At 40.2% G+C, this 57,671-nt stretch carries 49 protein-coding genes and 5 pseudogenes (1 of these 54 only partly in view); 22 read left to right on the top strand and 32 right to left on the bottom strand.

What is annotated here, in order from left to right; genetic code table 11:
• From cyoB to alr, 9 genes are all read left to right on the top strand, one after another.
• On the top strand, positions 1-272 hold the 3' portion of the coding sequence (gene cyoB / locus AVJ20_RS04370) for a cytochrome o ubiquinol oxidase subunit I (RefSeq protein ID WP_078193968.1). Its footprint begins 1,717 nt before the window's first position; 272 of the gene's 1,989 nt are visible here — the last part of the coding sequence; its start codon lies beyond the left edge, outside the window; the stop codon is at positions 270-272.
• Positions 273-276: 4 nt separating this feature from the next.
• Positions 277-897 (top strand): cytochrome o ubiquinol oxidase subunit III, encoded by a 621-nt coding sequence (gene cyoC, locus AVJ20_RS04365; protein ID WP_078188581.1) that lies wholly within the window; start codon positions 277-279, stop codon positions 895-897.
• On the top strand, positions 897-1,223 hold the full coding sequence (locus AVJ20_RS04360) for a cytochrome o ubiquinol oxidase subunit IV (RefSeq protein ID WP_078188582.1): 327 nt from the start codon (positions 897-899) through the stop codon (positions 1,221-1,223). Before cyoC ends, AVJ20_RS04360 begins: the two co-directional genes overlap by 1 nt.
• Before the next feature lie 10 nt (positions 1,224-1,233).
• Positions 1,234-2,112 carry a heme o synthase gene (gene cyoE, locus AVJ20_RS04355; protein ID WP_111884280.1) on the top strand — a complete coding sequence of 293 codons (879 nt, stop codon included), beginning with the start codon at positions 1,234-1,236 and terminating at the stop codon, positions 2,110-2,112.
• A 518-nt stretch (positions 2,113-2,630) separates the two neighbouring features.
• Complete coding sequence (gene rpsF / locus AVJ20_RS04350; RefSeq protein WP_004696436.1) at positions 2,631-3,017, top strand: 30S ribosomal protein S6; 387 nt, start codon at positions 2,631-2,633, stop codon at positions 3,015-3,017.
• A 12-nt stretch (positions 3,018-3,029) separates the two neighbouring features.
• Positions 3,030-3,257, top strand: a complete 228-nt coding sequence (rpsR, locus tag AVJ20_RS04345; RefSeq protein ID WP_004278792.1) for a 30S ribosomal protein S18 — start codon at positions 3,030-3,032, stop codon at positions 3,255-3,257.
• Positions 3,258-3,266: 9 nt separating this feature from the next.
• Entirely contained in the window at positions 3,267-3,713 is a 447-nt protein-coding gene (gene rplI / locus AVJ20_RS04340; RefSeq protein WP_078188585.1) for a 50S ribosomal protein L9, read from the top strand.
• Between the two features lie 238 nt (positions 3,714-3,951).
• The gene (gene dnaB, locus AVJ20_RS04335; RefSeq protein WP_111884293.1) at positions 3,952-5,391 is read left to right on the top strand and encodes a replicative DNA helicase; all 1,440 of its coding nucleotides are present in this window, start codon (positions 3,952-3,954) and stop codon (positions 5,389-5,391) included.
• A 48-nt stretch (positions 5,392-5,439) separates the two neighbouring features.
• On the top strand, positions 5,440-6,513 hold the full coding sequence (gene alr, locus AVJ20_RS04330) for an alanine racemase (RefSeq protein WP_111884279.1): 1,074 nt from the start codon (positions 5,440-5,442) through the stop codon (positions 6,511-6,513).
• 95 nt (positions 6,514-6,608) lie between these two features.
• Here alr and AVJ20_RS04325 read toward each other — a convergent pair whose 3' ends face one another.
• From AVJ20_RS04325 to AVJ20_RS04310, 4 genes and pseudogenes are all read right to left on the bottom strand, one after another.
• On the bottom strand, positions 6,609-7,343 hold the full coding sequence (locus AVJ20_RS04325) for a proteasome-type protease (protein ID WP_111884278.1): 735 nt from the start codon (positions 7,341-7,343) through the stop codon (positions 6,609-6,611).
• A 17-nt stretch (positions 7,344-7,360) separates the two neighbouring features.
• Positions 7,361-8,140: a transglutaminase family protein gene (locus AVJ20_RS04320; RefSeq protein WP_111884277.1), complete on the bottom strand. Its 780-nt coding sequence runs from the start codon at positions 8,138-8,140 to the stop codon at positions 7,361-7,363.
• Positions 8,137-8,739 carry a hypothetical protein gene (locus tag AVJ20_RS04315; protein ID WP_111884276.1) on the bottom strand — a complete coding sequence of 201 codons (603 nt, stop codon included), beginning with the start codon at positions 8,737-8,739 and terminating at the stop codon, positions 8,137-8,139. Before AVJ20_RS04315 ends, AVJ20_RS04320 begins: the two co-directional genes overlap by 4 nt.
• A 22-nt stretch (positions 8,740-8,761) precedes the next feature.
• Positions 8,762-10,195 (bottom strand): annotated as a pseudogene (locus AVJ20_RS04310) (circularly permuted type 2 ATP-grasp protein); the annotation flags it as partial.
• Between the two features lie 373 nt (positions 10,196-10,568).
• Here AVJ20_RS04310 and AVJ20_RS04305 point away from each other — a divergent pair.
• Positions 10,569-11,567, top strand: coding sequence for a helix-turn-helix transcriptional regulator (locus AVJ20_RS04305; protein WP_078193976.1), 999 nt, complete (start codon positions 10,569-10,571; stop codon positions 11,565-11,567).
• Between the two features lie 575 nt (positions 11,568-12,142).
• Positions 12,143-13,814, top strand: a pseudogene (locus AVJ20_RS04300) (FMN-binding glutamate synthase family protein).
• Between the two features lie 450 nt (positions 13,815-14,264).
• Here the strand turns inward: AVJ20_RS04300 and AVJ20_RS04295 are convergent.
• Genes AVJ20_RS04295 through AVJ20_RS04280 form a run of 4 tightly spaced genes read right to left on the bottom strand, consistent with a single transcriptional unit; the run spans position 14,265 to position 18,031 of the window.
• Positions 14,265-15,308 (bottom strand): alpha/beta hydrolase, encoded by a 1,044-nt coding sequence (locus AVJ20_RS04295; RefSeq protein WP_111884274.1) that lies wholly within the window; start codon positions 15,306-15,308, stop codon positions 14,265-14,267.
• Entirely contained in the window at positions 15,308-16,447 is a 1,140-nt protein-coding gene (locus tag AVJ20_RS04290) for a YdcF family protein (protein ID WP_078188595.1), read from the bottom strand. The genes AVJ20_RS04295 and AVJ20_RS04290 overlap by 1 nt, the downstream gene beginning before the upstream one ends.
• A gap of 21 nt (positions 16,448-16,468) precedes the next feature.
• The gene (gene murB / locus AVJ20_RS04285; RefSeq protein WP_111884273.1) at positions 16,469-17,506 is read right to left on the bottom strand and encodes a UDP-N-acetylmuramate dehydrogenase; all 1,038 of its coding nucleotides are present in this window, start codon (positions 17,504-17,506) and stop codon (positions 16,469-16,471) included.
• A gap of 9 nt (positions 17,507-17,515) precedes the next feature.
• A complete protein-coding gene (locus tag AVJ20_RS04280) occupies positions 17,516-18,031 on the bottom strand; it encodes a low molecular weight protein-tyrosine-phosphatase (RefSeq protein WP_111884272.1) in 516 nt (171 codons plus the stop codon).
• A gap of 118 nt (positions 18,032-18,149) precedes the next feature.
• On the opposite strand from AVJ20_RS04280, the gene AVJ20_RS04275 reads away from it, so the two are divergent.
• Complete coding sequence (locus AVJ20_RS04275) at positions 18,150-19,310, top strand: iron-containing alcohol dehydrogenase (RefSeq protein ID WP_111884271.1); 1,161 nt, start codon at positions 18,150-18,152, stop codon at positions 19,308-19,310.
• A 36-nt stretch (positions 19,311-19,346) separates the two neighbouring features.
• On the top strand, positions 19,347-19,778 hold the full coding sequence (locus AVJ20_RS04270) for an acyl-CoA thioesterase (RefSeq protein ID WP_111884270.1): 432 nt from the start codon (positions 19,347-19,349) through the stop codon (positions 19,776-19,778).
• Between the two features lie 21 nt (positions 19,779-19,799).
• Here AVJ20_RS04270 and dnaX read toward each other — a convergent pair whose 3' ends face one another.
• The 5 genes from dnaX to AVJ20_RS04245 all read right to left on the bottom strand — a co-directional run bounded on the left by dnaX (position 19,800) and on the right by AVJ20_RS04245 (position 26,477).
• Positions 19,800-22,019 carry a DNA polymerase III subunit gamma/tau gene (dnaX, locus tag AVJ20_RS04265; protein ID WP_111884269.1) on the bottom strand — a complete coding sequence of 740 codons (2,220 nt, stop codon included), beginning with the start codon at positions 22,017-22,019 and terminating at the stop codon, positions 19,800-19,802.
• Positions 22,020-22,153: 134 nt separating this feature from the next.
• Positions 22,154-22,561, bottom strand: coding sequence for a copper resistance protein NlpE N-terminal domain-containing protein (locus AVJ20_RS04260; RefSeq protein WP_111884268.1), 408 nt, complete (start codon positions 22,559-22,561; stop codon positions 22,154-22,156).
• 125 nt (positions 22,562-22,686) lie between these two features.
• Positions 22,687-23,973, bottom strand: a complete 1,287-nt coding sequence (locus AVJ20_RS04255; RefSeq protein WP_111884267.1) for a serine hydrolase domain-containing protein — start codon at positions 23,971-23,973, stop codon at positions 22,687-22,689.
• A gap of 88 nt (positions 23,974-24,061) precedes the next feature.
• Entirely contained in the window at positions 24,062-24,916 is an 855-nt protein-coding gene (locus AVJ20_RS04250; protein WP_111884266.1) for a MaoC family dehydratase, read from the bottom strand.
• 169 nt (positions 24,917-25,085) lie between these two features.
• The gene (locus tag AVJ20_RS04245; protein WP_078193988.1) at positions 25,086-26,477 is read right to left on the bottom strand and encodes a 3-oxoacyl-ACP reductase; all 1,392 of its coding nucleotides are present in this window, start codon (positions 26,475-26,477) and stop codon (positions 25,086-25,088) included.
• Positions 26,478-26,718: 241 nt separating this feature from the next.
• Between AVJ20_RS04245 and AVJ20_RS04240 the strand changes: the two genes are divergently transcribed.
• On the top strand, positions 26,719-28,239 hold the full coding sequence (locus tag AVJ20_RS04240) for an acetyl-CoA C-acetyltransferase (RefSeq protein WP_078193989.1): 1,521 nt from the start codon (positions 26,719-26,721) through the stop codon (positions 28,237-28,239).
• 53 nt (positions 28,240-28,292) lie between these two features.
• Here AVJ20_RS04240 and AVJ20_RS04235 read toward each other — a convergent pair.
• Both AVJ20_RS04235 and aceI read right to left on the bottom strand, forming a co-directional pair.
• Positions 28,293-29,439: pseudogene (locus AVJ20_RS04235) on the bottom strand (OmpW/AlkL family protein).
• 203 nt (positions 29,440-29,642) lie between these two features.
• Positions 29,643-30,068 carry a chlorhexidine efflux PACE transporter AceI gene (aceI, locus tag AVJ20_RS04230; protein WP_111884265.1) on the bottom strand — a complete coding sequence of 142 codons (426 nt, stop codon included), beginning with the start codon at positions 30,066-30,068 and terminating at the stop codon, positions 29,643-29,645.
• 115 nt (positions 30,069-30,183) lie between these two features.
• On the opposite strand from aceI, the gene AVJ20_RS04225 reads away from it, so the two are divergent.
• The 4 genes from AVJ20_RS04225 (at position 30,184) to AVJ20_RS04210 (ending at position 34,303) form a co-directional block, all read left to right on the top strand.
• Positions 30,184-31,074 (top strand): LysR family transcriptional regulator, encoded by an 891-nt coding sequence (locus AVJ20_RS04225; protein ID WP_111884264.1) that lies wholly within the window; start codon positions 30,184-30,186, stop codon positions 31,072-31,074.
• Between the two features lie 89 nt (positions 31,075-31,163).
• Positions 31,164-32,153, top strand: a complete 990-nt coding sequence (tal, locus tag AVJ20_RS04220) for a transaldolase (RefSeq protein WP_078191801.1) — start codon at positions 31,164-31,166, stop codon at positions 32,151-32,153.
• Between the two features lie 73 nt (positions 32,154-32,226).
• Positions 32,227-32,877 (top strand): leucine efflux protein LeuE, encoded by a 651-nt coding sequence (gene leuE / locus AVJ20_RS04215; protein WP_111884263.1) that lies wholly within the window; start codon positions 32,227-32,229, stop codon positions 32,875-32,877.
• 256 nt (positions 32,878-33,133) lie between these two features.
• Complete coding sequence (locus AVJ20_RS04210) at positions 33,134-34,303, top strand: benzoate/H(+) symporter BenE family transporter (protein WP_111884262.1); 1,170 nt, start codon at positions 33,134-33,136, stop codon at positions 34,301-34,303.
• A 295-nt stretch (positions 34,304-34,598) separates the two neighbouring features.
• Here AVJ20_RS04210 and AVJ20_RS04205 read toward each other — a convergent pair whose 3' ends face one another.
• From AVJ20_RS04205 to AVJ20_RS04195, 3 genes are all read right to left on the bottom strand, one after another.
• Complete coding sequence (locus tag AVJ20_RS04205) at positions 34,599-35,168, bottom strand: TetR/AcrR family transcriptional regulator (protein ID WP_111884261.1); 570 nt, start codon at positions 35,166-35,168, stop codon at positions 34,599-34,601.
• Between the two features lies 1 nt (position 35,169).
• Positions 35,170-35,514 carry an SMR family transporter gene (locus AVJ20_RS04200; protein WP_078188613.1) on the bottom strand — a complete coding sequence of 115 codons (345 nt, stop codon included), beginning with the start codon at positions 35,512-35,514 and terminating at the stop codon, positions 35,170-35,172.
• A gap of 81 nt (positions 35,515-35,595) precedes the next feature.
• Positions 35,596-36,603 (bottom strand): alpha/beta hydrolase, encoded by a 1,008-nt coding sequence (locus AVJ20_RS04195; protein WP_111884260.1) that lies wholly within the window; start codon positions 36,601-36,603, stop codon positions 35,596-35,598.
• Positions 36,604-36,914: 311 nt separating this feature from the next.
• Here AVJ20_RS04195 and AVJ20_RS04190 point away from each other — a divergent pair, with 311 nt between their 5' ends.
• Both AVJ20_RS04190 and AVJ20_RS04185 read left to right on the top strand, forming a co-directional pair.
• Positions 36,915-37,358, top strand: a complete 444-nt coding sequence (locus AVJ20_RS04190) for a universal stress protein (protein WP_078191806.1) — start codon at positions 36,915-36,917, stop codon at positions 37,356-37,358.
• A 141-nt stretch (positions 37,359-37,499) separates the two neighbouring features.
• The gene (locus AVJ20_RS04185; protein WP_078188616.1) at positions 37,500-37,946 is read left to right on the top strand and encodes a universal stress protein; all 447 of its coding nucleotides are present in this window, start codon (positions 37,500-37,502) and stop codon (positions 37,944-37,946) included.
• Positions 37,947-37,995: 49 nt separating this feature from the next.
• Here the strand turns inward: AVJ20_RS04185 and AVJ20_RS04180 are convergent, their stop codons facing one another.
• The 5 genes from AVJ20_RS04180 to AVJ20_RS04160 all read right to left on the bottom strand — a co-directional run bounded on the left by AVJ20_RS04180 (position 37,996) and on the right by AVJ20_RS04160 (position 43,830).
• On the bottom strand, positions 37,996-39,024 hold the full coding sequence (locus AVJ20_RS04180) for a DUF1311 domain-containing protein (protein WP_111884259.1): 1,029 nt from the start codon (positions 39,022-39,024) through the stop codon (positions 37,996-37,998).
• A gap of 121 nt (positions 39,025-39,145) precedes the next feature.
• On the bottom strand, positions 39,146-40,621 hold the full coding sequence (locus AVJ20_RS04175; RefSeq protein ID WP_111884258.1) for an OmpA family protein: 1,476 nt from the start codon (positions 40,619-40,621) through the stop codon (positions 39,146-39,148).
• A 221-nt stretch (positions 40,622-40,842) separates the two neighbouring features.
• The gene (locus AVJ20_RS04170) at positions 40,843-42,078 is read right to left on the bottom strand and encodes a dihydroorotase (RefSeq protein ID WP_111884257.1); all 1,236 of its coding nucleotides are present in this window, start codon (positions 42,076-42,078) and stop codon (positions 40,843-40,845) included.
• A 9-nt stretch (positions 42,079-42,087) separates the two neighbouring features.
• On the bottom strand, positions 42,088-43,104 hold the full coding sequence (locus AVJ20_RS04165; RefSeq protein ID WP_111884256.1) for an aspartate carbamoyltransferase catalytic subunit: 1,017 nt from the start codon (positions 43,102-43,104) through the stop codon (positions 42,088-42,090).
• 369 nt (positions 43,105-43,473) lie between these two features.
• The gene (locus tag AVJ20_RS04160; protein ID WP_111884255.1) at positions 43,474-43,830 is read right to left on the bottom strand and encodes a hypothetical protein; all 357 of its coding nucleotides are present in this window, start codon (positions 43,828-43,830) and stop codon (positions 43,474-43,476) included.
• Between the two features lie 221 nt (positions 43,831-44,051).
• On the opposite strand from AVJ20_RS04160, the gene rlmKL reads away from it, so the two are divergent.
• Positions 44,052-46,256 carry a bifunctional 23S rRNA (guanine(2069)-N(7))-methyltransferase RlmK/23S rRNA (guanine(2445)-N(2))-methyltransferase RlmL gene (gene rlmKL / locus AVJ20_RS04155; protein ID WP_111884254.1) on the top strand — a complete coding sequence of 735 codons (2,205 nt, stop codon included), beginning with the start codon at positions 44,052-44,054 and terminating at the stop codon, positions 46,254-46,256.
• Between the two features lie 41 nt (positions 46,257-46,297).
• Here the strand turns inward: rlmKL and AVJ20_RS18305 are convergent, their stop codons facing one another.
• The 9 genes and pseudogenes from AVJ20_RS18305 to crp form a co-directional block, all read right to left on the bottom strand.
• Positions 46,298-46,456, bottom strand: a complete 159-nt coding sequence (locus tag AVJ20_RS18305) for a hypothetical protein (protein ID WP_162689727.1) — start codon at positions 46,454-46,456, stop codon at positions 46,298-46,300.
• Between the two features lie 75 nt (positions 46,457-46,531).
• On the bottom strand, positions 46,532-46,765 hold the full coding sequence (locus tag AVJ20_RS04150; protein WP_162689726.1) for a hypothetical protein: 234 nt from the start codon (positions 46,763-46,765) through the stop codon (positions 46,532-46,534).
• 189 nt (positions 46,766-46,954) lie between these two features.
• The gene (locus AVJ20_RS04145; RefSeq protein ID WP_111884252.1) at positions 46,955-48,256 is read right to left on the bottom strand and encodes a DUF945 family protein; all 1,302 of its coding nucleotides are present in this window, start codon (positions 48,254-48,256) and stop codon (positions 46,955-46,957) included.
• Positions 48,257-48,384: 128 nt separating this feature from the next.
• Positions 48,385-49,551: a GNAT family N-acetyltransferase gene (locus AVJ20_RS04140; RefSeq protein ID WP_111884251.1), complete on the bottom strand. Its 1,167-nt coding sequence runs from the start codon at positions 49,549-49,551 to the stop codon at positions 48,385-48,387.
• Position 49,552: 1 nt separating this feature from the next.
• Positions 49,553-51,104: pseudogene (locus AVJ20_RS04135) on the bottom strand (GH3 family domain-containing protein).
• Positions 51,104-51,941, bottom strand: a pseudogene (locus AVJ20_RS04130) (hypothetical protein). The pseudogenes AVJ20_RS04135 and AVJ20_RS04130 overlap by 1 nt, the downstream one beginning before the upstream one ends.
• Positions 51,942-52,166: 225 nt before the next feature.
• Positions 52,167-54,746: an ATP-dependent chaperone ClpB gene (clpB, locus tag AVJ20_RS04125; protein WP_111884250.1), complete on the bottom strand. Its 2,580-nt coding sequence runs from the start codon at positions 54,744-54,746 to the stop codon at positions 52,167-52,169.
• A gap of 347 nt (positions 54,747-55,093) precedes the next feature.
• Entirely contained in the window at positions 55,094-56,143 is a 1,050-nt protein-coding gene (locus AVJ20_RS04120; RefSeq protein WP_111884249.1) for an NADP(H)-dependent aldo-keto reductase, read from the bottom strand.
• Positions 56,144-56,346: 203 nt separating this feature from the next.
• Entirely contained in the window at positions 56,347-57,057 is a 711-nt protein-coding gene (gene crp / locus AVJ20_RS04115) for a cAMP-activated global transcriptional regulator CRP (RefSeq protein WP_078191819.1), read from the bottom strand.
• A gap of 148 nt (positions 57,058-57,205) precedes the next feature.
• Between crp and AVJ20_RS04110 the strand changes: the two genes are divergently transcribed.
• Positions 57,206-57,634: an OsmC family protein gene (locus AVJ20_RS04110; protein WP_078191820.1), complete on the top strand. Its 429-nt coding sequence runs from the start codon at positions 57,206-57,208 to the stop codon at positions 57,632-57,634.
• The last annotated feature ends 37 nt before the right edge of the window (positions 57,635-57,671 follow it).

Here is a 57,671-nt window from a genome sequence, read left to right as displayed (position 1 = left end):
TTGCTTACGCTAAGCCAACTACATACGAAGACATCCATATGCCTACAAACCGTGCGGCAGGTTTCGTAATTGCAATGTTTATTACAGTTATGGGCTTCGCATTAATCTGGCATATCTGGTGGTTAGTCGTTGTAACTTTCATTGCTTCAATTATCAGCTTCATCGTTTCTTCTTTCACTAAGAAAGTTGACTACTATGTTCCAGCTGCAGAAGTTGAACGTATTGAAAATGAACGCTACGCGCTTCTTGAAAAACATTTGAAGAAGGACTAAGACAATGGCTGAAGTACTTCATCACGACAACCACGGACATGACGAACATCATCATCACGATGATACTGACATCACTGTCTTTGGTTTCTGGACTTACTTGATGAGTGACTTGGTTCTTTTCGGGACACTCTTCATCGCGTTCGCTGTATTAAGTAGCCACGTTCCAGTGGGTACGCCAAGTGCACAAGAGCTGTTTGGTGAATCTTTAGGTTTCGTTTTAACTGAAACTTTCGCCCTTCTTATCTCTTCTGTAACTTTTGGTTTTGCTGTTCTTGCAGCATACAAGAAAAATGTTGGTCAAGTTTTAACTTGGTTAGCAGTTACTTGGGTATTTGGTGCAGCCTTCATTGGCATGGAACTTTATGAGTTCAATCATTTAGTTCATGCTGGTCATGGCCCAAGCACAAGTGCGTTCTTATCTGCGTTCTTTACTTTAGTTGGTACGCACGGTATTCACGTAACTTCTGGTTTGGTATGGATGCTTGTGTTGATGTTCCAAATCAAGAAATATGGTTTGACACTTCCAAACACTCGTCGTCTTGCTTGCCTAAGCTTGTTCTGGCACTTCCTTGACATCGTTTGGATCTGCGTATTCAGCGTTGTTTACTTGATGGGAGTTATCTAATGAGTCACGATCATAACTCTGCTGGTGCAGCTCACGGTAACGTTAAACAATATACAATCGGATTTATCCTTTCTGTTCTACTTACCGTAATTCCATTCGGTATGGTAATGGCAGGTGGTTTTAGCCGCGGTCTATTGGTTGCCGTAATTGCGATTACTGCGGTTGCTCAGGTTCTTATTCAGTTAGTTTACTTCCTGCATATGAACTCTTCTTCAGAGCAACGCTGGAACGTGATTGCATTTGTTTATACAATCCTCACAATTGCTATCCTTTTAGTAGGTTCTGTGTGGATTATGAACTACCTTCACTTCAATATGATGATCTAAACTGGTCGTCATGCTGAAAAAGTATTTATTCCTGACTAAACCAGGAATTCTCTTTGGTAACTTTGTTACCGCTTTGGGTGGCTACTTTGTAGCTGCCCAAGGTTCTGTAGATTTCCTTCTGTTGCTTCTTACCCTCTTAGGCACCCTCTTTGTGGTCGCTTCTGGATGTGTAATCAATAACGTTATTGACCAAGACATCGACTCAAAAATGCAACGCACACAAAATCGTGCGATGGTTAAAAAATCAATTTCGATTCCTGTTGCTTTAGTTTTTGCTTTAGTTTTAGGTGTAATTGGTTTTAGCATTTTATGGTTCTGGGTAAATGCTTACGCTTTTCTTTTTGCTGTTATTGGTTTTGTCGTATACGTTGGTTTTTATAGCTTATGGACAAAACGAACAACAATCCATCAAACCATTATCGGCAGTCTTTCTGGCGCAGCGCCACCTGTAATCGGGTATACGGCTGTTGCAAACCAGTTTGATTTAGGTGCATTACTGATTTTTATTGGTTATGCATTTTGGCAAATGCCTCATTCTTGGGGAATTGCAGTTTACCGATTTGATGACTACAAAAATGCAGGAATTCCAATATTACCTGTAGCACGTTCAATTCACCGTACCAAGGTTGAATCTTTGGTTTACGTGTTTTTGTTCTGCATCACCATGAACGGTTTATTCTTTTTTGGTTATGCGAATTGGATTTATATTATTGTCCTAAATGCCTTAAGTCTGTATTGGATTTATCTGACCATTCAAGGATTCAAAGCTGAAGATGATCAAATTTGGGCAAAACAATATTTCATGTATTCAGTCAAATTGATCACAGTGATTAGTTTAATTTTTAGTTTTACTTCCACTGCTCCTCTAAAGCCAATTGTATTTTTTTAAAAAGATAGAGTTTTACTCTATCTTTTTTTATTTCTAGACATCTTCAATGCAAAGCAAAAATTTAAATCGAAATACTACTATACACACTAAAACTGTTTTAACGCTGATTCTCCCAATATCTACCCATGTACAATAGATTTCAGACAAGTACAAAAATATTTCATATTTGTATTAGGATTCAAATCGATATCTACAATCAAATATGACAAAAGATCTTTAATTTAAATCAAATTTATATCATTACAACGTCTATATGATCGTAACTCATCAAATACAAGATAAGCTCCCCGCAATTAAAAACATATCTCCTATTTTTACAATCTGCATCCGATTCTAGCTGTGTATTAAAGATAGTCATTAAACCATAAATAATTCAAGCATTTTAAATCTATGCCTTGTATTTCAAACCTAAACGCTCTAAAATTCACGCTTCGCAAACTTTGCGACACAACTTTAGTTGTGACTCCTTGCTTCAATCAATTAATGATTGGGGCTGCCTAAACCGTAAGGAGCTGACAATGCGTCACTACGAAATCGTACTATTGGTACATCCAGACCAAAGCGATCAAGTTGTGGGTATGGTAGAACGTTACCTAACTCACATCAAAGAAGCTGAAGGTCAAATCCACCGTCTTGAAGACTGGGGCCGTCGTCAATTGGCTTACCCAATCAACAAGATCCACAAAGCTCACTACATTCTTATGAATGTTGAGTGTGGTCAAACTACTCTTGATGAGCTAGAAGAATTGTTCCGTTATAACGATGCAATCATTCGTAGCCTTATCATCCGTCGTGAAAACGCTATCACTGAAGAGTCACTATTGGCTAAGAGTGCTGAAGAAAAACGTGCGCGTAAAGCTCAACGTGAAGAAGCACAACAAGCTCAAGACTCTGCTGAAGCATAAGGAGAACATAACATGGCACGTTTTTACCGTCGTCGCAAGTTCTGCCGCTTTACAGCTGAGAACGTTACGTACATCGACTACAAAGATATCGACACTTTAAAACAGTACATCACTGAAAACGGCAAGATTGTTCCTAGCCGTATTACAGGTACTAAAGCTCGTTACCAACGTCAATTAGCGCTTGCTATCAAACAAGCTCGCTACTTGTCTTTGATCCCTTACACTGACAATCATAAGTGAGGTTGAGCTGTGGATATTATCTTATTACAACGCATTAAAAACCTTGGTAAATTAGGCGATAAAGTTTCAGTTAAAGCTGGTTACGGCCGTAACTTCCTTATCCCTCAAGGTAAAGCAGTTGCTGCTACTGAAGCTAACACTGCTGCATTTGAAGCTCGTCGTGCTGAACTTGAGAAACAAGAAGCTGAAGTATTAGCTGCTGCTCAAGCACGTGCTGACCAATTGAACGAAGTTAACATCGTGATCACTGCTAAAGCTGGTGACGAAGGTAAACTATTCGGTTCTATCGGTACTCGTGACATCGCTGACGCGTTAACTAATGCTGGTCTTGTTGTAGACCGCGCAGAAGTTCGTTTACCAAATGGTGCGCTTCGCAACACTGGTGAATTCAACATCGCAATCCAATTGCATCATGATGTTGTTGCAGAAGTTCTAGTTACTATCGTAGCTGAGTAATTTCTTGCAAAGAAAAGAGCATGCTTACGCATGCTCTTTTTTTATCTGTAAAAAATAGTGCTCCAACTTTTTTATATTTTTAACTCTTCATTCAATTCAATGTATGACGAATTAATCGGAAATACTTGTTCGCATTTCTGTAGAAAACGCCTATCATTTCAGTTCAATGAAGAGTTGAAAAAACTGTAATTAGCACCCATTTCCATCACATTAAATGGTTTCAGCATCAGGGATTTTTATGTCACAGGCGAATGCCATCAAGCCAAACTCTACGCCAACAGCAAAAACCACAGAACAAAGTTCGTTGAAAGAGTTTCGTACCCCACCCCATAACCTTGCGATTGAACAAGCCGTGCTTGCTGCACTGATGACCGTTGCAGAATCTTTTGAGCAAGTGGGTGATGTACTGACTGAAGCTGATTTTTATGCGACCCGTCATAAATATATTTTCCGTGCCATCGACCAGCTATCAAAAGATAGCTCTCCTTATGATGCGGTCTTGGTCAATGACTGGCTGATTAAACAAAACTTGCTCGATGCTGCAGGTGGCGAAGAATATCTGATGCAACTGATGTCAGATTCACCTTCAAGTTTCTATAATCTTGAAACTTATGCTGCAAAAATTAAAGAATTTTCCACTTTACGCAGCATGATTAAAGTCAGCTCAGAGATTTTACAAAATGCCTATGACACCAAAGGTCGTACGGTCAGTGAAATTTTAGATCTGGCAGAAACCAATATTTTCTCGATTGCCGAGCAACACAACAATAACGCCAAAGCACAAGGCCCTAAAGCCATTAACTCTGTCGTTGCTAGTGTTTTTGATAAGTTGAATGAACTTTCACAAACTGAAGGCAGTATCACGGGTTTAACTACTGGATTTGTTGAACTTGATAATAAAACCTCAGGTATGCAAGCAGGCGATTTGATTATTGTAGCGGCCCGTCCATCGATGGGTAAAACCACTTTCGCCATGAACTTGGTTGAAAGTGTGCTGTTTAATAATAACCTGCCTGCTCTGGTTTACTCCATGGAAATGCCCGCGGATTCGATTGCGATGCGTTTGATTTCATCGTTCGGTCGTGTACACCAAGGACATTTACGTGCAGGTAAAATGGATGCTGATGAATGGTCAAAAGTGACCAGTACTATTGTGCATCTCCAAGAAAAGAATTTGTATATCGATGACTCGTCTGCACTACCGCCAACGGAAGTACGTGCCCGTGCTCGACGAATTGCAAAAATGCATGGCGGTAAACTCGGGTGTATCATGGTCGATTACTTGCAGCTTATGAAAGTACCCGGTATGGGCGATAACCGTGTTGGCGAGATCTCGGAAATTTCCAGAAGCTTAAAAGCACTGGCTAAAGAAATGCACTGCCCAGTAATTGCACTGTCACAGCTGAACCGATCACTGGAAAACCGTCCCAATAAACGCCCAGTGATGTCCGACTTACGTGAATCGGGTGCAATCGAGCAGGATGCCGATTTGATCATGTTTATTTACCGCGACGAGGTTTATAACAAAGAGTCTAAAGAAGCAGGTACTGCAGAAATTATTATTGGTAAACAGCGTAACGGTCCAATTGGTACTGTGCGTCTTGCCTTCGAAGGTCAATACACCAAATTTAGTAACCTCTCCCCTGAGTTTTATGCTCAGTATGATGATGAAGAGTAAAGACTCTTTATCATCCATTAATTCATCGACCCTGTAGGAGTATTTAGGGTGCGCCAAGCTACAGTTTATATTGATCAACAAGCACTTCAATATAATTTAAACCGTGTCAAACAACTTGCCCCAACCGCTAAAATTGTAAGCATGGTGAAAGCCAATGCTTATGGACATGGAGTTAAAGACTGCTTAGCAGCCTTAAAAGACAGCGATGCCTTTGGTGTTGCCTGCCTAGAAGAAGCATTAGAAATTCGCGAACTGGGTTATGAACAGCCTATTACGTTGATTGAAGGCATTTTCTCAGATGATGAAATGCAAATTGTCATCGATAAAAAAATTGAATGTGTGGTGCATCATCAGCAACAACTAGATTGGTTACGTGCGCATAAAGATGCCTATATCGCTCAAGGTCTAAAAGTTTGGGTCAAACTCAACAGCGGTATGAACCGTTTAGGCTTTAAAGTGCCTGAAATTATTGATGTCATTAATGCTTTAAAGGCGGAAGGTTTTACTTGCGTACTGGCGATGCACTTTGCCAATGCAGACGCAGAAAATCATCCTTTAAATGACCAACAACGTGAACAATTTTTACACGTAAAAGAAGCTTGTGCGCCAATCATGGGTTCGTGCTGTAACTCAGCAGCGATTTTCAAATGGCCAGAACTGAATTTTGATTTTGTTCGCCCAGGCATCATGCTATATGGCGCGACACCTTTCGCAGACCGTTCTGTAGAAGCCTTAGATCTTAAACCGGTGATGACCTTTACCGCTGAAGTGATTGCTTTAAATACCATTCAAGCTGGTGAATCTGTGGGTTATGGATCGACTTTCGTTGCAGAACAAGAAATGAATCTTGCGATTGTGTCGATTGGTTATGGTGACGGTTATCCACGTGCCTTCCCTAAACAAAACTATGTATCCATCCATGGACAGAAAACGCGTGTGATTGGCCGTGTTGCCATGGATATGATTGCGATTGATATCACCGGTATGCATGCACCGATAGGCACTGAAGTTGAGCTTTGGGGCAAAGATCGTCTGGTTGATGACGTTGCAGAAGCGAACGGAACCATTGGCTATGAATTATTATGCCGTATGAGCGCGCGCCCTGTACGTAAATTAGCTTAATTAGCCGAATCAAAAAGCCCAGATCAAATCTGGGCTTTTTTTTATCTCGCTTTTTTTATTCACTTTTTAAATGGATCGATTTGTTGATCAAATGGTTATTGAAAATAGTCAGCTGTTGGTTTTGCCAATTCAATCAAACCCTGACGCAATGCTTCTGACCAGCCTTTACTGATCATGGTGAAATATGGGTCCTCTTCATAAATGCGCTTACCATTTGGTATTTCTAAACTGTCTTTTTTATAAACCAAAGCATCTAAAGGCATACCCACTGACACATTTGAGCGTATCGTTGAATCAAAAGAAATTAAGCTACAACGCATTGCTTCATCGAGCGGCATATCGTAACGCAAAGTTCGGTCGAGTATCGGCTTGCCATATTTGCTTTCGCCAATTTGAAAATATGGGGTATCTGGTGTCGCACAAATAAAGTTGCCTTGTGGATAGATGTTATATAACTGCATATCCGCACTGCCAATTTGACCGCCTACCAATAAACTACTGTAATAATTACTTTGTTCTAAAATATCTGAGGTGACATCTGAGATGACTTTTTTTAAGGTATGCCCGACCAATTCAGCCACTTCGAACATCGTATTTACACTATATAAATTCGGCTCTTGTTTGACCTCTAGCTGATTTTGTAAATGCCCAATGACCGCTTGTGTAGTAGCTAAATTTCCAGAGGTTTGGATGGTAATAAATCGCTCACCCACAATACCAAAGGAATAAAGTTTGCGAAAAACTGAAATATGGTCAACACCTGCATTTGTCCGTGTATCACTGATAAATACCATGCCATCTTTTAACCGTAATGCACAACAATAGGTCATTTTTATCCCTCAAATGATTAACAACTCAGCACTTGTACAATTGAGCTCATAGACTCAATACCACCTTTATCACGAACGCCTCGAACTGGAGCTACATCCCAGTAGTCCCGCCCAATCGCAACATAAATATGTGATTGTGGTGTAAATAGCTGATTACTGACATCAAAACAATACCATTTATTTTCGATATAGACTTCTACCCAAGCGTGACTGGCAAGGTGGCTACTATTCGGCACAAATAAATACCCAGAAATATAACGTGCAGGAATACCCAAATAGCGACACATTGCGATCATGACATGGCTATGATCCTGACATACCCCTTGCTTATGATGAAAAGCATCAATCGCTGAAGTATGTACCGATGTTTGATTCGATACATAGGGAATATGCGCCAAGATCGCTTCAGCCAAACGAATTAGATTGACACGATTGATACGAGGGACATAACAATCGGCAAAACTTTTCATGTAAATTTCGCATTGCGTACTCGGCGTTGGCTGTAAAAACAATTTCGGGTTTAAATCATCCGCATTTGAATCATTTGAACTCAAATTCATCTCTACGATGCCCTGCGCCATAATGGTCATTTGAAGATAAGGTTCGCTCTGCGTTGTGGTCAACCACACATTACCAAAAGTATCCAATTGCATATCACGTTGCCCCGGCACACTCACATCCCAATTTTGCACCTGTTGATGCGCATTAGTGGATGGGGTCATTTTGATATATTGAATGCTTCTGCTAACCACATCAGTGTAAACATAATGGGTCTGATGGTTGATCATGAGCCTCATACAGCCACCTCAAACATATTTTGGATATGATCACTGAAATGGTAAAAATTTTGGCTATTCGGTTGTTGCTTTAGTGCCTGCCATGCCTCTTGCACGCTTTCCCAGCCAAACTGAACTAAAGTGATTACGATATGTTCAATCTTCGCAATGGTGTGTTGAATGTCCTGCTGCATGCGTAACTGGCGATCAAGCTGCTCTATGGCTTGTCCTAAACTAAAAAATAAAAATACATCTTCAGATTCGGACTCTAAAACATCTTGGCAATCTGTTACCACGTCACAGATATAACCCGGGTTATCACTCGCATTACGAATTAAACGGCTGAGTTCTGCATAACTTTTTGCTGAAAGTACACCCCTTAAGTCCTGTATATTACTTTGCGCATATTTAAATTGGCTGTAAAATGACGCCGGTTGCTCTGCATTTAAAACCAATTCATTCATTGAGTCGACATCGAAGGCTGGTAAACAAAAAGCATGTGCATAGTTCAATGCCATATCGACATCTTGAAATGGAAAAATACTGCATAAATATTGAGTGCGTGCTAAATAACGTCCCAACCAAAAAATATGTTCTGCATTACTGTTTAATAAAATCATGTTTTGCTCCTTCACTGAAGTGCTATGAGCGTAAATCGTCTACTACCCATGTATCTTTAATCCCGCCGCCTTGCGAAGAATTCACCACCAATGAACCTGCTTGCATTGCAACACGAGTTAAGCCACCCGGTACAATCTCAGTTCGATATGGAGAGCTCAATACAAATGGACGCAGATCAATATGGCGTTCCGAAACATTTGCCTCACTTAGGGTTGGGCTAACAGATAAATTTAAAGTCGGCTGTGCAATATATAAATGTGGTGCTGCGGCCACCTTATCTTTAAAACTATTTAATTCTTGTAAAGAGGCTTGCGGACCGATCAGCATGCCGTATCCACCTGAACCCTGTGCTTCTTTCACCACCAATTTTTCGATATTCGACAGCACATAGTCCAAGTCGTTCTGCTCACGACATTGATAAGTCGGCACATTTTTCAGGATCGCTTGTTCGCCTAAATAGAAATGAATCATTTTATCCACATAAGGATATATCGATTTATCATCTGCTACGCCTGTTCCCGGTGCATTTGCAATGACCACATTATGCTGCATATACGCTGACATGAGCCCTGCTATGCCCAAAGTACTGTCAGGTTTGAAACATAATGGATCGAGAAAAGCATCATCCACACGACGATAAATTACATCAACCTGTTGTCGACCTTTGATGGTTTTCACATAAACCTTATCGTTTTCTACATAAAGGTCACGCGATGTCACTAAGGGTACATCCATCTCCCTTGCCAAAAAGGCATGTTCATAATATGCACTGTTAAAACGCCCTGGGGTTAAAACCACGATAAACGGGTTATCGACGTAGGCATTTTCTGCAAGAATTTCACGTAAAAGCTGCGGATACTGCTCAATCCCCATGATGTTGCTTTGCTGGCAAAGTTCAGGCATCAGTTTTTGACTGATCTTACGGCTTTCTAGCATATACGACACACCCGACGGTGTTCTAAGATTATCCTCAAGGACGTAAAATTCACCTGATTGATCTCGAATGATATCAATGCCACTGATTTGGCTATAAATTTTACCTTTTAGCCCATGCATATACATTTGTGGCAAATAGGCTTCATGCGTTAAGACTTGCAGTTCAGGAATAATTCCTGCTTTTAAAATATCTTGTTGATGGTAGACATCATGTAAAAACAGATTGAGAGCTTTCACGCGCTGTGCGCAGCCCAGTGATAAATTATTCCATTCCATTCGTGCAATCACACGAGGAATAAGATCATATGGAATAGTGCGTTCAATGCCTTCATCTTCGCCATACACTGTAAAGGTAATACCCTCATAGAGAAAATGTTGTTTTGCTACCTGATTTAGTTGTTTTAATTCATCAAGTGTATGCTGTGATAACCACTGCTCTATCCGTTGGCATGATTCTTTAGCTACCGTTTTACTGTCGCGCATTTCATTAAAAAAATCCGAATTAAATTGATTAAACAGCGCATGTCCTCGAGCAAGAGGTAAATTTTTTAATGTAGAGACAGAAGTATTGACCAACTTTGCCTCATAACCCTCAATTCCATTTGAAGTTGTATTACGATTTTCTTTCAGCATAGCAACTCCATGTTTTTGTTTTATATGAACTAGATAAAGCAATATATATGCCATCAATAAATATGTTGCTTCTCTTTGATTATTTATGCATCATTTTTGCAAAGCGGTACAGCATCTAACTGCTCAAGTTGTGTCAAATTGCGTTATTAAAATCATCTTAGTTTTTTTCAGATGAAGACTTGCTTAACGCAGGAAGATTTCTTATTGTGTCCCACAGCATCATTTTTATTTATTTAAGTTCAAGTTCAAGCACTAGATTATGTCTTCACAAGAAAAAGAAACGTCAAACAGCCTCTATCGTCAGTGGCAAATTCTTTCACGACTGTCCACAGGTAAGTGGATGGGTACTCGTGAATTACAAGAAATACTGAACCGTGAAGGCATTGATATCAGCCTACGCACCATTCAACGTGACTTAAACCAAATTTCTCTACGTTTCCCAATTGAGAGCAGTAAAACAACGCCGCAAGGGTGGCGTTGGCGTTCCGATGCACCAATTCAAAGCTTGCCTCATATGACTAGCTCACAAGCGGTCACCTTTATGATGGTTGAGGAGCACTTAAAACATTTGCTTCCGCCGAGCCTAATTGAAGAAATGAATCCTTGGTTTGACCTCGCACGTCGGAGCCTGTCGTCACAAAATAATGTCCGTCAGTGGATTAACCGCGTGCGAATCGTGCCAGCAACTCAGCCATTGATTCCTCCTGTGGTTGAAAAAGCTGCACAGCAATCAATTTATGAAGGCTTACTACAAGACAAACAACTCGAATGTCTTTATCAAGGTCGTGGACAACAAAGTGAAGAAAAGACCTATATTTTAAATCCACTGGCTTTGGTCCAAAAAGGTGCAATTATCTATTTGGTTTGCACACGTCATGACAAAACAGACATCCAAACCTTTGCTTTACATCGTTTTAAATCTGCTACGGTCTTAAATTCACGTGCATTACACCCTGTCGATTTTGATATCGATGCCTATATTGACTCTGGAGCGCTTGGCTTCCGTGTGGACTTCAATAAGCCGACTGAAATGATTCAGCTCAAATTAACCATGTCTGAAGCAGAGGCTGTTTATTTTGAAGAAAGTCAGCTAAGTAAAGATCAAGTGATTCAAAAAACCGAAGATGGCTGGGTGGAAGTTAGTGCAACAGTACCTTTTACCTCTCAGTTAACATGGTGGCTGCGTAGTTTTGGTAAAAAGATTCAGAAAATCGAACCTGAAGAAGTCGCTATGGTTGTACAACAACGCAATGACTAAACCGATCTCAGACTTCTGCTACCTGAAATATTAAATTTGAGGTAGCAACTTTTATTTCATAATAAATATTTAGCACTTAATTTTTTGCTTAGATTTTCACTTAAATTATCAACACATAAAAAAGTCCCAACACTGGGACTGGATAATTTCTTAGAATATTTTTGTAATTTTAGTCATTTAGGTCAAAGGAACTACAGCATAAGTATCTGCTGAATACCTTATGCCATAGCGCTAATTTCTCATGGCTATAATCAATTACTGACATAGGCAGGCTAGGTCGGCATTATTATAACGAATAGATTTCATAGTCATATTCAGCACCTCGTGTTTAGAAAGTAAAATCACTTTAACCTCCATTTTGCGTACTGTGAAATAACAAGAACCGCGCTGCTTTTCACAAATTTTCTTAAAGAACATTCCTGCTTTTCTTATCTGATTTGGCTTTAAATGAAAAAATCATCCAACTTCAGTGCTTTTTTTATAAATGCTACACTGAATCAACAAATTAAAGCTTGAGCATTGTGCATAAACTCGGCAAATTATGAGCAAATGAGCTGAATAAGATTTTTCAAAATATGGCCAGTCCAGCGCAAACTATTCGCCACAAGCTACTAAATACTTTTTTTTTCTCGGCATTCCATTTGGTTTGCTTGTATTTTTATCTTCCTACTCATTTCGAGTTTTCATTTAGGTTATTCCCCGCGTTATATTCAATATTTTATTCCACAAACCTTATTGAATAGTATCTGGGTCATTACTGGGCTTTTAAGCTTATTGGGTTTGTATGACGTCATACAAAACAAACATTCGATTTTAAAAAATTACCCTATCATGGGGCACTTTCGTTTTCTATTTGAAGAATTTCGACCTGAAATTCGCCAATATTTTATTGAATCTGATCAAGATGCACTGCCCTTTTCTCGTATGCAACGTAGCTTGGTCTATCAACGTGCAAAAAACCAAAATGCAGATAAACCATTTGGTTCAATTGTTGATGTTTACCAAAATGATTACCGCTTTATTAATCACTCTTTGTCACCTTGTATTCCTGCCATTCCTGAAACTTTCCGTATTAATATCGGCAATGAGCAATGTAAGCAGCCGTATAGCGCATCGATATTAAACATTTCTGCGATGAGCTTTGGTAGCTTAAGTGCCAATGCCATTCGTGCCTTAAACTTAGGTGCTAAAATGGGCAAGTTCTACCATGACACCGGTGAAGGCAGTATTAGTCCGTATCATTTGGAAAATGGTGGCGATATTGTTTGGGAACTCGGTAGTGGTTATTTCGGTTGTCGTACGATTGATGGTCAATTCGACCCTGTACGTTTTGCTGAACAAGCCAAGCACCCTCAAGTCAAAATGATTGAGATCAAATTATCTCAAGGTGCAAAACCAGGCCATGGTGGCATTTTACCTAAAGACAAAATTTCCGAAGAGATTGCTCAAATCCGTGGTGTCAGCCGTGAACATGACTGTATCTCTCCATCTAGCCATCCTGCCTTTAGCACCCCTATTGAAATGATGCAATTTATTCAGCAATTGCGCGAACTGTCAGAAGGCAAACCTGTGGGTTTTAAACTGTGTATCGGGCAACCATGGCAATTTATGAGTATCGTAAAAGCCATGTTACATACAGGGATTACACCTGATTTTATCGTAGTGGATGGTTCTGAAGGTGGGACTGGCGCTGCGCCGATTGAATTGATCGATAATATGGGTACGCCACTGCGTGAAGGCCTACTCTTTGTTAATAACACCCTGATTGGTGCAGGCTTACGTTCAAAAATTAAAGTCGGTGCCAGTGGTAAAATTATTAGTGCTTTTGATATTGCCAGTACCATGGCAATTGGCGCAGATTGGGTCAACTCAGCTCGTGGCTTTATGTTTGCAGTTGGGTGTATTCAAGCTCAAAGCTGTCATACCAACCAATGTCCAGTTGGCGTTGCGACACAAGACAAAGACCGTCAAAAAGCCATCCATGTTCCGACCAAAGCAGAGCGTGTTTTTAATTTCCATAAAAACACCATGCATGGTTTATCTGAACTTATTGCCTCTGCGGGTTTACAACACCCGTCGGATATCCGTGCACACCATCTAGCACAGCGCATTAACAACCGTGAAATTAAAAACTATGCACAGCTACATTTTTGGTTAAAGGATGGGGAGTTACTCAGTTGTGAAAATAAAGATGAAGAAAACTTCTATTTCCGTATGTGGAATATGGCTCATCTAGAAAAGTTCTGATTCCTACCGCATAAAAAAGAGGCAACTACGCCTCTTTTTTTTCGTCTAGATCCATCACACTGATTAAGGTAAGCTGTGCTCAATCGTCAATTAGTAACTGATGTTACGCGCGTAAAAGTAAATACGCATTTTTAAAATAATTTTTAAGCCTATTCGACGGAGTCTTACATCTAGGGCTTAAATAAAGGGATTACCCTTCGGCTGGAGGTACTCTTACGAAACGTTGTTTCTCATTTGGTAAAATGAGAAGCGTGCTTCGCAAGGAAACCTTCTTGCGGTGCAATGCACCTCACCAACAAAACTCGTTCACTAGCGTCAAATTATTCAAAGTATTGCAAAAACATTTTTGATTAGGAGTAGTCCAGCCTCAAACACTTGCGGATGACCTTCTCGCGTATCGTACTTTTATTTAAATCAAATTACGCTCCTGAGGTTAGTGCGTAACATCAGTTAGTAATAAGACTTACTGTTGGATTGAGCATGCAAGAATGCCGGGATCAAACCTGTTAATGCAGCACGAATATCGGCACGTTCATTAATCAGCTGATGCGAACCTTCTTCAAGCATGAGAAGCGTCTGTAAACGAAATTTACGACGTATAAACTCAATGTTATAACGCCAATCTACAGTTTGATCCTGTGCGCCTTGCGCTAACCACACCGGAATACGACAAGCTGGGCGTTCCTCCATCTCCTGCATCCATTTTGACATGGCCAAAATCCAATCCATCCCCATCATTCGTGGTTGTAGAGGATCTTTTAAGCGGACAAAACGTAAAAACTCAGGATTATGATTATTCCGTCTAAAATGACGTGGCACTTCACGTTTAATACGACGAATAATGCCTAATCCAACCGAGTTATGCCACCATGCCGTTTTTGCAGGGCGAATCAGCGGAGATAATAATAAAACCCGTTCGACATAAGGGTTTTTGCGATGTTCAGCAAAATCTAACAGATGATGCAGCCAAATCGCACCACCCGTGCTCTGCCCAATCCCTAACCATGGGGTTGGTAGTTGAGCCGCATGTTTCACATAACGATATACTGCTTCCAAAACTTGTTGGTAATGATCAAAGTTTTGAATACTGGCTGGCGATCCATTACTTAGACCATGCCCCGGTAAATCATAGGTTAAAACACTAAAACCTTGATCTAAGAGTTCACGAATAATCGGCTGATATATTCCACTATGCTCTAAATAACCATGCAATAAAAATACTGTGCCTTTAATGACATCCGTTTCAGTCTTCAGTTTCGGTTGAAATACTTGTACATGTAATTTGAACAAAGGCATTTCTACATAGCCTTGCCAATGTTCACAGTTCAAGGCATCTAAACCATAAAGTCGTCTATAAGACTGTATTTCAACACTAGGCTCAAAAGGTCGATTTAAATTTAGCGGTTCTAATACTTGTGGGGTTAATTCTCGACTTGGAACAGGAAGATCTAATTGTTTAAGGATCGAAGGATTAAGAAATGGGATATCTGACATTATGGGACCTCCCGACAGTCACTTGAGCCAAACCAAACATCACGTAAGGTGGCTAATAATTCATAATTAGCACGACGACTATGGTCATAATTTTTTTCACTTGGTCGCCATGTGGTTAGTGTCGTTGGCATAGGTGCCACAACAGGAATGGTTTCGATACCATTTAGTGCAAATAAACGACGTGTTCGAGGCATATGATATTGATCGGTAATTAAAATAACCGTCGGTGCGCCGCCTTTTTTCTGTAAAAGTAACGAACTAAAACGCGAATTTTCGCAAGTATTCATACTGCGGTCTTCAAGCAATTTCGCATCAACATCATATTGCTTCAACCATGCTTGCATATACGGTGCTTCAACACCACTCAGTACAATCGGTAACTTATTGGCTCGTTCGACATCGAGTGTTTTTTCCAGTCGAAGTCGAGTGTAGTCATTCACTACGATATCTTTATCATTTTTATCTAAGGTTAAACCACCACCTAACACCACGATCGCATACGGCTCTGCGGTTGGCTGCTTCAGGGTTTTATCTTTCATTTTGGCAAGATCAAGATATGTTTCATCATCGATCGGTTCCGCTTCTGAAGCAGCTTGCTCAATTTCATGGGTTTTTAAGAACTCGGTATATTGAGTCATCAGTCCTTTATTTTCCGCACTATTGAGCTCAAGCAGCTCTTTCATTTTTTGAGCAGGATTTTCCGCCAATGCTTCAGAAGAAGCCGCCTCGGACGCAGAAGGATTCAGCAGAGGTACTTTCGGTATGTCCTTTTGACTATCATTCTTTTCTTTTTCATGTTCTTCTTCAATGAGCTGCTGTAACGCCTTATAACGTGCTTGTATAAGGGTTAAATCTTGAGGCTCATCAGACTGTATGGCTTGCTCCATGAGTTTTAAATACGCTTGGCGCGCGATCCATAAGTCAGAACCCGGCTCATAGTTATCATCATCACTCAAGGCGCCGAGTTTTTGACTTTGCGCTGCGAGCTGATTGACTTCTACAGGAACGAAATAATTTAAACTTTTAACGATCAATTTAGAATAAAACGGCGTATAGATAAAAATCATTAGACAGCCCAAAAGTACAAATAGCACTGCGGCAATTTGTACTAAGCGAACCATCCAATGTGTTTTATGCATAAATCTAAAACCTATGTGTTTTTATTGATCTGCGTGAGATCGAATCAAGCCATTTGTATCAAATAATACAGGCTCAGGATGTAGTTCAATATTAAATTTTTCAAAAACATCATGTTGTACAGCTTTGTAAGTTGTACGTACATCTTGCAGCGTGGCGTCCTGATAATTGACCAACACCAAAGCTTGCTTATGGAACATACCCACTGAACCCACAGATTTCCCTTTCCAACCTGCTTGGTCAATCAACCAGCCCGCTGCCAGTTTTACCGCATTATTCGGTTGTGGATAATGGGGTAAATTGGGAAATTGCAGCGCAATTTGGTCAAAGGCTTGCTGGCTAATCACAGGATTTTTAAAGAAACTTCCGACATTTGGAAATTCTTTCGGATCTGGGAGTTTGGTTTGACGAATATAAATGACTTGTTGTTGTAGGTTTTCTGCACTTAAGTCTTCACCTACCGCCTGCTTTAAATCACCATAATTTAATTTTAAATCGGCATGTTTTAAAAGTTTAAACGTGACATGCGTAATAATAAAACGCTCTGGCTCATCTTTAAAAATACTATGGCGATATGAAAAATGACAATCGGCAGCGCTAATACTACTTTGCTGTTCTGTTACTCGGTCATAGACCTGTACAGATTCAATAAACTCACCCGCTTCAACACCATAAGCTCCAATATTTTGCACAGGTGAAGCACCGACTAAACCGGGTATCAATGCTAAATTTTGTAAGCCATAAAACTGGTGTGCCGTCGTCCATAGCACAAAGTCATGCCACACTTGCCCAGCACCCACTTTTAAAGTCTGTGTATCGGCATCATCTTGTACATATTCAATACCTTGAATATCCATGTGCATCACTAAAGCATGTATTTGCTCAGGCAACAGCATATTACTGCCTCCTGAAAGTACCAATACATTTAATTGCTCAGCTTTGGCAAAGTCGAGCGCTGCTTGGATATCTTCTACCGATTGAACACGTACATAATGAGATGCTACAGCATCGAGGCTTAATGTATTAAATGGCTTAAGCTGAACCTGTGTTTGAATTTGCATTCTTAAACCTTAATTTTTTTGCTGTGCTTGTAACTGAGTTTTTAAATAATTGACCCAAGCCTGACTGCTAGATTCGCATTGATCTAATACATGTTCAAACCCTGCATCACCACCATAGTACGGATCTGGTACTTCTTGTTGCGGATATTGGTGATCATGTTGACTCATCAAAGACACTTGTGCACGTAGTTGACCGAATTGTTGCTGCGCCTTTTGCATGAGGTTTTGAATATTGTCTAAATTTTCGTAGTCCATGGCCAAAATCAAATCAAATTCAATAAAATCATGAACCGTTAACTGACGTGCGCGTAATGCAGATAAGTTATAGCCACGTAATTTTGCATGCTGTTGGCTACGTAGATCAGGCGCTTTGCCCGGATGATAATTGCTCGTACCCGCAGAATCGACGTGAATATTGAGTTGCGCTTCATCACAAAAATGTCTGAGAACCACTTCAGCCGTAGGTGAACGGCAAATATTTCCTAAACAAACACACAACACCTTATATGGCGTGCTGGATGACATAACAACCTCAAGACTACTTTTATTTCAAGCGTCTTATGTTAAGTTATTTACAGGATGAATCCTATATCAACACTCAAGAATAATGTTTATTTGGATATAAAAAATTAGGGATAAGCCAATGAGTCAATTTCAGTTTCAAACCGTCAGCAATATTATTTCAGGCTTAGGCTCTATTTCCCAACTGAGAGAGGTCCTAGGCGACTTTCAAGCCAAGCGTGTTATGCTTGTGACCGACCCCGGTATGTTGCAACAACAATTACATTTACCCATTTTGGATATTTTAGAAAGTATCCATCAAGACTATGTAATTTATTCCAGTATTCAAGCTGACCCTGCAGAACATATAGTTTTGGATGCAGTTCAATTTGCCAAAAATGAAAAAGTAGATTTGATTATTGGTTTTGGCGGTGGAAGTTCAATGGATGTGGCTAAAATTATTGCGATTTTGGCTCATCCTAAGCAAACACAACAGATCAGTGATTTATATGGTGTTGGTAATGCAAAACGACCACGCTTACCGCTCATTTTGATCCCGACAACGGCAGGGACCGGCTCTGAAGTCACACCAATCTCTATCGTCACTACAGGTGAAACCACCAAAACAGGTATCGTCTCCCCTGTACTGTATGCCGATGTCTGTATCCTCGATGCGAACTTTACATTAAATCTTCCCACACACATTACCGCAGCAACCGGTATCGATGCCATGGTGCATGCCATTGAAGCCTATACATCAAAAATTAAAAAAAATCCGTATGCGGATATGCTTGCTAAACAAGCTTTGCGTTTATTAAATAAAAATTTAGCGCTGGTTTTACACGACGGACATAACCTCGAAGCGCGTCAGCACATGCTGGTCGGTTCAATGCTTGCAGGTCAGGCCTTTGCTAATGCGCCAGTTGCAGCGGTGCATGCACTCGCCTATCCACTCGGTGGACACTTTCATCTCTCGCATGGTCATACCAATGCACTGGTTCTCGCTGAAGTGTTGAAGTTTAATGCACCTCAGGCCAAGCAGCATTATGCAGAACTCATGAGTTGGCTAGATCCATACAGTACGGGCTGTACCGATGGTTTATGTGATTTATTTATTGATCATATGCAAAATCATTTAGATCAGAGCGGTTTGGTGCTTAAACTCAGTCAACTGAATGTGCCTGAAAATATGCTCGATCGTTTAGCAGAAGACGCATTATTACAAACTCGACTATTACAAAATAATCCGCGAGAACTGCAGTTTGAAGACGCTCGCCAGATTTACCAATCAATTTATGCCTAAAGTTCACTCATTTTTGAAATAAAGAAAATACCAACGATGAAACCTGAAACTAAACGCCGCCAAAACTATCGTTTTTTATTTCCAATCCAAACGCGTTGGGCAGACAACGATATGTATGGCCATGTCAATAATGTCACTTATTACAGCTATTTTGATACCGCTGCAAATGCGCTATTGATTCAACATGCCGGTTTTGATTTGCGAAATACCCCGATCATTGGTTTAGTGGTCGATTCAGCCTGCAGCTTTTTACAAGAACTGTCCTATCCAGAAATCATTGAAGTTGGAGTTGCGATTGAAAAAATTGGTAATTCTTCACTGCGCTATGACTTAGCCATTTTTAAACAAGGACAAAATGAGGCTGCAGCTCAAGGACATTTCGTTCATGTATTTGTTGACCGCCAAACACGAAAAAGCACCTGGATACCCGAAGATATGCGAGATGCTTTAACTCAATTTTTACTTTAATTTTTATATCCAGCTTGAAACTTATTTGAGCTGGATATTTTGCAACTCACCATCAAAGCTTTTGAGCAAATCTTTAACAACAGGCTCTGCATGTAATAACTCATTTGCACGTGCAAAGGCCTTTTCCTTGCGGACATGTTGTAAAGCATACGGTGTGGTTTCTTCGACATCTTCAAAGCTGATATGGAAACGACATTTTGACCATTGTGCATGAATGGCTTGTTCCAATACATGCTGTAATTGAGTCACTAAAGCTTCGTATCGCTTTGGAATATGGAAAGTCGATTCACCGTCAATCGTACCGCGCATGATGCCATGCTGAGCCAACTCTTGTACCGCAGGTGAAAGTTGACTATTTCGGAACCAATACTCCCACTTTTCGACCGTCCACTCACCTTCAAGGGTTTGAGGCTGTAAAGTCAAAATATCTTGTGGCATCAAGGTAGAAGATGAACCCGTTTGAACAGCATCCGAAGAAACGGAACTTTGCGTAACTTGTGGTGATGCTAGATCAAAACCATTGTCGCCTTGAGCACCCGAAACTGATTCATTCACCTCATGCTGTGGCTCAACTGCATCTGTCAAATTTGGCTGAGTCGTTTCAGTCTCTTTACTTGTTGACTCTAAAGCTGTTGGTTCTAAAGGTGCAATATCTTCAAAATTTATAGCACTCACATCAACTTCTTCAGTTTCAGTACTCGGCGTCGGATCTAAATCAAATAATGTATCTTCTGCCACGGCATCCATAACAAGCGTGTCATTTTGCTGTGTCGATACAGACTCAACCGGTGCAACCTCTTGCGTATCTAGAGTGCCATTTGCTGTAGATGCTGTAGAAGTTTGGCTTATTGCGTCTTCTTCAGGATCATCTAAAAAATCATCAGATGAAGGTTCATCGACTGCAGGTGCAGAAACATAGCCATCATCGTCATCATAATGTGAATCATCAAAATCATCGAAAGCTGGCGATGTGTCTACAGCGGGTACAGCTTCAGGCTGCTCAACAGTGGCAACCTGCGCAGCAGACTCAACAACGGTATTGGGTTGCTGCAAAGACTGTGTTTGAGTCGGCTGAACTGTTTCGGCCTGATTTTGAGCAAGCTGTGGCTGTGCGGCTGACTCTTGCTGTACGGCAGAGACCAACATTTCGTTTGGCTGTAATGGACGGAATGCTAATAGACGCAGCACACACATCTCAAAACCTTGCTCTTGTGTCACTGCCAACTGCAAGTCTGCCCGACCTTTGCATGCGACTTGATAATACAACTGCAAATCTTGAGCTGAAATCAACTGCGACAATTGCATAATTTTTTGATTGATCTCAGCGCTATATTTCAACGCTAAGTCTGGCAAGTATTGTAATAATGCCAGTTCATGTAACGTTGAAATCAACTGATCTAATACCAGCGAAACATCCAGCGCTTGTTGACGGAATTGCATGAGTAAAGCACTCACGCGTTCACGCTGATTTTGATGAATGGCTAAAATCAAATCATAAATGATCGTACGGTCAATTAGGCCCAACATGTCTTTAACATCTTGGTGCTGGATTGAACCCTGACCATAGGCAATCGCTTGATCAGTTAGTGACAATGCATCACGCAGTGAACCTTGAGCCGATTCAGCAATTTGCCAAATCGCATCTTGCTCCGCTTGAATTTGTTCTTTTTGTAAGATATCTGTCAAATGCGATGTGATTTCATCCACCGCTAAAGGACGCAAAGTAAATTGCAAGCAACGTGAAATGACAGTAATCGGTAATTTTTGTGGATCTGTAGTTGCAAATAAGAATTTCACATGCTCTGGCGGTTCTTCGAGAGTCTTTAATAACGCGTTAAATGAATGCGTAGAGAGCATATGCACTTCATCGATCAGATAAACCTTGAAGCGACCTTGGGTTGGTGCATAAGGAACGTTGTCGAGAAGTTCTCGGGTATCTTCAACTTTGGTCCGTGATGCCGCATCGATTTCAATTAAATCAATAAAACGACCTTCATTTACTGCTTTACACGTTGGGCAGACTTCACACGGCGTTGATGTTACACCTGTTTCACAATTCAGACATTTTGCCAAAATACGGGCAATAGTGGTTTTACCCACGCCACGAGTACCTGTAAATAAATACGCATGATGTAACCGACCACGTTCTAAGGCACTGGTAAGTGCGCGTGACACATGGTTTTGTCCCACGAGTTCAATAAAATTTCGTGGACGGTATTTTCGTGCAAGTACTTGATACATGTATGCTCCTTTTTACAGGTGTAAGCATACTGTTTTTTTGTCTAATAGTGAAATAAATGGCAGAGTTTGGACAATAAAAATCCGATCTTGAACTATCACAATGATCAGGCAAATTTAATATAAATTACGAATGCTTAAACTGCTTTATTTAAAAGGAAATCACTCTGCATTTGATAGCGTTTCGCCGTCTGGTCTTCCCGAATTTCAAGTAATTGCTGATCCAAATCAACATACAAAAGATTACGCGTTTGCACATTCATAAGTTCTAGCTGCTGCTTTGATTCATCTTTAAAACGAATTACACCTTTTAGCACTTCTACTTCGTTATGACCACTTAGACTTTCACGAGTAAGTGTATAGGTTTGGTCTTCATGTAGCTCAAGAGCCACAGCCATACCGGGACAATCTTCACAACGAGAAAGACAGCCCATACAAGGTGTTGTGCCTTTAAAATCACCCACCCATGCAACTTGCTGTTTTTCGGCAGTAATCGCTTCTATCTCTTTTGCTTTCGTTTGAGTTGAATCCTGACAACCCAACATTGCCGACGTTGCCACTAAGGGAATCAAAACAACTTTTTCATAGGGATATCACAGCAGTCTAAAACAGCGAGGGAAAATAGCATATTTTTCACATTTCCCCAATTTCTGTTCTATCCCGAAGTATCTTAAAGCCAGCCCTTGCGTCCTTTAAGTGCTTTGTCTGCACAGCGTAGCGTTTCTTGAGTTAAGCCCCATAAGCGATAATCGCCGGTAATTGAACCCGTCGCAAAGTTATGTGTATAAGCAAAACTTAAATCACGCTGCGGATCACACCAGGCCCCAGAACCATTAAAACCAATATGTCCAAAACCTTCACTAGATTTACCTAAAGTTAAAATTCGATGATATCCCAAACGCCAATTCATCGGTAAAGGCATAATACGATCACGTTTTTTATATTGAATTTTACTTAAAGATTCAAAAACTTGTGGTGTGATTAAGGTCTGTCCTCGCCACTGGCCATGATTGGCTAGCATTGCATAGATTTTCGCTAAACTATTAGCACTAAATACGCCTGTTGCCGCAGGAATAATGGCTTGCAAACCCTCATCACTAAAAAATGAAAACTTGCGCATTCCTTTTGGAATCATACCATCTTGAAAGTCTTGCAAATTTTGTCCTGAAATTTGCAGGAGCTGATCAAAGATTGATGGTTTTCGTGTCTCGGTCTTTTTTTTCGTTGTCTGCGCTTGGGTATTTTCTTGAACAGAAGCATCTATAGTGCGTTCTTCTTTTTTCTTTTTCGGAATCAAGCGTGCAACCTTACCAAGTTGATGCTCTGGTACACCAAAAAAAGCATGATCCAACTCTAAAGGTTCAACCAAATACTGTTGCATCAATTCTGTAAGCGGTCGACCTGTGGCCTTTTCAAGTACACCACCTACTTGCCAACCGAAGGTTAATGGTTGATATGCCGCATCAGTTGTCGGCTCAAAACGTGGCTTAGCTTGTTCGATGACTTTAAGCATATGTGGCCAATCTGCCATTTCAGATGCTGTTTCAATGATATTACGGATATCGTATAAACCACTTTGATGACTCAGCATGTGCCTTAATGTGATATCCGACTTACCATTTTGAGCAAACTCCGGCCAATATGCGGCAACGGGAGTATCGTAATCAAGAAAGCCTTTGCTCACTAAGATATGTGCAAGCGTTGCAAGTACGCCTTTACCCGTGGAATAACAGACCGAGGGCGTATTGGACTGCCAAGCTTCTTCAGCTGACTTTTTACCAGTCCAAATATCCACGACTTTTTGACCTTTAAAATACACCACTAAGGCTGCTCCGCCTAAGTGGGTTCGAGCATCCTGCATCCGGCTAAATTGCGCCGCCAAATCTTGAAACGCCTCGTCGACTGTACCTTGATAATTATTCTTCTGTGCAAATAGATATTCTTTGAGCGCCTGCATCATCATTCCTTTGAATATGAATCACTTGAGATTTAAACTTGAGATTAAAACAAAAAAGCCTAAACCGATATCGATTTAGGCTTAAGTCTTAAAGTGCCTTCACACTTCCCGCGACATGCGGCTTTTTGTTCTTACTATTTCGAATAGCAAACTCTGTATCTTTACCCGTTTGTGCAGTAAGGAACTCAACTTGAGAAGGCAAATACATCGGTAATTTAAACCAGACATCCGCTTCATAGGCATCTGGCAAAGTTAAGCTCGACAAGGCTTTGGCTTTACTCCACATACCATGTGCAATGGCTTGTTTAAAACCAAACGCTTTAGCGGTTACAGCATGAATATGAATCAAGTTAAAGTCACCAGAAGTCAACGCATAACGGCGACCGGTATTTTCAGAAACATTCCATTCAGCTTGAACTTGCAACTCAGCTGACTTTGTTTCGGTAGATTTTGCCGCAGCTTTGTTCTCTGTTTTTTGACGTGCTAAATACGTAGTTAATGATTCTACAACCACTTCATCGCCCACTTTTGCAGTGGTAATAAAGTCAAATTGCACGCCTTTATCATGTGGCTGTAATTCACCAAATTTGCATGACAATGACAGTGTTTCATTCACAGCTACTTTGCGATATTGCTTCACTTGGTTACGAATATGTACCAAACCTAAGATCGCAAATGGAAAAGCTTCCGTAGTCATCATATGCATTTGCAAACTTTGAGAAAGCACCGCCAAATAAATCGCTGGGATATAACCATTGTTTTTAAAGCCACACACTTCGTTATAAGCTTTTAAATGTTTTTGATCGACCTTAAATGAATCCACCACATATTCAACTTGCGGCAGCACTTTTTCAGCTTTAGGCTTTTTAAAAATCAAGCCTTGAATCACTTTTGGATAGGCTAAATAAGGTTTTGGAAGTTGACTAAAATGGCGAGTATTCATACTAAACCTTTGGAAGTTTTTATTTCAATGTTTTAAAAGCCTCTACTCTTGCGCCATATATGGCTTGAGGAGAAGGCCAGAATGAGGGTTAGCCCCATTCCATTTATAGCAAATTTTTACCTCTCCCTAGCCCTCTCCTAAAAGGAGAGGGAATTTTAAGAGGAATGTATTAAGCCCCTAACAAGCTTTGACCACACACACGTACCACATTACCGTTCAAGCCTGTCGATGCAGTTGAAGCAAACATCGCAATCGTTTCTGCAACGTCTACAGGTAAACCACCTTGACTCATTGAGTTCATACGACGACCTGCTTCACGGATTGCAAATGGAATCGCAGCAGTCATTTGCGTTTCAATAAAGCCTGGAGCAACAGCATTAATGGTTACGCCATTTTTCAATAATGGAGCAGTAAATTTAACCACACCAATTACACCTGCTTTAGAAGCAGCATAGTTGGTTTGACCTAAGTTACCTGCAATACCTGAAATGGAAGACACGCAAACAATACGACCATTTGCATTGAAGCCATCATTTTCAAGAAGGTAATCATTTACACGCTCAATCGCAGACAAGTTAATGTTAATCACCAAATCCCAAAGCTCAGGCTTCATATTGGCCAAAGTTTTGTCACGGGTAATCCCTGCGTTGTGCACGATGATATCCAAACCACCTTGAGCAGCTGCAGCAGCTTTGATTTTTTCACCGGCATCGCTTGCAGTAATATCAATCGCGAGCGTAGAACCGCCAATTTCACCTGCAACACGGTCAAGGTCTGCTTGCTGCTGTGGAACGTCTAAACAAATGACATGCGCGCCATCACGTGACAATACATGTGCAATTGCTTCACCAATACCACGGCTTGCACCTGTTACTACAGCTGTTTTGCCTGCAAGCGGTTTGTTCCAATCAACATCAACAACGTCTGCTTTCGATACACGAATTACTTGACCCGATACATAAGCTGAACGTGGTGAAATCACAAAACGTAGTGCAGACTCTAAGTTTGCTTCTGCCCCTTCATCTACATACACAAGTTGAGCAGCAATGCCTTTTTTAAATTCTTTACCCACAGACTTCACAAAACCCTCAAGGGCACGTTGTGCAATGGCTTGTTTCACAGTCTTCGCTGTTTCAGGCGTTGTACCTACTACTACAACACGTCCAGATGCCTGAATTTGACGAGCAATTGGATTAAAGAATGCATAAAGCGAATGAAGTTGCTCTGAATTTTGAATACCAGATGCATCAAAAACTACAACTTTAAACTTAGACTCTTTATCACCTTCATTAAATGCGCTTAGGTTTAAACCTGACTTGGCAGCAGCTTGTTGTAATTCAGCATTATTGCCTGCATAGCTATTGGCATGAATATTTGCCAAGACTTGTGCAATAGCACCAGATAATGTTGAAGCAGGCGCTGCACCGAATAAAACCGCACCTTTTACTACAGGTGTTGCAGACTCAAAACGCTCTAAAAAAGTCGGTGATGGTAAACCTAAATTTTTGATGACAAATTTACCAATAGGAGATTTTGCAAATGTTTGGTATTGATCAGTCATGTTTATTATCTCTCATACAGATTAATTTTTGATGGATCTGAAGATATCCCTTTAACTTCAAGATGATGTCAGATACTTATATTTCAATAGTTCCATCAGTTTCCATGGAATCATACTTGAGTTAAACCGCAGATGGCTTGACCTGAATGCTTTAGCGAATGTCATTTTAGTCAATTTACCCATTTGGTGAATATGCTAATGTACCCAACAAGAAGATCATCCACATGCTTGGAAAAGCCTTATGAGCAAAACAACTCAAGAAAATCCAGCAGTCGAAACTCCGACCACGGAAACTGTGTCAAATACATCAAAGAGTACACCACGTACCGCTAAAAGTACGGGCACAGCAACCAAGTCTACAAGTGATGCCGCTAAAACGAGCCGTCCTCGTCGTGCATCTACACGTAATAAGACACCCGCTTCAAACCCTAAAACAGCTTCAAAATCAACAACTCAAACGTCTGTTCAACAGGATAATACCATGAGTCAAAACACAGTTCGCCGCGTTGCTATTATCGGTGGTAATCGTATTCCTTTCGCTCGTTCTAACGGCGCTTACTTCACTGCATCAAACAGCGATATGTTCACCGCTGCATTAAATGGTCTTGTTGAACGTTTCAACCTTCAAGGTCAACGCCTTGGTGAAGTTGTTGCTGGCGCCGTGTTAAAACACAGTCGTGACTTTAACATGACCCGTGAGTGTGTACTCAATACCGAACTTGCTCCTGAAACACCTGCTTACGATATTCAACAAGCATGTGGTACAGGTTTACAAGCTGCTTTCTTGGTTGCTAATAAAATTGCTTTGGGTCAAATCGAAGTGGGTGTTGCTGGCGGTGTAGACACAACCTCTGATGCACCGATCGCTTTTGGTGATGGTTTACGTAAAGCTTTACTTGAATTGAACATTGCTAAAACGGGTAAAGACCGCCTAAAAGCATTAACTAAAATTAATGTTAAAGATTTGATGGATGCACCGAAAAACGGTGAGCCACGTACAGGTCTTTCTATGGGTGATCATCAAGCCATTACGACACTTGAATGGGGTATTTCACGTGAAGCGCAAGATGAACTTGCTGCATCTTCACATCAAAAAATGGCAGCTGCTTACGAAGAAGGTTTCTTCGATGACCTGATTACGCCATTCCTAGGTTTAGAACGTGACAACAACTTACGTGCAGACTCTTCTGTAGAAAAACTTGCGAAGTTAAAACCAGCGTTTGGTAAAGGCGATGCGCGTACGATGACTGCGGGTAACTCGACTCCACTGACTGATGGTGCATCATGTGTCCTTCTTGCCTCTGAAGAATGGGCGAAAGCAAACGGTCACGAAGTGCTTGCTTATTTAACCTTCCAAGAAACAGCGGCGGTTGACTTTGTAGAGAAAAAAGAAGGCTTATTGATGGCGCCTGCGTATGCAGTGCCTCGTATGCTTGAACGTGCAGGTATTACGCTACAAGATTTCGATTACTATGAAATTCATGAAGCGTTTGCATCTCAAGTATTGTCTACGCTTAAAGCATGGGAAGATCCGAAGTTCTGTAAAGAACGTTTAGGCTTAGATGCACCATTGGGTTCAATTGATCGTTCTAAATTGAACGTGAAAGGTTCATCTCTTGCTGCAGGTCACCCATTTGCTGCAACTGGCGGTCGTATTATTGCGACTGCTGCAAAATTGCTGAACCAAAAAGGTTCAGGTCGCGTTCTTGTTTCGATCTGTGCTGCAGGTGGTCAAGGTGTGACAGCAATTATTGAAAAATAATTAATCTGCAATATAAAAAACCGCTCATATGAGCGGTTTTTTATACCTATACATTAGAAGCGGTAACCCACACCCAAATAAGTAATTAATGGATCAATATCCACTTTTGTAGATGAATGAATCATCTGTTGCCCAGTCGTTTCATTCAAAACTTTAATCGTTGCCTGATTATTAAGTTTTGCATATGACACTGATGCAACACCATACCAGCTAGGAGTAATGTCATAGGTAAAACCAGCGGTTACAATTGGTGCGATAGCCGTATCGGTATCTACATCAACTTTCATGCGATAGGCATCACCATTCGCATCAGTACTCACTTTACGATCTAGAGCTGCGCCACCTTTTCCATCTAACATATTTTGGATCATATGACCCGCCACTTGTAGATCTGCCTCAATGCCTTTATCTAATTTAATTTCGTTAAAGTAAGCATACGTAATGCCCGCCCCTACATATGGACGGAACTTATTCACACCTGATTTTCCGAATTGATACTGAACTTCAAGCGCCGGTGTCCAAGCACGCGCTGTAGAAGCTTTTTTACGTGCCCCAAGGTTGGTAATTTCAATAGCTTGTGCTAATTCAAACTCAGATATACCCGCTATCTGTAATATAGAAGTTGGTGGCAATATTGCAATTCCAGATAATGGTGCATTAATAATACCCACACCTTTAATATCGACTTTAGGTGGAATCCCGCCAATCATCTGTAATGAAACATTATCATTAATATAATAATTAAATGTTAAACCTAAAGTATCTACATCATCTGCTTCTAAGCCTGTACCCTGATTAGTCCATTGATCAAGCCCTCTAATTTCAGCATCTCCTGATTCTGTAGCAACTAGATTACCATCCTCATCCAAAAAACCCAGTGCATACCAATCATCAGGCTGGTCTAGCATTTCCTCAAATACTGGAAATAATATGTCTTTGCCTGTCATACCCTCTGGTAAACCTGGAACTTGTGCATCCCCATCTATTGATCCGAGTAATGAACCTAGAGAAATAGTACCAACAGGAATTGTAGTCACTGGAGATACAGCAGTACGAATATTAAAAGGATTCGCCTTACCTTACGGCATCACATGCATCCAACCCGCAGATACAGAAAAAACGTTTAAAGTTACCATCTGCAAATGTAAATTGTGTAAGCCCAAGTAAAACAACAGGTGTGACAATTTTTATCAATTTCATATGTTAACTCCTTGTCTTGCATATTTTTTAATCCACTTATAAAAACATTCTTTGTTCTTATGTTTAAAAGTTATGTAATTAGTATAATTTTTTATATTTATATTATGTTTTTATATATTGTTATTTGTAAACTTTTGCACTATTTTAATGCAAAAAAGGCCTGTACTTATCAATACAGGCCAATGTGATTTTCTTATTGAAATTTAATGATATTGTGGTTGGTAACCTAGGTACGCTTCGATCTGGTCATAGCACCATTGGAAAATAAAGGTGTAGACTAAAATACACATGGTCATACTAAAATCGAGCAAAATCGCCTGCCATAAGGTCATATGCATGGCATAAGCCACCATTGGGATGGTTGCAAGCATTAAACCGCCCTCAAATCCAATTGCATGTAAAACACGTACACCAAAGGTTCTTTTTAACTTTCTTTTTGCTTCAAATTTTTCAAAATAATGATTAAAAATCATGTTCCAAATCACAGAAGTGACCGCCATTGCAATACCGAGCGTACCTGTCACCTCCATCGGAACTTTAAAAATAAAACTTAACGCAATAGCAATGATCACCAATAGGATGATCTCATAGCTTAGCGCATGAATAATCCTTCTCTTGGAAATCGTCATTTTGAAACACTCTATCATTTGTAAAAAACTTATTTTATTTTTATATTATTGATTAATCGAGTTAGGTTCTTTCAATATTACTGAAAGGTTGTATTCCTTTATTTTTTATATGCACATGAATATTAATCAAGAACAACTGATGATTTTTAAAACAGTCATGGAAACAGGATCATTTTCCGCAGCCGCCAGACAACTCGGCAAAGTACCTTCGGCTGTCAGCATGTCCATTGCGAATTTCGAAATTGATCTCAACCTTAAACTGTTTGAGCGCGTTGGTCGTGAGCCTGTGCCCACCGCTCAAGCGCTTAACCTGTATGAGAAAACTGAACAATTATTGATAGAAATCAATCAGTGGAAACAGCATGCGATTGCGCTGAGTCATGGTTTAGAGTCTTCACTGAATATCGTGGTGGTATCAGAACTGCTTCATACGCAGTGGACCGACTATATCTCTTTGCTAGAAACTCATTTTCCATCTTTGCAAATCAATATTTTTTCTGCGCCTCAAGAAGATGCTCAAAAGATGTTATTACAGGGTCAAGCGCAGCTTGCTCTAATGTTTGAACGTGAACAGCTTGAGAGTTATGAACAATTTGTCGAATTGAAGCGTGAAGCATTGGTTCCTGTTGCAGCGACAAAACATGCCCTGTCTAAATTTAAGCAAGTCAGTTTTGAGCAAATTTTGCAAAGTCGGCAAATCGTGGTTGCAAGTCGTGATAAAAGCATCAAACCAGAATTGTTATTTTCCAAACACAGTTGGCGTACAGATAACCACCACTCAGCCTGTTCTATGATTATTCAAGGTCTGGGTTGGGGTGTGCTTCCATTAGAGATGTTTAATGAAAATCCGACGCTCAAAGATCAACTCAAAATCTTAAGCTTTCAAGATTTCACACCCAAATTTGAATATTTCGTCGACTTAGTCTGGAACCGTGAAAAACCTCTCGGCTCGGCTGCTCATTTTTTGATTAATCACATCCGAAATTCACGAAAAACTACGATTTAGACTGCCTAATTGGGCGTTTTTTGGTTGGGTTCTAAACAGATTGTGTTATAAAAGTATGTACACCAAGAACATTAAGAACTAGATTTCAAATGACTCAAAATGCGTTAAACCAATTAAAAAGCCTAACAACGATTGTTGCTGACAGCAGTGATTTAGCTGCGATTAATACATTCCGTCCATTGGATGCGACCACAAATCCATCTTTAATTACAGCAGCGGCAAATCAACCTGAAAATAAAGAACTGATTGAAAGTGCTTTTGAACAAGCGCGTAAAGAAGGTTATCAAAACGATGAGCTGGTTGAGCGCACCATCGATATTCTTACGGTCAAATTTGGTGTAGAAATCTTAAAATTGATCGAAGGACGTGTATCTACAGAAGTCGATGCAGCCTTGTCTTATGATACTGATGCCACCATTGCAAAAGCTAAAGAGTTACTGGCTTTATATGCACAGTATGGTATCGATCAAAACCGTATCTTAATTAAAATTGCCTCAACGTGGGAAGGCATTCAAGCCGCTAAAGCCCTTGAAGCTGAAGGCATTCACTGTAATCTGACTCTGTTGTTTGGTTTGCATCAAGCTCAAGCCTGTGCAGATGCTCAAGTCACGCTGATTTCGCCATTTGTTGGTCGTATTTTAGATTGGTACAAAAAAGCTGAAAATGTGGATAGCTACCCGATTGAGAAAGATCCAGGCGTGTTATCAGTTAAGCAGATTTACCACTACTATAAACAACATGACATCAAAACTGAAATTATGGGGGCTAGCTTCCGTAGTATTGATCAAGTGCTCGGCTTAGCAGGATGTGATTTATTGACAGTTTCACCAAATTTATTGGCAGAACTGGAAAAAGATCAGCGTACCGTTGAAGTGCAACTGTCTAATCATCATGCGCATGCACACTGTCAACACGATGTACAAGTGCTCGACAAGCAAACTTTCAAAGCTGAAGTTGAAAAAGACTTAATGTCTTTCCAACTATTACAAGGCGGTATTGATGGCTTTATTAAAGCCCGTGAGCAATTAAGTAGCTTACTGCGTCAAACTTTTGGCTTAGATGCTGAAATAAAAGCATAAATTAGAAATTTTCAGTTTCATCTAGAACCGAAGTTGTATACTACAGCTTCGGTTTTTTATTTGAGTGTCTTCAGTGTTTGGAATCACAGACTTAACGACCTTTATTATTGGTACGATATTAATTGTGATTTTACCCGGGCCAAATTCACTTTATGTCATGTCTGTTGCTTCTCGCTATGGCATTAAGGTCGGCTATTTAGGCGCTTTTGGCGTTTATACTGGCGATTTAATCTTAATCTTACTCACCGCTCTAGGGGCTGCATCCTTACTTCACGCCTTCCCTTGGTTATTCTTATTATTAAAAATTGTCGGTGCGCTGTATTTAAGTTATCTAGGTATCAAACTTTTCAAGGCTGCCTACCAAACATGGAATGCCGTTCAGATGCCAGAACAACTCAACACCAAGCAACTGAGTTTGAATGAATTGAAACCGTTTAAGACTGCATTAACCATCAGTATTTTAAACCCTAAAGCCATTCTTTTTTACTTATCGTTCTTTGTGCAATTCGTTGATCCTGCATATCCATATCCTGCGATTACATTTACCGTACTCGCGATCGTATTGCAAATTATCAGTATGAGCTATTTAACGATTTTGATCTTTTCGGGTGCAAAACTGGCTACCTATTTTAGCCATCGCTATAAATTTACGGCATGCTGCGTGGCAGCGGTTGGTCTTCTATTTTGTGGATTTGGTCTAAAACTTGCGACATCTACGTTGTAAATGACATGTGAGACATAGTTAAATTTTTTTAATTATAAAAATTTACAATGCTTTTAAATTTTGAATGGATGAAACATCCACAATCTAGGTTGTCGGTTCGTACTATTAAAGTGCCGTTTGTTAAAGTGTCGTTCGTGAATAAATAAAGTATTTCCCTAACATCTTGTTAAGCACTTTTACTGTACAAGACTTGAGCGTATCATCCTGAAAAATGTCATTCTAAATCTGCGCCAACAATAGTCATAGCTCGATCATTATGCAAAAACTACTCCAAGACTTTTCCATTCCAGCTGCTTTTGCAGGTTTTATTACGTTCTTAGTCGGGATCAGTGTCTCGGCTGTTTTGGTGATCCAATCTGCACAAATGCTCGGTGCCAACACTGCAGAAATAACCTCTTGGTTTTGGGCTCTAGGTTTGGGTATCGGCTTAAGCGGGCTGATTCTGTCTTGGAAATTTAAATATCCCGTTGCGACTTCATGGTCCACTGCAGGACTAGCACTGATTTTAGCGACTGCAAATGGTTACAGCATGAATGCCGCCCTAGGTGCTTTCTTGGTCTGTGGCTTATTGACAGCAGTACTCGGATTTTTAGGCATTTTTGAAAAAATACTGCGCTATATCCCGCAATGTCTAACTAGTGCAATGTTGGCGGGTGTACTCCTTAAATTTGGTATTGAGCTATTTGTCAATTTACAAAATGAATGGGCATTCGTTCTGGGTTTACTCGCGGCTTATGTCATCAGTAAACGACTGTTACCACGTTATAGCATTGTCATTACGGTGATCATTGGCATTATGCTTTGTCCATTGTTACTTGGCTTTCAATTACCGGCGCTTAATTTAGAACTCGCACAGCCGGTTTGGGTCACACCTGAATTTTCGATCTCAGCAATACTGGGTTTGGCGCTGCCCCTCTTTGTAATCAATATGGCATCTCAATATTTACCTGGTTTAGCCATGATTAAAAGTTATGGCTATCAACCCCACGTTAATCAACTGATCGGTTGGACTGGGACAGCCCAAACGCTACTCGCGCCATTTGGATGTTTTAGTGTCAATATTGCTGCGATTAGTGCTGCCATCAGTCTAGATGACCAAGCCCACCCCGATGAGAAAAAGCGCTATATCGCAGGTATGACCTGTGGCTTCTTTTATATTTTGATGGGCCTGTTTGCAGCCACTTTGGTGAGTTTCTTAACCGCTTTCCCATTGGTATTTATTACCGCTTTAGCAGGCATTGCCCTACTAGGCACCATTGGACACAACATCGTCATTGCTTTCCAAGAAGCGAGTGAACGTGACGCCGCTCTACTCACCTTCTTGTTTAGTGCATCGGGCGTACAGTTTTTTGGTATTGGCTCTGCATTTTGGGGTTTGGTCTTTGGTTTAGTCGTGCATGCTATTTTCAAATATAAAAGAAATTAAGCCCTCAGTTAAATAATTTGCTTCAAATAAAGAATGATACGCGGTAACGTCATCCGCATGTGTTTGAGATAGGACTATTTATAATCAAAAATGTTTTTGCGGTGAGGAGCAATGCTCCGCAAGATGGTTTCCTTACGTAGCACGATTCTCATTTTGCCGAATGAGAAACAACATTTCAAGAGTACCTCCAGCCGAAGGTTAATCCCTTTATTCAATCCCTAGATGTAAGACTCTGTCGAATAGACTTAAAAATAATTTTAAAAATGCGTAATTACTTTTACGTATGTAAAATCAGTTATTTAATCTCTTTCACTCGATACGTTCGGGCGATCAGTTCTTGTTTTAATAATTGGGTTTCGCTTTCGTCTTCCACTTCTGTAAAAGCGGTGAGCCAAATACCATCGGCTGCATAACGAACAATTTTCAGTTCGATATCCGAATCTGTCTGATGATGACGCTCTAAACGTGAGTTCATCCATTCGATCCAATATTCATTAAAAGTTTTATCTGTCAGCATGGTCATCGAAATCGCGGACCAAGACTGTTGCAAACCCATGATTTGTTTTTCTAAAGTAATTTCAATATAGGCTCGGGTAAAACGACCGTATGGCTCAGGGTCTTCGTCAATTAATCGGTCAACGACCTCGTCTAATTGAGCCAAAAGCATCACAATCATGGACTCTAAGAGCTTTTGCTTATTTGAAAAATGATGAAATACACCACCTTTTGTAACCCCAACTAAATCCGCAACGGCTTGAATCGACACCCCATTAACACCTTTATCAGCAGCAAGAAGGATTGCGTGCTGCAAAATACTTTGGCGTATCAGTTGAGGCTCTTTCTTGCGCTGATGCGGATTATCCATATTAGTGTCCAGCTGAAGTTGAAAACAGGTTGATCACGACCACACCTGAAACAATCAGGCCTATCCCTAACATGGCTGGGAGGTCTAAACTTTGACGAAAGATAAAGTAGCCAATTAGTGCGGTTAAAACAATACCAACGCCTGCCCAAATGGCATAAGCAATACCAAGTGGTATGACTTTAATCACCTGAGACAATAAATAAAATGCTAAACAGAATAAAACTGCGACAGCCAATGAAGGCGCAAGTTTGGTAAAGCCTTCTGACTTCACCAAAAATGTCGAACCAATTACTTCTGAGATAATCGCCAATGACAGTAAGCCATAGGCCAATGTTACCGAATTCATTAATCATTCCAAAACAAACATACCAACTGGTAGGTATGTTATTAAGTTAAAGATTATTCTGCAAGCCTTTTAAGTCTGTTTTTAATTTTTGACGGTCTGTGTGTGTTGTTGCAAAAATTCTAAAGTACGATCAAAGGTCTGCTGACTGGCCTTTTTACTCATCATAAATTGATATTCATGTACCAAAAATTCTTTCGAATCTGGATAAAATACCGCTGTCACAGGTACATTATTTGCCTTCAATTTTTCTACAAAAGGCTCAGATTGAGTTTTGGTTAAAAAATCTTTATTACCACCGCTGATAAATACTGGTGGATAATTTGCATTAATATTTGAGGCCGTTGAAATACGCGTTAAAAACTCGGCATCATCTTTTTTGTCTCCGGTATAGGCCTGAACTAAGTTATAGACGCCCCACTCGATCAGTCCAATCTCTGTGGGTGCAGTATTTACAAAGCTGTTTAAATCATAAATACCACAATGCAAAATCAGCCCTTTAAGCTGTGAAGGCTTTAATACAGGTTGAATCTTTGACGCTTGCGCAAAACCTGGATTCGTAACCAAGGCGGCATAATGACTGGCCATATTTGCACCTGCAGAATCCCCTGCCAAATACATATTTTGAGAATCAATGCCATATTGTGCCGCATGTAGATTTAAAAACGTCAATGCAGCATCTATTTGGTTGAGCTGTGCAGGATAAATGGCTTCAGGTGCAAACTGATATTGAACCGAAACCACATTATAACCTTGGGCTGCGAGCCGTTTAAAATATCCCCCTGCATGTTCTTTTGAGCCAGAGACCCAACCGCCCCCGTGAATCCAAACAATCGTTGGTCTTGGTGCAATAACCGTACTTGTTTCAGGTTGATAGATATCTAAGTTTAAATTTGGATTTTGTAGATATTGAATATTTGACTGCACAATAACATTGTCAGGTGCATGTAGGTTGATGAAGGTCTTTTGAACTTGTGTCGATAAGTTAAAAGCACCTGCAATCACTTTGGTACTACTTTGCGTGTTTTGACAACCAGACAAATGCAACACTGAACAAATACTGAGTACAACCAACCCTACTTTATATGACATATCTAACTATCCAATCGCATCAATTCTGTTATAAATCTTAGATTTAAAACTGTATATAGTTTAGGCTTATTTTTATAAAGTTCAAATTGATCATTTAGGCTCAAAATCCGAGAAAATTAGTCGATTTTATTTTAGTGTTTTTTGAACAAAGTCCGAGTTTTCCGCTCAGATTTATTTGACGACTTATCGACATTAATTTATGTAATTTTATGAATTTACAATATTTTTTAGATTAATAAATTGAACCATGCACGACAATGTGTTATCAATAATCTATAGGGTTTAAAAGCAAAATTACAGGAGATTGTTTCATGTCATATCAAAACATTTTAGTACCTGTCGATGGTTCAGAAATCTCGTTTTCTGCAGTTAAAAAAGCTGCAATTATTGCCAAGGCGTTTAACAGCCAACTCACTTTAATCAGCCTTGTTGCTGAAGACCCATTTACCGATGCAGACTTCTATTATTCTTCATCAATCATGAAAGAATATTTCGTACAAGCTTATGCAAATGCAGAATCCGCATTGAAAGAAGCTGTGCAAATTACAACTGAAGTGGGTGTAGAAGCACAAAGTAAAATCATTAAAGGCCAAGTTTCTGCTGAAGGTGTGGTAGAAGCAGCCAATGAAGTCAAAGCCGATTTGATTGTGATGGGTTCACATGGTCGTAAAGGCTTTAAGAAAATGCTACTCGGCAGCTTCGCACAAGATGTACTCAGTAATACTGAATTACCTGTGTTGGTTGTAAAAGCTTAAGATGACTAAGCCCACATCATGTGGGCTTTTTTCTATTCAGCACACCCTTCACCCATAGGCTTACCCTTTTGTCTAATTCATACAATATCGTGAATAGAGCAAGATTAGATTGATAACATTTAAAATATTAAGGAAGCAGATATGAGTCAATATCAACAAATTTTAGTCCCTGTGGATGAATCTCCAATTTCATATTCTGCTGTTGAACATGCGCTCAGCTTGGCTAAAAGTCAAAATGCACAAGTGACCATTGTTAGTGTTGTTGCTGTTGATCCATTCGTTGGTGTCGATTTCTATGCTGTTGCACCTGCAATCACTGAATATTTTATGCAAGCTGAAAAAAGTGCTCAGCTGCGTTTAGAAGATATCAAACAAACCTTTGTACGTGATGGTATCGAAGTTAAAACCCGTTTGATTCATGGTGTATCACCAACCGAAGGGATTTTACAAGTGGCTGATGAAATCTCTGCAGACTTAATCATCATGGGTTCGCATGGACGCACAGGTTTAAAAAAAGCCATGCTGGGCAGCGTAGCACAAAATATTTTAACGCAGTGCCCAATTCCTGTTTTGATCATCAAGCAATAAACTAAGATTCAAAAAAAAGCCCTTCATTGAGGGCTTTTCTTCTTTTAGATCAATTAAACACGTTATTTAAATATACAATTCGTTCTGTAGTTTTCTGATTAAAACATTTGGTATATTGCAACTCTTGATTTTGCGTATTCATCGCATCATCCCAGTATTGCGAATGCTTTTGATAAGTCTCTTTTTCACTTTCATTTAATGAATAAACACTTTTTTGTGCAAGCACTTTACAGTCGATATCACGCTTTTCAAACCAGTCTGCTTGATCTTGCTGTAACTGCGCCTTTTGTTCATCACTAAAACGATCCCAAGTCTGATTGATACGATCCACCACTTTGGCATTATCCTGATCTAGCTCTTTCTTACGAATATCCATCGCCTTTTGTGCAAGGCTCATTTGTTGAGATTGACTCTCCATCCCTTGCTGATAGGATTCTTCGTCTCGCTTATTTTGAGCACTATATGCCGCATATAGCACCGCATGACGTGTCACTGTTACAACGCTATCAATTACGTCATTTTGACTTGGGACACTTAAACTTAAACCATCTTTGTCCGTTTTAGTGATGCTATAGCTAAAGTTCCCTTTAAGCTGATCATTGTCCATGCTTAAGCCTGACTCACCATCTTCGAGTGAATCATTCAAAGTATAATTACCACGTTCTTCACAGCCTTCGTTACATGGTCGTTCAGCATAGGCGTTTTCAGCACGCTTTTGTAATCCTTTCGGGAAAACCACCAACAATTGACTGCTACATTCCAATGTTTTGGCTTTATTAGGGTCTTCAGTTAAAGTCGTGACATTTTGAATGTTAAATTTTAGATTTTTTACAATCAGATCCATGAGTTGCTGATCGGCTTCATAATCTGACTGACGTATTTCTTTGTTTAATTCTTTGAGATATTCTTTTTTTAAATGATCTTGCAATTGGTCAATATTGGCTTGTGCAGTACAACTCCAATCTTCCAAAGCAGGCGCTTCCGTTTTGGCTTCAGTATCTTTTTTATTTTTAAAATTATCACAGCCGGATATCAATGCCGCAGACAACATGAGGCTCGTGATGACTATTTTTTTCATTGTATAAGTACCATTATGATTTTATTCTTCGGGCGTATTTTACTCAAAATTACAGCGCTTTGACGAGAAAAATCCCCGCATGTGCAGGGATTTTTTATATATCATCTCATTTAGTACGGTTTTAATTGGTCTTTTCAGTTACGCCTTCGCTGGTGACATCTCGTACTTTGCCATTCTCGGTATTTAAAACTTCAAACTCAATACGACGGTTTTTGAATTGACCTTCTTTGGTGCTGTTTTCTGCTACCGGTTTTTCTTGACCATAACCCACCGCTTGAAGCTGTGCAGGATCAACGCCTTTCGACACCAAGTAATCCACCACAGCTTGTGCACGCTCTTGCGATAAAGCTTTATTCGCTTCCGCATTACCCACAGCATCGGTATGACCTTGTACAGTCAGATGTACTTCTGTAGCGCGCTGCATTAACGCTGCCGCTTGATCCAAAATCGATTTATTCACGTCAGGAATATCAGATGAACCTGTCGCAAAATTAATAATTTGTAAGTTCAGCGCAGTCGCAACATCTAGCGCACGAACTTGTTCAGGGTTAATGCTTGCTAATGCTTTTTGTGCATCAGTAATACTGTTATCTACTGCAGTTTGTTCACTCACACCTTCTTGAACCAATACCGTCATATTTTTTGCTAAAGGCTTAATTTGATTGGCAAGGTTTTGAGCATCCGCAGGATTTTGCGACAAAATCGATAACTGATTTTCTGTCCAGGTTAAAGTGGTATTTGGCACACCTTTAAGTTTTTGCAGAACCGTTGGAATGGTATCTTGATCAATAAATTGCGTATGGTAACTGGCATCAGATGAAGCACCACAACCCGTATTAAAGTTAAAGATCTGTTTGACTTGTTGCTGCAAAATTTCAAGATAATTTGAATCACCAGTTTGAATTTGACAGATGGTTAACTGCCCATCTGTACCGGTGCTAAATTGCAAATGTGCTGGCTGAGATGCAGCAGGCTGTGCAACCGTTGTTGCAGAGGTGGTTGGTTCTTCTTTATTAGTACAAGACTTAAACCAAAATGCGATCAGACCCAATAATATAAGCAGCGCAATAATTGGCAATAACCAATTCGAGCGTTTTTCTTCAACGATAACAGGTGTTGGTTCAACAACAGGCGCTTGGTGTAACGTACGGCCAGCTGCAGTGTTTACCCCTAAACCTGCGAGTAAAGGCACTGCCCATTGTGGTAGTGCCGCCAAAATGCTATCTGCATGATTATCAAGTAAATGCGTGATTGCGACGGGATCAGATGAACCCGCTTCATTTTCAAGTGCCCCTAAAGTTGGAGCTATAGAGTGGTTTAAGGTTTGCTCTATTTCTGACGTTGTGGCCGTACCGCCACCGAGATGTTGCAAAAATTGATCTTTTAATGTGGGATTTGCTGAAAATATATCACTAATACGAGGGTTTAACTGTTTTTGAAAGGTATCAATAAATTCAGGTTTGGATCGAAAAATATTTAACAGGAATGGAATAAACTGGCTAATGGCTGAATTTTTTTCAGTTAAGTGTTGTGTATCACCGTCCAGCACAATCGAGGAGACGTGCTGCTTAATCAGCGCTAATAAGTCTATATTCATATTTGTACTCCATGCGGTTGTCATTATTTTCATGTGTACTTTAGTTTATATGCTTATTTTTTGATCAAATGTAATAATTTGTTCGGACTTGTCAGCGCGTTAATTTCTTTTCTATTTTCAATCTATTAATTTCAATCCTCATAAAAAAAGCCAGCCGAAGCTGACTTTTAGATATCAAATTAAAATGCTAGGACTCAACATTTTCCATGTTGAGCTTCAGCTTAAACGGCATAAAAAGCTTGAAGCACTTTACCTTTAACGGTGTGCTGAATTAATGGTGTGTTCTTACCATTTGACACAATCGTGTCTTTATTGATGGTCCATTCAAGCTCTGGGTCGACTAGTACCCAACCCGCTTCATCTGCCCAACGTTGTTGCATATTGGCTACTTTAGCAGGTGCGAGTGTGACTTTCTCAACCCATTCCAGTGGGCTTAATAGGCCTTCTTGAATCAATTGAATACCAAAAGGTACATAGGTATCAAATGCAGTAAAACCGGGCTGTGTTTCAGCAAATGGCGCCATTTTCGCTGAGCTGCTCAGCGGCTCATGATGCGTACAAATTGCATCAATCACACCGTCTTTCACTGCTTGGCGGAGCAAGTCTTTATCTTGCTCAGAACGCAGCGGCGGACGAACATGTGCAAGTGAGTTAAAGCCATCAATCAACTGATCAGTTAAATGTAATTGGTGCATGGCTACATCGCAAGTCACAGGCAAGCCTTTCGCTTTAGCATGTTTAATTAATTCGACAGATGCGCCTGATGACAACAGACCAAAGTGCGCACGCACTTTAGTAGCTTCAATCATCAATAAATATTTTGCAATGGCTACGGTTTCCGCTAATGCAGGGATCATCGGTAAACCTTGACGAGATGCGACAAAGCCTTCATGCACACAACCATCTTTGGCAATTTGCGGTTCTTCGGCATAGAACACAACGGTCATGTTCAGACCCGCTGCATATTCCAAAGTACGAATCACCACATCATCGTCCATAAATGGCGCATTGGCATTCGATACTGCTGTACAGCCGCCTTTTTTCAAACCTGCCATATTCGCCGGCTGCTTGCCTAACAAGCCTTGAGTTTGCGCACCAATCACCTGCAGATAAATGCCGCCATCTAGCATGGCTTTTTCCACCAGACCATGAATCAATGCACCATTGTCTTGCACAATCGGTTTAGAGTCAGGCGGGGTAAACACATGCAAAATACCATTCGCACGCGCAGCCTTACCTTCTGACTTTAAAGTGCCGTGCTGCTGCTGACCCGGCTCTCGTAAACGCGCGCAAAGGTCAACCATACTTGGCATCAGCCATTTGCCTTGACCATCAATGGTTTCAGCGGCATTGCTTTCGGCAACCAATCGGCCATTTTCAATATAAACTGTCTGTACGCTGTCAGTTTGATTGATTGGATCTAAGACACGTACATTTTCAACTTTAACAATACTCATGACTATCCCTTAAACCGCAATCGCTTCAATTAAACCTTTATCTTGCAACTGACCTTGCATTGCCAAAGCCAGTACCGCCATACGTACCGCAATACCATTGGTCACCTGATGTAAAATCACTGACTGAGTGCCATCGGCAATACTTGAGTCAATTTCAACACCACGGTTCATTGGTCCCGGATGCATCACGATGCAGTCAGGTTTAGCTAAAGCCAGACGCTCTTTATTCAAACCATACATTTTGTAGAATTCGGCTTGAGATGACAGCGCAGGAGAATCAATACGTTCGTTTTGAATACGTAAAGTAATAATCACGTCGCAGTCTTGAATACCGGCTTCCATGTTGTTGAACAGACGAACGCCTTCGCCATAGTCATCAAAACCATAAGGCAGCAAAGTATTTGGCGCAATGACACGAATATCTTTACAGCCCAATGTTTGCAATGCAGCGACATCTGAACGGGCAACACGCGAATGCTTAATATCGCCAATAATGGCAATGGAAATGTCTTCAAAATTCTTTTTGGTTTCGCGGCGAATCGTCAACATATCCAACATGGCTTGCGTAGGATGCGCATGACGGCCATCGCCTGCATTGATGATTGCCACATGCGGACAAACATCTTTGGCAATAAAGTGCGGCGCGCCTGACGATGAATGACGAACCACAAAAATGTCGGTCGCCATCGCTTCTAAATTCCACAAGGTATCACGCAGTGTCTCGCCTTTTGATGTACTTGAACGTGCAATATCAATGTTCAATACGTTTGCAGACAGACGTTTTGCTGCCGCTTCAAAAGTGGTACGGGTACGTGTTGAATTTTCAAAAAACAGGTTCATTACCGTACGGCCTTCTAAAAGGTTGTTGGTAATCAGCTGATTTTGGTCATTAAAAAAGGACTGTGCAGTGTCCAATATTTTTGTGAGAGTTTCTTTAGAAAGACCTTCGATGGTGAGGAAATGTTTTAAGTTACCATCTTGGTTGAGTTGAATCTGGCTCGGTGTATGCAATGCCGCCAAGTGCATGAGAGATTCCTTATCGTTAAGTTAACGCATTATACAGAGAATCTTGGCAAATGGCAGTTGAAGTTTTCAACGTTCAATGCAAACGCATGATGTTATTCAAAATGAATTTTCAAATTCCTATCTATCATTTCAATTAGATAAATTAAACGTTTTAAATTAAACTTCACCTTTCCCCTTTCGAAAAGCCTTCAAATAGGGCTTTCATCTACCCTTATTTTTGATTGAATTGAATACTTTCAAACAGATAAAGTTCAGCTATAAACAGCCGCCTTCTGCGCAGCTCAAGAACTCTTGAAATAAGGAAGTTGGTTTATACATCAGGCTGTGCGCAGCAAGAAAAATATACCTACTGCTCACAGCAGGATTGAATTAACGCAAGGCGCCGATATAACGATGTGCAACCTGTGCTTTATAGATATCTTCCGCAGTCGGTTCGCTCATTAAAATTTCTGCTGTTTCATGCGATACTGAGTTAACCATTGATTCTTCTGGTACTGAAACTGCAACTTCATGCAAATTCAACTCACTATATAAACGTGCAACTAAACGAGATAATTCAGGATCAGCCGTTGCCAAAGCCAAATTAGAAACAAAGCGTGCATATTCGACATTTTCAACTACATATAATGCGTCAATAACCCGACCTGACACACGACGTAAACGCGCATAGATTAAGGTTGCGATTGAAAATGCGTTTGATTGACTATTGATTGCCAGCCCTGTCATAAATACCCCTAATGATATCAATATTATAAAGATCGAATTTTGATCAGGGTTATAGCAATTTTTGTACCATTAAGTGATATTTCTCACAATGTACACAGAATAAATTTGATAAAGTCTTTCAATTCTACTGATATTTCTCCCGTTTCAGCGCAATATCGTCCGCCCAAATCCACGAAAATACGTTAAAATATGCGATTGCTTTTTTGCCTTTGGAAATTTACATGAATTCGAAACCGCGTCTTTCTACATATTGGGTTACCTGTGCAGATGGACTGGAAACCTTACTCCGCGAGGAAATTGAAGGTTTAGGTGTTCAAAATATTGAACAGTTCCCGGGTCGTCTTGTATTCAAAGGCACACTTGAAGATGCATACCGTATTTGCATGTGGTCACGTTTGGCTTCCCGTGTACTTACCCCGATTCATACACATGAATTAGAGTTCACGCATGATGCACGTGATGTGGCTGAAGAGCTCTATGAAGGTGCAATAAACTTTGATTGGTCACTTATTTTTGCACCACAAAGTACATTTGCCGTGCGTTTACACATCGAACGTGACATTAAAGTCAATTCTCAGTTCGCAACTTTACGTGTTAAAGATGGTGTGGTCGATTCCTTTATGGAAGCTGTGGGCAAACGTCCTAGCATTGACATTAAGCAACCTGAAATTACGTTGTATGTATTAGCTGGCAAAACTGAACATACTTATTGCTTAGATTTATCAGGTGACTCTCTGCATAAACGCGGCTACCGTCGCTACATGACAGATGCACCGATTAAAGAAAACTTAGCGGCTGCTATCTTACAGAAAGCAAAACTTAAACAACATCAACCCGATATTATCTTGGACCCAATGTGTGGTTCAGGGACCTTTATCATTGAATCTTTAATGATTTTGACTGACCGCGCGCCTGGCCTTGTTCGTCGTTTTGGTTTTAATGGTTGGAATGGTCATGACCATGAACTTTGGATGTCAATTAAAGGCGAAGCGGCTGAGCGTCATAAAGCTGCACTTGAAAATCCTCTCCCACAATTCTATGCATTTGATGCAGACTGGGAAGCGGTAAAAGCGACCAAACAAAATATTATTGCTGCAGGTTTCGAATCTGTACTTGATCAAATTAAAATTGAAGAACGTACACTTGCAGACTGGCCAGAATTCCAAGCAACAGGTAAGAAAAGCTTTGTTGTCACTAATCCTCCATACGGCGAGCGTTTAGGTGATAAAGCCTCTAACCGCGCACTATATTTAGGTCTATCGGCATTATTACAAAAGAACTTCCCAAATCAGCCTGCTGCAATTATTGCAGCACAAGTTGAACAGGCCGATGTCCTTGCCTTTAATGATCCACAAATTTTGCGTTTGATGAATGGTAAGCTACCAATTTACGTCCGTTTTGGTACAGTCAAACCTGCGGCAGTTCAAAAGCCTTTCCTAGAGCATTGGGAACCGCAACAATTTGAAAAAATTGAAGGTGCAGAAGACTTTACTAACCGTCTGCAAAAAAACATGCAGAATCTTAAAAAATGGGCAGTCAAAGAAAATATTTTCTGCCTACGTTTATATGATGCCGATTTGCCTGACTTTAATGTCGCGGTAGATTTGTATGGTGATCGTTTACACGTACAAGAATATGCACCACCGAAAAAAATTGACCCTGAAAAAGCCAAAAAACGCTTTAACTTAGCACTTCAAGCGATTCGTGCAGTGACAGGCTTAGGTCGTGATGCGATTTTCATTAAAACACGTGCGCGCCAAGAAGGTAAAAATCAGTACACTAAACAAAGTACTGCGTCTAAACGTTTTATCGTTCAAGAAGGCAAAGCTAAGATTTTGGTGAACTTAACAGATTACCTCGATACAGGTTTGTTCCTTGACCATCGTCAAATGCGTCTACGCATTGCCAAAGAAGCCAAAGGCAAACACTTCCTGAACTTATACAGCTATACCTCTACAGCGAGCTTACATGCAGCGCTTGGCGGTGCAGCAAGTACGACCAGTGTCGATTTGTCAAATACCTACCTAAACTGGTCTAAAGAGAACTTTGTACTGAATGGTTTGACTGTAGATCATGCAGATGAACAACATCAGTTCTTCTCTAGCGACTGTTTTGAATGGTTGAAAGAAGGTCACGAGCAATATGACCTGATCTTTATTGACCCACCAACCTTCTCAAACTCTAAAAAGTTCTATGGTACGTTTGATGTCCAACGCGACCATATGTCTTTGCTTAAACGTGCCATGAACCGTTTAACCACTGACGGTACGCTTTACTTCTCAAACAACTACCGTGGTTTTGAGATGGACGATGTGATCATGGCAATGTTTGATGTTGAAGAAATCAGCAATGAAACCATTGGTCTAGACTTTAAACGTAATACCAAAATTCACCGTGCATGGAAAATCACTCATCCACAAATCTAAGGTTTGACTTTAGAAATTCCTGATCTATGAAATGAAGCACGTCAGTGCTTCATTTCAACCACGACTCCATCTGGATACGTTACTCGAATATTTTCATGTCGCTCTTGCAGCACAATGCGGTTAATCGGTGCAACTTCTGGAGATTGTATTAACCCGACCTGATCCGCTGCCCTTTTCTTTTGAAGCAAATAATCACTCATGGTTGAGCCTTCAAGCTGGGTCTCCTGAATGATCTTATTATTACGATTAGATTTATGATTTGAATTGTTCTGCTGCTATTCTTTGGGCTTAGCTGCTTCACTCTCAATAATATCTAAGGTTTCTTCACTAAATTGTTTTTTACCTTGCGTTTCATTCGACAAACGTTGATCTGAAATTGGCGTCCCCGCAAAAACTGTAGACTGAACAGCGATCAGAAAAATGCTACTAATAAGACTGTGTTTTACCCAAGAACATTTAGGCATGGATGAATGAACAAGTTTCCGTCTAAAAAAATAATCGTGTGACATGGTGTCTTTCCTATTGTTGTTTTCATTGGCTAGTTGCCCATTGACGCTAGCAACTTTTCAACTGTTCAACAATGGCTAGGCCGCTGTGTTCCGATAAACTGAAAATCATAATTCTGTAGCCAAAAATACAAAACCGCCAATCTATGACGGTTTTATATTTTTTAAACTTAACTACTCACTACTGGTTGCTTATTTCTTTTGTATGGCTTGACCAAAAAGCTTTTGACCGAACTTATATTGCATACTCATGACCATGTTATCGCCATCGCGCTTGCCTTGCCCTGATGTTTCAAAACCAGCAAACATGGCTTCAGCTTCCTGTCCTGACAAACTTTTGCCCTGTAATTGCAAAAAGTTATTCATGATTGCAGTCATCATATTTTTATCAAAACTTAAGTCTGCTTGAAAATCCAGTAAGCTCGGCACCATTTTAATAAAAGACTCCATTGAGGCATGGTGACCCGGCATGACTTTCCCCACGACATTTGCAGAGGCTTTACCTCCACCAATACTGATCGAGTTATCTTTAGACTCAAAATCAAAACCTTGGCTTGCGATAGCTAAGAAAGCTTGAGTCATTTCTTCACTTGATTCACCCACTGCATCACATGAATTTTCCACCTGATGCAAAAGTTCACTAAATGCACGAACTTTATCTAGATTAACTTTATGCAATGCCAAATTCAGTGCGAAATCTTTAGTGACCGGTGAACCTGGGAAATCCATCTCATCAGCTTTTAAGTAGCCTTCAAAGTCCACATCATGTTTATTTAGTTCGGTCTCCCAACGCAATTGCATACCACGCATGCCGCCTGAGAACTTTTGATCTAAACGTTTGATAGAAGCCGCTTGGATTTCAACAAAACCATTTTCGAGATTTTTCTGATTTAAACCTTGATTGGTCTTCATCGAAAAATTTTGCACCATGGTTTGCATTGGACCTTCACTCAACCGAACCACAGGTAAATGGATTGAAAGCTCAGATACCTTAGTGGCTTGCCCCGGTAGACTACTGATCCGAATTTGCAATTGGCTGGCATCAGCTTGTACCGTTGCACCTTGTGCAGTCGTTTTAAATGCAGGAATCTGTAGATCTGTTTTACTTTGACCAATCCAATTGACCAACGTTTTTGCCGTTAAGTCCGTACCAAAAAGCTTGGCATATTCGGACGTACTTTGTTGTTGAACAATCTTAAAGTTAGAGTTGATATTATAACCTTTCAACCCACGTTGAATCTGATCGGTACCCTTCAATACGATCACTTCTTTGGGTTTACACGGGTCTGTTTTCAGCGTTAATACCCAATCGACCGTTCCGCCCATCAAGCCCATTTGATAATTGCTGTACTTCACATCAACATCTTGTACAGCTGCTGACCAATTATTCTGTGTATAAAATTGGGCAAGAGATTTATCTGCATATAAATTTCCTCCTACCACAGCTGCTGAAAGCACCGCGAAACTGCCAATTCCCCACATCAATTTTGACATGTCTTTCTCATTCTGATTATTCTTTGCGCAGTATACTGAAGAACTCAGTTACATAAGTACACAATCAGAATGATATTAAATGATTGATTTGGCAGTTTTAATTGATTTTTTGATGGCTATCACTTCAACTATATACGCCCAGCTTCAAAATAACTTATACGTTTACGATCAAAAGCTGCATATGGATTGCCTTTAAAACTATGAAAATAGTGCTTGGCTTTTAACACGTGAGAGGTGGTATTTTTCATCCATCCTATACGCGGGTCCTTCTCTGCCAAAGTGATGCAATAGGTTTCTTTGCCACGTCGCTTGGTCTGTTGCTTGGCATGAAAAACCAAACTTGCAAATACATCCAGATGTTCAGGATGACATAGTGGACTATGCAACATTAAATAATCAAAAGTTCCCTGAATTTTTGGCAGTGATAACACACCACGCACACTGGCATAGGCATTATAAAACGGCTTCATCAACTTTAATGGACGTGAATAGTCGATCACACAGGTTTGTTTAAAACTCTTTTGATTCCATAATCCGTAGAGTCCAACCAACAGATTGTGCTGATCATAAATCAAATAAAAATCGTCTAGATTTAAGCCTGCCCAAAATGGATTTTGACCATCAACCAACGCATTAAAATCATAGCTAGGTAAAAAGTTATAATGGTCTTTCATTTTTAAAATGAAATCATTCGCGTCATCTACATGTTCAGCAGTCAGGGTTTTAAATTGATATTGATTGAAAGTTTTTGGTTTCACTGCCTGTGAAACGGTAAAGGTTCGGATTTCGTCATAAAAATATGGCAATGGAAAACCTGATCTTTCATGATGTAAAATACTAGCAGCAACAGTATTAGCGTTTAAAACTACACTTTCAAAAATCGTATCTTGCGGAATTTCATCGTGGACATAGTCCATTAATAAGCGCATGACTTTAGCACCACGATACGCCGGATTCATTCTTAAATCGGCAACATAACGTATTAGGTCAGGCTGACCATTGATATAACAATAACGCCACCCCAAATTCATCATCGCAATCACGATAGATGGATCGTCCACAGGGACAACCACTTTTAAATCTGGTCGATTATACTGTGCATAGCTAGCAGCTAAATAACTCGGGTGACGCTCATAAGATAAGGTAATGCCATTACTTGGCACACTCTCAGCACTAATTTTCATTAGTTGCTCATCATCTTCTACAGTCGCATTTCGAACCGCAAACTTAGTTTCATTCTTTGAATGATATAGCGCAGTTTCGTCGAACGGTGCATCTAACACATCGATATCCATCTCAATACTCAATTATTTTTGTTTTCATTTTCTTAAGCGGTTCAGGCTTAATATTCCCTTCAATCATGCCATTGTTCATGGCTAGTGTTTTGTAGTAGTCCCAAGCATCTTGTACATGTACCACTTCAGGTTCATCCAACTGCCCTAGATCGCGTGCCAATTCATAATGAAAATTATGTTTAAGCAAACGATCTAGTGCTTGAGCTGATGGTTGTTTGTCTACATTGCCTTCACTAAGTAAAATATAGTGTGGTTTTTTAACCGAACATTGTTCGATACCCAAGATACTAATCGGCAAATAATCCGCTTGTTTAAACTCTGCAAGCACTTTAACTGCAGCATTGTGATCGAGCTTTTCTCCGACCAGATCTACCGTCATTTTGCGACCTAAAAACTTGAAGCATGGCACTTGCTGATAAAAGTCGGTGACTTCTAATTCATCATCAATCACATAACGAATTAATCCTGAACCTGTCGTGATCACAGGACTAACGATATCGCCTATTTTTAGTTGCCAAGATGGCACCACTTTTTGGCTGTCCTGCAAAATAAATTCATAAAAATGTGACTGATAACTTAAGGTAAAACGGTTTGCAAATGGAATCGTCACTACGCCTTCCGTTGCCCATAAACCTTTACCTTCAAATGCCACACCTGCAATTCGTTGCTGGAGTTGTACTGCCCACTGCTCTGCGCTCGCTGTATCCCAACTCGAAACCAGACTGAGTTTAGGCCACAGTTTTTTCCACGCCGTTGCTTGGGTCAAATCCAAGTCTTGTAAGCGATAGCATTGTTGACAAGATTTAGGAACTTGCAGAAAACTCAATCCCTCACGTTGCCATTGTCCAGTTTTCAAGACCTGCACAATTTCAGCTTGATGTTCTTGAATGATATCCAACAATTGCAAAGCAAATGTAGGACTCCATACCGAAATCATGCCTAAATGCTTATCTGCAACGAGATATACTGCGGTTGCAAACATGGCATCTTCGGCTGAATCCGCCATCGCAATTTCAGTCGGTACCGACTGGGTAATTTTACTCAGCACTCGCTTCGACAGATTAAGTAGCGCACTGTCATCATTCAAATTACTATTTTCTAAAAGCTTTCGCTGGCTTTCAGGCAACCATGAAACCGACCAATAATGCGTTGAATTCTTCAGTTGTGGATGAGTTCGGTATAAATTGGTGAGCCATAACCCAATAGCTTCATCCAATTCATCTAAAAAAAGCCTGAGTATAGGGAATGAATTTAATTGCTTCACTCGACCCACTGGTCGGTTGAAATCGGACAATTTTTTCAGGCCCCAAACAATTTTTGCCACTTTGTCTGGATTGTTCAATTTGGCTTTTCCAATTGCTATAACGCGAAAGCGGATATTTTTTGGCAAATTGCTCATAGCTTAGATTTTGCGAAATGTGCTGCTTTAAAAAATGACTTAATTTTTTACGTTGCACATTTTCCAGCTGATTTGCCTGCTGTGTATAGCGTTGAAATGCTTTACGGCAGGCAATATTCAAAACTTGATGTGCAGTGGTGAGAAGCAATCCCATTAGGCCACCTTCGAGTCTGAACCTGTCGCAATATGCAATGTACGAGACTTATAACGTAACTTGCTGTCATGTTTACTCACACTGGTGGTCTTGGTTAAGAATCGATTTACATAACAGTATAAATCGCTCCAACGTAATTCACCAATGCACGGAAGTTCAGTTCCATCGACCCACGTTGGGTTCTTGTCTTCAAAGAAAGCAATCTTGGTATTATTTTCACGCATCTCATGGGTGATTGGCGCAACATCTGCTTTGAGTGGCTGGTAGTCTTCACCAAAATTCAGCAGACCCGTTTCATGGTTATAGTATTCTGAGAAATATTTTTTACAGTACGATTCGACAAAGTCTTTGAGATGGGCATTTTTCTCACCATAATGTGGATAGTAGCTGTAGTAGTTATTGGCTAAGAGCAGATAAGTTTTAAAGCCTTTAGAGATTAAAATCCAATATACAGGGGTTCTTGGATGACGAAATTTAAAACTAATAATATAACGGAACATTGCTCGGGTTAATGCACGATTCCCCCAATACTCTTTCTCAATAATGGTATCACCACTGAAAAAAGCATGTCGGGCTTTACCATCAACAATAAAGTCACGCTCCATAACCGTCGAGAATCCGACAATTTGATTATTTTTCGGTTCAATAATTAAAAAAAACACCGGTTTTTTCTAAGAAGTCGCGTTCAAAAATTTCATAACGGGTATTGGCATAATACTTTTGGTAAATACCATACATGCGTTTGAGTTCTTGAACAGTGATGTCATCTGTACGTTTATATAAACTATAAGGTTCTTTTTTGATCTGCCTAAGCAGTTTAAATTCCATCATAATCATAATTTCCTGTTGCCATTCATTCATGATGAACGAGCGATATTGTTTTTGTTTTACAGAACACAGTCATCTCGTTGGATGTGTGCGGACGTCATATTAGTGGGTGAAAATGATGAAATGCAATGAACTTTACGTATTTAAACGAAAATTACGACAAGCGTAAAATTAAAAAACCCGGCCTAAACCGGGTTTCTGTTTTTACAACTGGATGTAGCAGATTTGTGCTTTTTAGTTGAGTTTTAACTTTTCAAAAGTTAGGTGATCTCCTTCCGCTTGAACGACAATCGTATCGCCCGGTTGGAAAGCACCTGATAAGATTTTCTGTGCCAATGTATTTTCAACTTGTTGTTGGATAGCACGTTTCAGAGGACGTGCGCCATACACAGGGTCAAAACCAGCATCGATAAGTAATTCAAAGGCACTATCTTCAACCGCTAGACTCATGTCTTTATCTGCCAAACGTGAACGTAAGCGATCCAACTGAATATCCGCAATACCACGAATTTGCGCTTTTTGTAAAGAGTGGAAAACCACCAACTCATCAATACGGTTCACAAATTCAGGTCGGAAATGTTTAGATACCGCAGCCATAACCACAGCGCGAACTTCGTCTTTCGACGGGTTTTCACCTAATTCACGAACATCGGTTGAACCTAAGTTCGAGGTCATAACGATCACGGTGTTTTTGAAATCAATCACACGGCCTTGTGAGTCTGTTAATCGACCATCATCCAACACTTGAAGTAAGATGTTAAAGACATCTGGATGTGCTTTTTCAACCTCATCAAACAACACTACACTATAAGGTTTACGACGAACAGCCTCGGTTAACACACCACCTTCTTCATAACCCACATAGCCCGGAGGCGCACCTACTAAACGGCTCACCGAATGCTTTTCCATAAACTCTGACATGTCGATACGAATAATCGCATCATCACTGTCAAATAAGAAATTACCTAAAGCTTTGGTTAACTCAGTTTTACCTACACCTGTAGGCCCAAGGAATAAGAATGAACCACTTGGGCGGTTTGGATCGGATAATCCTGCACGAGAACGACGCACCGCATTCGACACTGCTACGACAGCTTCATCTTGACCAACTACACGATTATGTAAGAACTCCTCCATGTGTAAGAGTTTTTCACGTTCACCTTGTAGCATTTTCGCAACAGGAATACCTGTAGCCGCACTTACCACTTCAGCGATTTCATTTTCAGTGACTTTGGTACGAATCAGTTTCGGTTCTTCATTCACCTCGGCAACTTCTTCTTCATTCAAGCGTTTTTGCAACTCAGGAATAACACCATATTGCAAACGGCTAGCTTCTGCTAAATCACCTTCACGTTGTGCTTTTTCAAAGGCAGTACGTGCTTTATCTAACTCGATTTGAGCTTGATTCGTTCCGTCAACCAGACGTTTTTCTGCAATCCACACTTCTTCCAAATCACTATATTCTTTTTGAACTTCAGCAATTTGTTTCTCTAAGTGCTCAACTTCAGCCTTAGATACCGAATCCGCATCTTTTTTCACCGCTTCAAGTTGCATTTTTAACTGAATTAAACGGCGGTCTAAACGGTCAAGTGGCTCTGGTTTAGAGTCAATTTCCATTTTGATACGTGATGCAGCTTCATCAATCAAATCAATGGCTTTGTCTGGCAACTGACGGTCTGTTATGTAACGATGCGACATTTTTGCCGCAGCAATGATCGCAGAGTCTAAAATTTGCACACCATGATGGGTTGCATATTTGTCTTTTAGACCACGTAAAATCGCAATAGTGTCTTCCACACTCGGTTCATCAACGATCACTTTTTGGAAACGACGCTCTAGAGCCGCATCTTTCTCGATATATTGGCGGTACTCATCTAAAGTGGTTGCACCTACACAGCGTAGCTCACCACGCGCTAATGCAGGTTTAAGCATATTCCCTGCATCCATTGCACCATCACCTTTACCTGCGCCAACAAGCGTATGTAATTCGTCAATGAAGAGAATGATCTCGCCATCATATTTGGCTAAATCTTTTAGAACGGCTTTAAGACGTTCTTCGAATTCACCACGGTATTTTGCACCTGCAAGCAATGAACCTAGGTCAAGTGAAAGTACACGTTTACCTTTCAGACTTTCAGGAACTTCGCCATTGACGATACGCTGTGCTAAGCCCTCAACGATTGCAGTTTTACCCACACCCGGCTCACCAATCAGTACGGGGTTGTTTTTACTACGACGCGATAAAACCTGGATGGTACGGCGAATCTCTTCGTCACGACCAATAACTGGATCTAACTTACCTTCTAATGCACGTGCATTGAGGTCTAAGGTATATTTGTTGAGTGAATCACGTTGATCTTCGTGGTTATTACTCATGACTTGTTCACCGCCTCGTATTTGTTCAATTGCATTGCGTAATTTATCTGTCGTTACGCCTACACTATTTAATAAGGTTTTGGTTTTACCCGTTTCAGCTAAACCTAGAATTACCCAATCTGTAGAAAGAAACTCATCTCCAGCTTTTTGAGCAAAACTGTCAGCTAAATTCAGCGCCTTGACTGCTTCAGGATTTAGGTTGATGTCCCCTGTCGGCGTAGCAATGGTGGCGGTATCCTGTAGGGCTTGCTGAAGCTTGGTTTTTAACTCAGGAAGATTAGCACCTGCCTGTTGTAACAAGTTTTGGTTCGACGGCTCTTCAAGCAATGTCGAAAGAATATGGATTCCTTCAATGGCTGTATGGTCTTTCCCCATTGCTAAAGATTGGGCATCGGATAATGCTTGCTGCAAACGGTTTGTGAATTTTTCGAATCGCATTCTTGTTATTCCTCACAACAAATTCTGTACTTGAAGCATATATGGGAGTCATATTTAAAATTTCAAATACATTTTTTAAATATTTTTCAATGAGTTAATTTTAAGATAAAGATAAATCTCAATTATAATATTGGTATAAATAGAATACTTTTCAAGTCATTTATTGAAGAATTTAGTACTTTATTATGTTGTTTAAATACATATGTATTTTTAGGCAATTTTCTTGTCAACTCAACTGACTTTCTGACAATAAAATTCAATGATTTTCCACTAGCTTAAATCACGTAAATGTCAAAAAAGCCCACATTTACATGCAGGCTTTTACATAATCCACTGAAAAGTTCAGCTTAAGGTGCAGGATTTGGCTGCTGGCGATGAATATCTTCAATCCCTTTTAAAATGTCTTCTGATAAATTCACATCAAAAGCATCAATATTTTCTTTCAACTGATCTAGATTCGTCGCACCAATAATTGTACTGGTGACAAAGAATTGCTGCTTAATAAATGCAAGTGCTAACTGTGTCAACGTTAAACCATGCTGTTCAGCCAATTGTGCATATTGTTCTGTTGCCCATTCACTCTCCGCATTTGAATAGCGGCTAAAGCGTGAAAATAGTGTCACTCGAGCATTGGCAGGACGTGCACCATGACGGAATTTACCTGTTAGATAACCAAATGCTAAAGGTGAATATGCCAATAAGCCCACGCCTTCGTAATGTGCAATTTCAGATAAACCGATTTCATAAGTACGATTCAACAAACTATATGGATTTTGCACACTGACAATTTTTTCTAAACCATGCTTTTCTGCAAGTTGTAGGAATTTCAACGTTCCCCATGGCGTTTCATTAGATAGTCCAATTGAGCGAATTCGACCTTTTTTCACCTCATGACTTAAAGCAACTAATGTTTCTTCTAAATTGGTAATAGTTTGCGTACTGTTTGCTTCGGCATTGCCATAACCCAATTTACCGAAAAAGTTGGTTGGACGTTGCGGCCAATGCAACTGGTATAAGTCAAGATAATCTGTTTGTAAGCGCAGAAGAGAATGATCCAGTGCAGACTCAATTTCCGAAGCAATAAATTTAGTTTGCCCGTCACGAATATGACTACCGCCTTGTGACGGTCCTGCAATTTTTGAAGCTAAGATTATTTTATCGCGGCCACCGCGAGCTGCAATCCAGTTACCTATAATAGTTTCAGTCGAACCTTGGGTTTCAGGTTTCGGCGGGACAGGATACATTTCTGCAGTATCCCAAAAGTTAAGACCACGCTCTAAAGCATAATCCAGTTGCTCGAAAGCTTCTGCTTGGGTGTTTTGTTCACCAAACGTCATGGTGCCTAAACAAATTTCTGGAACTAATATGCCTGTATGTGCCAATGGTTTAAATTGCATGCCACAAATTCCCTCTTTATTTTAAATATCAATATATAAGTCACGAAGTAGCTTACATAAGATATCGGCTTTGTTTAAATCATAATTTTCTGTTTATTTGTCAAAAAATGTGAGAAAGGTTGCTTCCGCTATAATAGTGAGAAATGAATGGACATAAAAAAAGCAAACCCCTGAGTTTGCTTTTTTTAGATTCGGAAGACTGATTATTCTTCGTCGTCGAAATCGTCAGAAGCCAATTGGCTTTTCTCTTCAAGCGATGCATCAAAAATTAGAATCGCTTTACCATCAGTTTCAATCATGCCTTGCTCTTCAAGTGTTTTTAGAACACGACCAACCATTTCACGGGAACAACCCACGATACGACCAATCTCTTGACGAGTAATACGAATCTGACGACCATTCGGCAAAATCATTGCCTCTGGTTGTGAAGATAAATCAATTAAGCAACGTGCAATTCGACCTGATACGTCAATAAACGCAAGGTCAGTTACTTTACGCGTCGTATTTTTAAGACGGCGTACAAGCTGTGCAAATACCGCATAACTTAAGTCTGGGTATTGTTTACTTAATTCATGAAAGTTTTCATAGGTAATCTCAGCAATTTCACATACATCTCGCGTACGCACTTCTGCAGTACGCTGTGCATTTGCTTCGAATAGACCCATTTCCCCAAAAAAGTCACCCGCATTTAAGTACGCAACCACAATTTCACGCTCATCATCTTCGCGTAAAATGATAGATACTGAACCCTTAAGAATTAAATACAAAGATTTAGATTCTGAGCCCGCATCAATGATTGTTGTACGTTTTGGGTAACGATTAATATATGCACGTTTTAATAATGCCTTCACCGACTCAGGTAACTGCCCCGGAGATAGCGCATCTGTGCTAAGTTGTGAAAAGTTTGAAGTCATGCTAACAGTTTCCGAATATGGATAATTTATAGATCGCACAAGACCTAAAGTGAACTTGTCACACGTAAGAGTTGAAATTCCTTATCAACTCAATTTATGTTAGTGTACAGGTACTGCGTAAATTTATAGCTTTTTTTAGGGACTTGCAATGCAAACTAGTGTTCATTGGCTAGAGAATGTTGCTTTTGAAGCAAAAACTCAAAGTGGTCACACTGTTATGATGGATGGATCACAAGAATATGGCGGTGAAAACCGTGGTCCGCGCCCAATGGAACTGATTTTAACAGGACTTGGTGGTTGTGCATCTTTCGATATTGTGACGATTTTAAAGAAAGCACGCCAAGACATTACTGATGTTCGTTGTGAATTAAATGCAGAACGTGCCGACACTATTCCTGCTGTATTCACTAAAATTCATTTGCACTTTGTAGTCACTGGTCATGGCGTGAAGGAAAAGCAAGTTGCAAAAGCGGTTGAACTTTCTGCTGAAAAATACTGTTCTGCTAGTAAAATGCTGATGGATGGTGGTGTAGAAATTACCCATGACTTCGAAATTTTAGAAACTGAAGATGCATAATTTATTTGTTCAATTAAGAGCCGCATAGAATGCGGCT

This window comes from Acinetobacter sp. CFCC 11171, from assembly GCF_003268405.1.
Taxonomy (GTDB): domain Bacteria; phylum Pseudomonadota; class Gammaproteobacteria; order Pseudomonadales; family Moraxellaceae; genus Acinetobacter; species Acinetobacter amyesii.
The sequence above is the reverse complement of the archived record's forward strand: the minus strand, read 5'-3'. Positions and strand labels throughout refer to the sequence as shown.

Excerpts from the sequence above, each read along its gene's own strand:
- AVJ20_RS04120 (WP_111884249.1), bottom strand. The coding sequence starts at position 56,143 with ATGCAATTTAAACCATTGGCACATACAGGCATATTAGTTCCAGAAATT.
- AVJ20_RS04140 (WP_111884251.1), bottom strand. The coding sequence starts at position 49,551 with ATGGATATCGATGTGTTAGATGCACCGTTCGACGAAACTGCGCTATAT.
- AVJ20_RS04205 (WP_111884261.1), bottom strand. The coding sequence starts at position 35,168 with ATGGATAATCCGCATCAGCGCAAGAAAGAGCCTCAACTGATACGCCAA.
- AVJ20_RS04200 (WP_078188613.1), bottom strand. The coding sequence starts at position 35,514 with ATGAATTCGGTAACATTGGCCTATGGCTTACTGTCATTGGCGATTATC.
- rpsF (WP_004696436.1), top strand. The coding sequence starts at position 2,631 with ATGCGTCACTACGAAATCGTACTATTGGTACATCCAGACCAAAGCGAT.
- crp (WP_078191819.1), bottom strand. The coding sequence starts at position 57,057 with ATGACTTCAAACTTTTCACAACTTAGCACAGATGCGCTATCTCCGGGG.
- rlmKL (WP_111884254.1), top strand. The coding sequence starts at position 44,052 with ATGAATTCGAAACCGCGTCTTTCTACATATTGGGTTACCTGTGCAGAT.
- AVJ20_RS04170 (WP_111884257.1), bottom strand. The coding sequence starts at position 42,078 with ATGAGTATTGTTAAAGTTGAAAATGTACGTGTCTTAGATCCAATCAAT.
- AVJ20_RS04290 (WP_078188595.1), bottom strand. The coding sequence starts at position 16,447 with ATGCATAAAACACATTGGATGGTTCGCTTAGTACAAATTGCCGCAGTG.
- AVJ20_RS04255 (WP_111884267.1), bottom strand. The coding sequence starts at position 23,973 with ATGCAGGCGCTCAAAGAATATCTATTTGCACAGAAGAATAATTATCAA.
- dnaX (WP_111884269.1), bottom strand. The coding sequence starts at position 22,019 with ATGTATCAAGTACTTGCACGAAAATACCGTCCACGAAATTTTATTGAA.
- AVJ20_RS04165 (WP_111884256.1), bottom strand. The coding sequence starts at position 43,104 with ATGCACTTGGCGGCATTGCATACACCGAGCCAGATTCAACTCAACCAA.
- tal (WP_078191801.1), top strand. The coding sequence starts at position 31,164 with ATGACTCAAAATGCGTTAAACCAATTAAAAAGCCTAACAACGATTGTT.
- dnaB (WP_111884293.1), top strand. The coding sequence starts at position 3,952 with ATGTCACAGGCGAATGCCATCAAGCCAAACTCTACGCCAACAGCAAAA.
- AVJ20_RS04225 (WP_111884264.1), top strand. The coding sequence starts at position 30,184 with ATGAATATTAATCAAGAACAACTGATGATTTTTAAAACAGTCATGGAA.
- cyoE (WP_111884280.1), top strand. The coding sequence starts at position 1,234 with ATGCTGAAAAAGTATTTATTCCTGACTAAACCAGGAATTCTCTTTGGT.
- AVJ20_RS04325 (WP_111884278.1), bottom strand. The coding sequence starts at position 7,343 with ATGACCTATTGTTGTGCATTACGGTTAAAAGATGGCATGGTATTTATC.
- AVJ20_RS04175 (WP_111884258.1), bottom strand. The coding sequence starts at position 40,621 with ATGAATATAGACTTATTAGCGCTGATTAAGCAGCACGTCTCCTCGATT.
- AVJ20_RS04180 (WP_111884259.1), bottom strand. The coding sequence starts at position 39,024 with ATGAAAAAAATAGTCATCACGAGCCTCATGTTGTCTGCGGCATTGATA.
- AVJ20_RS04320 (WP_111884277.1), bottom strand. The coding sequence starts at position 8,140 with ATGAGGCTCATGATCAACCATCAGACCCATTATGTTTACACTGATGTG.
- murB (WP_111884273.1), bottom strand. The coding sequence starts at position 17,506 with ATGCAAATTCAAACACAGGTTCAGCTTAAGCCATTTAATACATTAAGC.
- rpsR (WP_004278792.1), top strand. The coding sequence starts at position 3,030 with ATGGCACGTTTTTACCGTCGTCGCAAGTTCTGCCGCTTTACAGCTGAG.
- AVJ20_RS04295 (WP_111884274.1), bottom strand. The coding sequence starts at position 15,308 with ATGTCAGATATCCCATTTCTTAATCCTTCGATCCTTAAACAATTAGAT.
- AVJ20_RS04195 (WP_111884260.1), bottom strand. The coding sequence starts at position 36,603 with ATGTCATATAAAGTAGGGTTGGTTGTACTCAGTATTTGTTCAGTGTTG.
- AVJ20_RS04145 (WP_111884252.1), bottom strand. The coding sequence starts at position 48,256 with ATGTCAAAATTGATGTGGGGAATTGGCAGTTTCGCGGTGCTTTCAGCA.
- AVJ20_RS04185 (WP_078188616.1), top strand. The coding sequence starts at position 37,500 with ATGAGTCAATATCAACAAATTTTAGTCCCTGTGGATGAATCTCCAATT.
- AVJ20_RS04110 (WP_078191820.1), top strand. The coding sequence starts at position 57,206 with ATGCAAACTAGTGTTCATTGGCTAGAGAATGTTGCTTTTGAAGCAAAA.
- AVJ20_RS04190 (WP_078191806.1), top strand. The coding sequence starts at position 36,915 with ATGTCATATCAAAACATTTTAGTACCTGTCGATGGTTCAGAAATCTCG.
- AVJ20_RS04240 (WP_078193989.1), top strand. The coding sequence starts at position 26,719 with ATGAGCAAAACAACTCAAGAAAATCCAGCAGTCGAAACTCCGACCACG.
- cyoC (WP_078188581.1), top strand. The coding sequence starts at position 277 with ATGGCTGAAGTACTTCATCACGACAACCACGGACATGACGAACATCAT.
- AVJ20_RS04275 (WP_111884271.1), top strand. The coding sequence starts at position 18,150 with ATGAGTCAATTTCAGTTTCAAACCGTCAGCAATATTATTTCAGGCTTA.
- AVJ20_RS04315 (WP_111884276.1), bottom strand. The coding sequence starts at position 8,739 with ATGATTTTATTAAACAGTAATGCAGAACATATTTTTTGGTTGGGACGT.
- AVJ20_RS04280 (WP_111884272.1), bottom strand. The coding sequence starts at position 18,031 with ATGTCATCCAGCACGCCATATAAGGTGTTGTGTGTTTGTTTAGGAAAT.
- AVJ20_RS04270 (WP_111884270.1), top strand. The coding sequence starts at position 19,347 with ATGAAACCTGAAACTAAACGCCGCCAAAACTATCGTTTTTTATTTCCA.
- AVJ20_RS04250 (WP_111884266.1), bottom strand. The coding sequence starts at position 24,916 with ATGAATACTCGCCATTTTAGTCAACTTCCAAAACCTTATTTAGCCTAT.
- AVJ20_RS04305 (WP_078193976.1), top strand. The coding sequence starts at position 10,569 with ATGTCTTCACAAGAAAAAGAAACGTCAAACAGCCTCTATCGTCAGTGG.
- aceI (WP_111884265.1), bottom strand. The coding sequence starts at position 30,068 with ATGACGATTTCCAAGAGAAGGATTATTCATGCGCTAAGCTATGAGATC.
- clpB (WP_111884250.1), bottom strand. The coding sequence starts at position 54,746 with ATGCGATTCGAAAAATTCACAAACCGTTTGCAGCAAGCATTATCCGAT.
- AVJ20_RS04260 (WP_111884268.1), bottom strand. The coding sequence starts at position 22,561 with ATGTTGGGTTGTCAGGATTCAACTCAAACGAAAGCAAAAGAGATAGAA.
- AVJ20_RS04160 (WP_111884255.1), bottom strand. The coding sequence starts at position 43,830 with ATGACAGGGCTGGCAATCAATAGTCAATCAAACGCATTTTCAATCGCA.
- AVJ20_RS04360 (WP_078188582.1), top strand. The coding sequence starts at position 897 with ATGAGTCACGATCATAACTCTGCTGGTGCAGCTCACGGTAACGTTAAA.
- AVJ20_RS04210 (WP_111884262.1), top strand. The coding sequence starts at position 33,134 with ATGCAAAAACTACTCCAAGACTTTTCCATTCCAGCTGCTTTTGCAGGT.
- AVJ20_RS04150 (WP_162689726.1), bottom strand. The coding sequence starts at position 46,765 with ATGTCACACGATTATTTTTTTAGACGGAAACTTGTTCATTCATCCATG.
- AVJ20_RS04245 (WP_078193988.1), bottom strand. The coding sequence starts at position 26,477 with ATGACTGATCAATACCAAACATTTGCAAAATCTCCTATTGGTAAATTT.
- AVJ20_RS18305 (WP_162689727.1), bottom strand. The coding sequence starts at position 46,456 with ATGAGTGATTATTTGCTTCAAAAGAAAAGGGCAGCGGATCAGGTCGGG.